General features: G+C 42.9%; 42 protein-coding genes and 1 pseudogene (1 of these 43 running past the window's edge). 20 read left to right on the top strand and 23 right to left on the bottom strand.

Going from position 1 to position 57,671, the window contains the following annotated elements; translation table 11 throughout:
• Positions 1–803: 803 nt before the first annotated feature.
• Entirely contained in the window at positions 804–3,014 is a 2,211-nt protein-coding gene (locus L5M49_RS07880) for a hypothetical protein (RefSeq protein ID WP_263265785.1), read from the top strand.
• Between the two features lie 93 nt (positions 3,015–3,107).
• On the opposite strand, the pseudogene L5M49_RS07885 reads toward L5M49_RS07880, so the two are convergent.
• Together L5M49_RS07885 and L5M49_RS07890 are read right to left on the bottom strand one after the other, a co-directional pair.
• Positions 3,108–3,422, bottom strand: a pseudogene (locus tag L5M49_RS07885) (group II intron maturase-specific domain-containing protein); the annotation flags it as partial.
• A 559-nt stretch (positions 3,423–3,981) separates the two neighbouring features.
• Positions 3,982–5,340, bottom strand: coding sequence for a YjiH family protein (locus L5M49_RS07890; RefSeq protein ID WP_173243401.1), 1,359 nt, complete (start codon positions 5,338–5,340; stop codon positions 3,982–3,984).
• A gap of 706 nt (positions 5,341–6,046) precedes the next feature.
• Here L5M49_RS07890 and L5M49_RS07895 point away from each other — a divergent pair.
• Positions 6,047–6,760, top strand: a complete 714-nt coding sequence (locus tag L5M49_RS07895; protein ID WP_173497516.1) for a hypothetical protein — start codon at positions 6,047–6,049, stop codon at positions 6,758–6,760.
• A 36-nt stretch (positions 6,761–6,796) separates the two neighbouring features.
• On the opposite strand, the gene L5M49_RS07900 is transcribed toward L5M49_RS07895, so the two are convergent.
• A complete protein-coding gene (locus tag L5M49_RS07900; protein WP_263265786.1) occupies positions 6,797–7,684 on the bottom strand; it encodes a U32 family peptidase in 888 nt (295 codons plus the stop codon).
• Between the two features lie 37 nt (positions 7,685–7,721).
• The gene (locus tag L5M49_RS07905) at positions 7,722–8,732 is read right to left on the bottom strand and encodes a peptidase U32 family protein (RefSeq protein WP_113939322.1); all 1,011 of its coding nucleotides are present in this window, start codon (positions 8,730–8,732) and stop codon (positions 7,722–7,724) included.
• 138 nt (positions 8,733–8,870) lie between these two features.
• Between L5M49_RS07905 and L5M49_RS07910 the strand changes: the two genes are divergently transcribed.
• Complete coding sequence (locus tag L5M49_RS07910) at positions 8,871–9,404, top strand: SCP2 domain-containing protein (RefSeq protein ID WP_263265787.1); 534 nt, start codon at positions 8,871–8,873, stop codon at positions 9,402–9,404.
• 109 nt (positions 9,405–9,513) lie between these two features.
• On the opposite strand, the gene L5M49_RS07915 is transcribed toward L5M49_RS07910, so the two are convergent.
• The 3 genes from L5M49_RS07915 to yegQ all read right to left on the bottom strand — a co-directional run bounded on the left by L5M49_RS07915 (position 9,514) and on the right by yegQ (position 13,548).
• Complete coding sequence (locus L5M49_RS07915; protein WP_263265788.1) at positions 9,514–11,403, bottom strand: S8 family peptidase; 1,890 nt, start codon at positions 11,401–11,403, stop codon at positions 9,514–9,516.
• A gap of 521 nt (positions 11,404–11,924) precedes the next feature.
• On the bottom strand, positions 11,925–12,176 hold the full coding sequence (locus L5M49_RS07920) for a YfhL family 4Fe-4S dicluster ferredoxin (RefSeq protein ID WP_006082676.1): 252 nt from the start codon (positions 12,174–12,176) through the stop codon (positions 11,925–11,927).
• A 4-nt stretch (positions 12,177–12,180) separates the two neighbouring features.
• Positions 12,181–13,548, bottom strand: coding sequence for a tRNA 5-hydroxyuridine modification protein YegQ (yegQ, locus tag L5M49_RS07925; RefSeq protein ID WP_263265789.1), 1,368 nt, complete (start codon positions 13,546–13,548; stop codon positions 12,181–12,183).
• A 328-nt stretch (positions 13,549–13,876) separates the two neighbouring features.
• Here yegQ and L5M49_RS07930 point away from each other — a divergent pair, with 328 nt between their 5' ends.
• Together L5M49_RS07930 and L5M49_RS07935 are read left to right on the top strand one after the other, a co-directional pair.
• A complete protein-coding gene (locus L5M49_RS07930) occupies positions 13,877–14,719 on the top strand; it encodes an HDOD domain-containing protein (RefSeq protein WP_028761421.1) in 843 nt (280 codons plus the stop codon).
• Positions 14,720–14,809: 90 nt separating this feature from the next.
• Positions 14,810–16,303, top strand: a complete 1,494-nt coding sequence (locus tag L5M49_RS07935; RefSeq protein WP_263265858.1) for a putative bifunctional diguanylate cyclase/phosphodiesterase — start codon at positions 14,810–14,812, stop codon at positions 16,301–16,303.
• A gap of 192 nt (positions 16,304–16,495) precedes the next feature.
• Here the strand turns inward: L5M49_RS07935 and L5M49_RS07940 are convergent, their stop codons facing one another.
• Positions 16,496–16,927 carry a thioesterase family protein gene (locus L5M49_RS07940; RefSeq protein ID WP_168822859.1) on the bottom strand — a complete coding sequence of 144 codons (432 nt, stop codon included), beginning with the start codon at positions 16,925–16,927 and terminating at the stop codon, positions 16,496–16,498.
• A gap of 352 nt (positions 16,928–17,279) precedes the next feature.
• On the opposite strand from L5M49_RS07940, the gene L5M49_RS07945 reads away from it, so the two are divergent.
• Positions 17,280–18,260 (top strand): chemotaxis protein, encoded by a 981-nt coding sequence (locus L5M49_RS07945; protein WP_263265790.1) that lies wholly within the window; start codon positions 17,280–17,282, stop codon positions 18,258–18,260.
• Between the two features lie 152 nt (positions 18,261–18,412).
• On the opposite strand, the gene L5M49_RS07950 is transcribed toward L5M49_RS07945, so the two are convergent.
• The gene (locus tag L5M49_RS07950; RefSeq protein ID WP_028761418.1) at positions 18,413–19,669 is read right to left on the bottom strand and encodes an adenylosuccinate synthase; all 1,257 of its coding nucleotides are present in this window, start codon (positions 19,667–19,669) and stop codon (positions 18,413–18,415) included.
• A 140-nt stretch (positions 19,670–19,809) separates the two neighbouring features.
• On the opposite strand from L5M49_RS07950, the gene L5M49_RS07955 reads away from it, so the two are divergent.
• The gene (locus L5M49_RS07955) at positions 19,810–20,700 is read left to right on the top strand and encodes a LysR family transcriptional regulator (protein ID WP_028761417.1); all 891 of its coding nucleotides are present in this window, start codon (positions 19,810–19,812) and stop codon (positions 20,698–20,700) included.
• Positions 20,701–20,728: 28 nt separating this feature from the next.
• Here L5M49_RS07955 and L5M49_RS07960 read toward each other — a convergent pair whose 3' ends face one another.
• Complete coding sequence (locus L5M49_RS07960; RefSeq protein ID WP_131523266.1) at positions 20,729–21,553, bottom strand: substrate-binding periplasmic protein; 825 nt, start codon at positions 21,551–21,553, stop codon at positions 20,729–20,731.
• Positions 21,554–22,146: 593 nt separating this feature from the next.
• Positions 22,147–22,581, bottom strand: coding sequence for a PACE efflux transporter (locus tag L5M49_RS07965; protein WP_168822865.1), 435 nt, complete (start codon positions 22,579–22,581; stop codon positions 22,147–22,149).
• A gap of 90 nt (positions 22,582–22,671) precedes the next feature.
• On the opposite strand from L5M49_RS07965, the gene L5M49_RS07970 reads away from it, so the two are divergent.
• On the top strand, positions 22,672–23,559 hold the full coding sequence (locus L5M49_RS07970) for a LysR family transcriptional regulator (protein WP_259540986.1): 888 nt from the start codon (positions 22,672–22,674) through the stop codon (positions 23,557–23,559).
• Positions 23,560–23,668: 109 nt separating this feature from the next.
• Here L5M49_RS07970 and L5M49_RS07975 read toward each other — a convergent pair whose 3' ends face one another.
• Complete coding sequence (locus tag L5M49_RS07975) at positions 23,669–24,292, bottom strand: TetR/AcrR family transcriptional regulator (RefSeq protein WP_011847480.1); 624 nt, start codon at positions 24,290–24,292, stop codon at positions 23,669–23,671.
• Between the two features lie 393 nt (positions 24,293–24,685).
• Between L5M49_RS07975 and L5M49_RS07980 the strand changes: the two genes are divergently transcribed.
• The 4 genes from L5M49_RS07980 (at position 24,686) to L5M49_RS07995 (ending at position 32,513) form a co-directional block, all read left to right on the top strand.
• The gene (locus tag L5M49_RS07980) at positions 24,686–25,924 is read left to right on the top strand and encodes an efflux RND transporter periplasmic adaptor subunit (protein ID WP_263265791.1); all 1,239 of its coding nucleotides are present in this window, start codon (positions 24,686–24,688) and stop codon (positions 25,922–25,924) included.
• Positions 25,925–25,937: 13 nt separating this feature from the next.
• Positions 25,938–29,096, top strand: a complete 3,159-nt coding sequence (locus tag L5M49_RS07985) for an efflux RND transporter permease subunit (RefSeq protein WP_263265792.1) — start codon at positions 25,938–25,940, stop codon at positions 29,094–29,096.
• Positions 29,097–29,539: 443 nt separating this feature from the next.
• Entirely contained in the window at positions 29,540–30,217 is a 678-nt protein-coding gene (locus L5M49_RS07990; protein WP_263265793.1) for a methylamine utilization protein, read from the top strand.
• Complete coding sequence (locus L5M49_RS07995) at positions 30,207–32,513, top strand: GGDEF domain-containing phosphodiesterase (RefSeq protein ID WP_263265794.1); 2,307 nt, start codon at positions 30,207–30,209, stop codon at positions 32,511–32,513. The genes L5M49_RS07990 and L5M49_RS07995 overlap by 11 nt, the downstream gene beginning before the upstream one ends.
• Before the next feature lie 101 nt (positions 32,514–32,614).
• Here L5M49_RS07995 and L5M49_RS08000 read toward each other — a convergent pair whose 3' ends face one another.
• Complete coding sequence (locus tag L5M49_RS08000; protein ID WP_263265795.1) at positions 32,615–34,522, bottom strand: S8 family peptidase; 1,908 nt, start codon at positions 34,520–34,522, stop codon at positions 32,615–32,617.
• 108 nt (positions 34,523–34,630) lie between these two features.
• Entirely contained in the window at positions 34,631–36,610 is a 1,980-nt protein-coding gene (locus tag L5M49_RS08005; RefSeq protein ID WP_263265796.1) for a hypothetical protein, read from the bottom strand.
• Between the two features lie 907 nt (positions 36,611–37,517).
• Here L5M49_RS08005 and L5M49_RS08010 point away from each other — a divergent pair.
• The 4 genes from L5M49_RS08010 to L5M49_RS08025 all read left to right on the top strand — a co-directional run bounded on the left by L5M49_RS08010 (position 37,518) and on the right by L5M49_RS08025 (position 42,516).
• On the top strand, positions 37,518–38,117 hold the full coding sequence (locus tag L5M49_RS08010; RefSeq protein WP_263265797.1) for an ECF-type sigma factor: 600 nt from the start codon (positions 37,518–37,520) through the stop codon (positions 38,115–38,117).
• Positions 38,118–38,146: 29 nt separating this feature from the next.
• A complete protein-coding gene (locus L5M49_RS08015; RefSeq protein ID WP_263265798.1) occupies positions 38,147–40,978 on the top strand; it encodes a serine/threonine-protein kinase in 2,832 nt (943 codons plus the stop codon).
• Positions 40,979–41,194: 216 nt separating this feature from the next.
• Positions 41,195–42,043, top strand: a complete 849-nt coding sequence (locus L5M49_RS08020; protein ID WP_263265859.1) for a DUF3034 family protein — start codon at positions 41,195–41,197, stop codon at positions 42,041–42,043.
• Positions 42,040–42,516: a group I truncated hemoglobin gene (locus L5M49_RS08025; protein WP_263265799.1), complete on the top strand. Its 477-nt coding sequence runs from the start codon at positions 42,040–42,042 to the stop codon at positions 42,514–42,516. Before L5M49_RS08020 ends, L5M49_RS08025 begins: the two co-directional genes overlap by 4 nt.
• Positions 42,517–42,627: 111 nt before the next feature.
• Here the strand turns inward: L5M49_RS08025 and L5M49_RS08030 are convergent, their stop codons facing one another.
• Positions 42,628–43,101 (bottom strand): NYN domain-containing protein, encoded by a 474-nt coding sequence (locus L5M49_RS08030; protein ID WP_006082658.1) that lies wholly within the window; start codon positions 43,099–43,101, stop codon positions 42,628–42,630.
• Between the two features lie 115 nt (positions 43,102–43,216).
• Entirely contained in the window at positions 43,217–44,077 is an 861-nt protein-coding gene (locus tag L5M49_RS08035) for an AraC family transcriptional regulator (protein WP_131523567.1), read from the bottom strand.
• Between the two features lie 193 nt (positions 44,078–44,270).
• Here L5M49_RS08035 and L5M49_RS08040 point away from each other — a divergent pair, with 193 nt between their 5' ends.
• The gene (locus L5M49_RS08040) at positions 44,271–45,182 is read left to right on the top strand and encodes a DMT family transporter (protein WP_212599300.1); all 912 of its coding nucleotides are present in this window, start codon (positions 44,271–44,273) and stop codon (positions 45,180–45,182) included.
• Positions 45,183–45,257: 75 nt separating this feature from the next.
• On the opposite strand, the gene L5M49_RS08045 is transcribed toward L5M49_RS08040, so the two are convergent.
• Positions 45,258–46,025, bottom strand: a complete 768-nt coding sequence (locus L5M49_RS08045; RefSeq protein ID WP_263265800.1) for an AraC family transcriptional regulator — start codon at positions 46,023–46,025, stop codon at positions 45,258–45,260.
• A gap of 142 nt (positions 46,026–46,167) precedes the next feature.
• Between L5M49_RS08045 and L5M49_RS08050 the strand changes: the two genes are divergently transcribed.
• From L5M49_RS08050 to L5M49_RS08060, 3 genes are all read left to right on the top strand, one after another.
• The gene (locus L5M49_RS08050) at positions 46,168–47,331 is read left to right on the top strand and encodes a multidrug effflux MFS transporter (RefSeq protein WP_263265801.1); all 1,164 of its coding nucleotides are present in this window, start codon (positions 46,168–46,170) and stop codon (positions 47,329–47,331) included.
• Between the two features lie 677 nt (positions 47,332–48,008).
• Positions 48,009–48,812 carry a sensor domain-containing diguanylate cyclase gene (locus L5M49_RS08055; protein WP_263265803.1) on the top strand — a complete coding sequence of 268 codons (804 nt, stop codon included), beginning with the start codon at positions 48,009–48,011 and terminating at the stop codon, positions 48,810–48,812.
• A 111-nt stretch (positions 48,813–48,923) separates the two neighbouring features.
• Positions 48,924–49,847 carry a GGDEF domain-containing protein gene (locus L5M49_RS08060; RefSeq protein WP_263265804.1) on the top strand — a complete coding sequence of 308 codons (924 nt, stop codon included), beginning with the start codon at positions 48,924–48,926 and terminating at the stop codon, positions 49,845–49,847.
• Positions 49,848–49,964: 117 nt separating this feature from the next.
• On the opposite strand, the gene L5M49_RS08065 is transcribed toward L5M49_RS08060, so the two are convergent.
• The 6 genes from L5M49_RS08065 to L5M49_RS08090 all read right to left on the bottom strand — a co-directional run.
• Positions 49,965–53,108 (bottom strand): multidrug efflux RND transporter permease subunit, encoded by a 3,144-nt coding sequence (locus tag L5M49_RS08065; protein WP_028761399.1) that lies wholly within the window; start codon positions 53,106–53,108, stop codon positions 49,965–49,967.
• Complete coding sequence (locus L5M49_RS08070; RefSeq protein ID WP_105251741.1) at positions 53,108–54,217, bottom strand: efflux RND transporter periplasmic adaptor subunit; 1,110 nt, start codon at positions 54,215–54,217, stop codon at positions 53,108–53,110. The genes L5M49_RS08065 and L5M49_RS08070 overlap by 1 nt, the downstream gene beginning before the upstream one ends.
• Positions 54,218–54,427: 210 nt before the next feature.
• Positions 54,428–55,222 (bottom strand): substrate-binding periplasmic protein, encoded by a 795-nt coding sequence (locus L5M49_RS08075; RefSeq protein WP_263265805.1) that lies wholly within the window; start codon positions 55,220–55,222, stop codon positions 54,428–54,430.
• 247 nt (positions 55,223–55,469) lie between these two features.
• Positions 55,470–56,672 (bottom strand): metallophosphoesterase, encoded by a 1,203-nt coding sequence (locus L5M49_RS08080; protein WP_168822905.1) that lies wholly within the window; start codon positions 56,670–56,672, stop codon positions 55,470–55,472.
• Between the two features lie 295 nt (positions 56,673–56,967).
• Complete coding sequence (locus L5M49_RS08085; protein ID WP_211085787.1) at positions 56,968–57,438, bottom strand: nuclear transport factor 2 family protein; 471 nt, start codon at positions 57,436–57,438, stop codon at positions 56,968–56,970.
• A gap of 2 nt (positions 57,439–57,440) precedes the next feature.
• Positions 57,441–57,671, bottom strand: partial view of a DsbA family protein gene (locus L5M49_RS08090; RefSeq protein WP_263265806.1) — the 3' portion only. 462 nt of this gene lie beyond the right edge of the window; 231 of the gene's 693 nt are visible here — the last part of the coding sequence; its start codon lies off the right edge, out of view — the gene reads right to left on this strand; it ends in the stop codon at positions 57,441–57,443.

The raw sequence follows: 57,671 nt of genomic DNA on the forward strand, positions 1-57,671 counted from the left end.
AGCGTTTGCGTAAGACGTTAAGCATCACGTAAAAGTTTACATGCACTGATGAATAAACGGTCAACCGTACCTATTAGAGCCTGACTTGACCAAGGCATTAAATGCCGATGTAGTGATAAGGTAATAGGTTTCGGATTTACATCATGGCGCGGGTAAAAAGCCTATTTAGACGCCGAATATATGGTAGTGAACCAATCATTCAAAAGTGTTGTAAAAGCTGAGGCGTCCATATATGGTCAAGTAAAACTGGCCACAGGTTTAGAGCTTTTTCATACTTTTGGTAATCTTAAATGTTGTCATTAGAGCAAAAGTCCTAACTCGAAAATGTCCAAAAGTGAGTTTCATAAAGTTTACTCTGACCCCACTAATTTTTATACCAAGTTGCCCCGTCATGCGCTATCGTTTTTCATCTGGTTCGCTCTTTTCAGTCGATGAAATTGAAAGGCCAAGGCACTTATAAACCAGAGCYTTACTGGTTAWTGACCGATCGCGTGTTAAGCMGATCTCCCCAGATAAGAACATGAACTTTCTTTGCACTGCTGCATCATTTACGGTGGCCATTAGATCACGTGGATTCGTCGTCTTGTCCCCTTACTTCGTGGGGGAGACCCTGCCAACGCACCTCTAGCTTGTGCCTCATATGATGTGCTTGTTCATCAGCTCGCAAATTTGCTAGCGGCTTCCTCCGGACCAGTCCTCACGGAAAAGCCCTTGCCATTCGCTAGTTGTTAGAGTTTAATAACAAACAGTTATCTAAACGGTGATCTTCCTACAGAGGACTTACACCTCATTAGTTCATGCCCATGCTGGGTGTACACAAACGCCTTAAACATCGTGGCCTGCGGCCGCTGGACGCGCAACAAGTTGCTCGCCGTTTAGGCGGTAGTTATATGAATACTTATTCGGGTGTGAACATGATTACGCAGATTGTAAAAGAACTTACTAGCTACGGTACAAATAAGTTTTCAGAGTATCTAAGTAGTAACTTACTAGACGATAAAAGTTGTATTGATTTATTGGGAAAAGCTATTGAGCAACCTAATAATATATATATACATAAAAACAAAAAAAGAGAACAACGAGAAAAATTTTTTGTAAATCTTGAGGAAATTCTTTTAGAAAATGAATTACATGAATCTGTTTCTTATATAAATATTAAACGCAAAATAATTAGCGCAACAGAAGCTATATTTGACAATATTAGCGACGTGTTATCTGAATGTGAAATTGAAAAAATAAGCTATGAAAAACAAGTGTGGGCACACATTGGAAGAGCTGAAGAAGAATTTGAGGAAATATTTAAAAAATCCGAAGAGTTAATTAACAATCGGAGGGATGCGAAATCAGCTATGAACTCAGGGTCATTTTTACTAAAGGACGATTTTGGTAATGTCTTTGATCCTGATGTGGCAATTGAAAAATTAACAACTTCGTTATCATTAATAATTAGCTTATTGGCTTATAAAAATAATTCATATGTTGATGGAATAATTATTATGCCAGATAAGACCCCCGTTACGGATAATGATAAATTTAAAGCTGGCTCTACCCAACTATTTGCTATGTCCTGGAAGGCTGTTGAGGATATGGGGACAAGGTGTTTGCTTTTTGGTGGTCAAGTTTTTCATTGCGTTGGTGATAATGTTCCCGAAGATGCAAGAATTAATGGTGGAGTAAAAGAATCATTTCACTTTGTTAGAGAAGAAACTGATTTTGAGATATTTGATTCAATTGCAAATCAACGTTTAAATAAAAAAATATTTCAAAATTACTTTGAAATGCTCCACATTAAACAGCTAGAAAAACTGATTGTCTCTGATATTAAAGATTTAAAAGATGGTTTTTATCTCTCAATAGATGAAATTTCTACAGGTCAAGCAATACAGGATATATTTCACTTCGACTTAATTGAAGATGAAAAGCTATATAATGGATTAAGGTTACTGGAGTGGATTAAAGCGTATTCCTGCTTAAAATATATTTGTAATTTTATTAAAGATAACAATCAACAGAATGTTATTAGTATAAAAACGCTTGAAGGTTATTTTTCGAAATCAGGATTGGATAGAGAAAAAACAAGAATATTTATAGATATTGTGACTTTTGGTCGTGACTCAAGAGATTTCTTTGACTGCCCTTTACTTAAGCTTAATAATGACAATTATTACATCTTTTTACATTCATTTTTAAATTCAAATTTAACTGTGTTAATTCTATCGAGAATGTCTTCTTTAGAAATTGTTGTGAGCAATAAAGGTTATGATTTTGAAAGTGACACAATAAATGATTTAACTAAATTATCTAATAATTGCCAAGGTTTTAAATTCAAGCGTGGCTTGCACGAGTATGAATATGATGCTGTATTTATTTTAAATGATAAGTTATTTGTCATTGAGTGTAAAAATAGAACGTTATCAGGTTCAAATATTGTCCTATCGTATAGAAAAAAACAATTTATGGATGAAAATGTATTACAAATCGAGAGGTTAGTAAATGGTTTGGTTAGCTATCCAGAGGTTATAAAAGAGCACTTTGGAATTAATATTTCTGATTATGATGTTGTGCCAGTAATCCTTAATTGCATGCCTTTCTCTTGGAAAGGAAAATACAAAAATGTTTATTTTACAGACGCATCATCACTTAACCGATTTTTAACCTCAGGCCATATAAACGCAGTAGTATCCAAGAGCAAAGGAAAGCAAAGAGTTCTAGAAAAAAATGCAGTTTATAGTTTATGGGAGTCTGAAACTCCTTCTGCAGATGATTTAATTAGACAGTTTGAAAACCCAATTCAACTGCAGGGGCATTTAAAAAGTAGAGTAATAGACAGAAGGTGGTTCTATAGCAATAGTACCTCTGCATTCACCGTAGATACATTTTATACTGATTCAAAATTACTCAAAAAAAATGAGAAGAAAATTTTTGGGAAAAGTATACCACCAGAAAATAAAAATAATAAAAAAGCTAATAAGAGAAAAGCGACAAAACTTTCAAAACGTAAGAATAGACGCTAAAGAATTCATATAATCGGATAGCCGGAGGTATCTAGCCTCCAGCCCCACACCATCCTGCATGCGGCTCCGCACAGGGCGGTTCATTTAGAACGCCTAACCTGCTTTTTGGTTAGGGTAATGAACTGCGATCCATCCATCTCTCAGTGAATATAGTCCTGCTTTCTTAAGATACTCGTTACTCAGCGCTTGCTGTATCCTTGGTTTTTTCGAACTTCGCCATGGCCCTTTGCTTGTGATCCCACAGGCAACGGCTGCTTGGATCCTGACGCCACGTTTAAGTAAGTTTTGTACCTTAGTCCGCGGTTTTCGCCACTGACGCCAGTAGCACATACGCACTCGACGACGGATCCAATGGTCTAAATCGACGCACCCTTGATAAGCGTTGGCTATGCCAAAGTAGTTGATCCAATAAAACATGGCCACCCACGATTATTGCCTCGGATGGTAGCAATGCATAACATAGCGCTTGTGTCGGACAAATTTACCGCAGGGCGAGGCGTTATATGGCTTATCGATTATGCGCATTATTCATACTTAGGTTGTAAGAATGGATTTGAATAAATTTAGATAAAAAATCGACAATGATGTAGGGTTTAACTCGAAACGAACAATGCTGATGATTGTTTGTCTCATATTTTTAGCGCTAAACCTCAGCGGTGCGAAATTAGAAGAAGCTAATACTTTTATATTTATAATATGTGGGGTCAGTGTAAACTTTAATTGATCAGCATACTTTTCCTAATCCCACTATCCATCTTTAGAGCCTTAACTCTGACTCGTTTCTGTCCAAAAGTGAGTTGTGTGGTGTCGAGTGGAGATTGTACGATTAAGTCACGCTGTATAATCAAATCAGCCAGTTCGTGTATGAGTTAGTACAAAAAGGGGAGTCAGTTAATCTGACTCCCCTTTTTTGGAACGCTTGTTGGACTTACATTAAAACCTACGTTAGGCCCAAACTAGCGTAATGTTAGAACAATAAATGCGCTACACCTGCGATAACAGGCAGTGTCACTAAGGTGCGTAGAATAAACACCACGAAAAGCTCAACGAAGTTGACGGGGATTTTACTGCCGATAAGCAGTGCACCGACTTCACTCATATAGATCAACTGAGTCACAGATAAGGCTGCAATTACAAAGCGGGTCATATCTGATTCAATTGAGCTGGCAAGGATTGACGGAATAAACATATCCGCAAAACCGACCACGATTGTTTTAGAGGCTTCAGTGGCTTCTGGAATATGCAGTAATTCGAGTAATGGAATAAACGGCATCCCCAGATAGTTAAAGATGGGCGTGTGCTCGGCAATAATCAGTGCCAGCGTACCAATGGCCATTACCACAGGGATAATGCCAAATACCATATCGACAACGTTTTTAATGCCTTCATTTAAGACAGCTTTTATGCCACCGGCACTGGCGGCTTTTTCTAAGGCTTTATCAAAGCCCCAAGATAAGGCGCCATGTCCAGCAGGGATCAGCTCATCATCTGGCATGCGTGGTGTGTCATCTATGTAGTTGTCTTTCTTCCACGATAATGGTGGCAACTTAGGCACAATCACAGCGGCGGCAAAACCGGCGAGACACACAGTCAAATAAAAGGGCACAAACATATGCTCTAACTTAACTTGTGAAATCACCACTAAGCTGAAGGTAATCGATACCGCCGAGAAGGTTGTACCAATAACTGCGGCTTCTCTCTGGGTATAAAAACGGGCTTCGTATTGTTTGCTGGTCAGCAAAATGCCGACACTGCCATCACCTAACCATGAGGCCATACAATCGATAGCACTACGACCCGGTAGATTGAACACGGGACGCATGACTTTCGTTAAGAGTGTGCCAAAGAGCTCGAGTAGGCCGAAGTTCAGCAGCAGCGGCAGTAACATACCCGCAAAGATAAATACCGAGAACAACACAGGTAATAAGTCGTTTAAGACTAATGCGCCAGTGCTCGAGGAGTTGATGATCTCTGGACCTAAACCTAAGTAAGTCAGTACGATAAACACTGCACCTAAGATCCGAGTCGTCAACCACATAGGGCTGACATTCAATAAACCATTAAGGAAGTGATTTTGCGTAACGAATGTGGGCTTAAACACTTTTGACAGTAAAGAGGCCAGCGCCGTAGTCACAACAATAATAGTCACTATGAGGGTTAGCACACCGCTCAATGCGCCTTGCAGTGCTTTAGATATGATAGCGATAGGAATTGTGATCGCATCGTTGTAGCTGATAGGGGTCATAAATAACAACAGACCAATCAGCGAAGGGACGATAAAGGTGAGTATCGTCTTAATGTTTCGGTTTTTATTTTCAGTAGCCAATGTTGTACACCTTAAAGTACGAGTCGTACATGGTAAATTTGAATAAATAGCCGCACGTAACAAGCTGTCGACGCTAATTAAGGTGCATTTAAATTCAACTCAAAAACGAGAATGGGGAAGATTACTCGCTTAGCTTCTCTATGTAAAACGATTCGCTAGTTAGTTTGATATAAGCAGCAAAACAGCATAGTTATTTTACTTTAGTTGTCGATAAATTAAGAGTGGTTATATTGGATTTTATTACTGTAAAATCATTATTAAACATGGCCTTACAATCAATTACCTTAGGTTGGTTAACGACTGGTTAATTACTTGTTTACTGATGTGTGTGAAACTATCTAGATGTTATTTCTGCACAAAAAAACATCAGCAACTTTAGCGCTACTGCCATGTTGGCTGGTTTTCTGTTCGATTTGAAAGTGCAATAGAGATAACTCTGGCTATATAGCGTTGACGAGAACCTGTTGTGCATATCGCGGTAATGTTAAGGAGTCTTGGGTACTAGGACACATTTTTATGCGATAAGCCTTTAAATCGACTTATCTCTAAAAGTGACCTTCTCCACTATCTTGATGCTTTTGTGATTGACTAAAAAGTCGCAAATAACGATGAAAGTAAAAATATTATTCATAAAGCGGATACCCGCCGCTTTAAATCTTCTCATTTCCATGTAAGTTAGTATTACTCCCATCCAGCTCTAGTATTCATGATCGCAAAAGTACAGAAGGTTACGATTAAAGGCGGCTCAACACTGGCCATTAAGTTTGGTTTTTTGGGGATCTTTGGGCTTTTAATTGGCATTGTTATTACTGTTTTGGGGTTCGATGATTCTGAATTCCATCGCTTCAATTTTTTGAATCACACCCTAAGTGAATTAGGGACTTATGGTCATTCGTCTTTCGCTGTCATTCTTAACGGTGGATTGTTTTTTGGCAGTTTAAGCCTCGTTTTCTATTGTTTGTCTTCTTTGCAGCAGGTGACTTCTTGCTGGGGATACCCTTTCTTTATCAGTTTGGCTCTCACTTTTCTGGCTTTAGCGAGCGTGGGATTATTTCCGGTGAACGTGTATCACTTGCATGTTCTTGGGCTGAAATGGTTTTTCTATCTGGGGAGTTTGAGTTCGATCTTCTATTTAGCCTTGGTCTGTTTCGGCAAGTCTAACTTTGGCCGTTGGACTGGGTTGTTGGCGTTAATAGTCTTATGTAGCATGTTGACGTTTCTGTATGCACCACAGCTCAATTTAGGCTTGACCGAAGGTGATAGACCGTTTTATCAGGAGATGGTATTGCAACTGCCGCGTCCTACTTTGTGGTGGCCAGCCCTACTAGAATGGATTGGACTGGGAAGTTTATTGTGTTGGACAAGTGTGCTGCTTTTTAGCCAGTTAAGCTTCAGCCAAGATCCCAAAATCATTGGCTGAGTTATCTTTAAATTTAGGCTTATCTTCAGCTTTAGGCTATGGATTCACATGCACAGCAAGGCCCGCTTCACCAAACCAATAACCGTTGCACTGGGTTGTACCAAGTTTGCTATTCATCGAAAAATCCTGAGTATTTTTAGTCGCTTGAATCGTATCGACCAAAGCATTGGCTTTAGTGATGCAGTCAAGACTACTGGGTGATACTCGAAACACATCGACCCCCATTTGTGTCATTGCCGCTATTTCACTGCGTAAATCTAAACAGCTAGCGGATTGGGTTTGAATTCCATTGAGCCTGAGTAAAGGTTGCTGCTCTTGGGTTTGCGCGAGTAGTCCTTTATTGTATTCACGGCATACCGTTTCGCAATGATCTTTCGTGAGCTGTTTGTGTCTAGCGGTAAAGCAGCGCGCTGAATGGGCGAGTGGTAAATAGCCGTGGCCGAGCACTTCCACCTCAAATGATGGCTGCTCTTGAATCACTTGTTGTAACCAAGCCTTAGATAGCTCCACTGGCATCACAAATCTTTGCATTCCAAACCGCTGTAAAATGTCTAAACTAGCACGATTGTAGTTATTGATACTCGCGCCGCAGACAAAGGGTAACTTACGCTCTTTAGCAAGATACACTGCCGCCATATCGTTTGCTTCGACGATAAATTCACCGTTATCGACCTGGCGTTTGAGCTCAGTATATTCAGATGGCGCTTCGATTAAGGCCAGCGTTGAAAGCACGACTTCTTTACCCGCCTGCTTGAGCATTTGCGCCAGCTCTAGATAATCGCCCCACTTGAGTTCGCGTCTGCGGCTACAAACCGCCTCACCTAAATACACTAAGGGAATTTGACTGGCGGCGACTTGCTGGTAAAAGTCAGCGACTTGCTGTTTCTGCCAGCAATACAACAGTGGTCCTAGGGAAATCTTCATAAGGTGTCCTTTGTCAATCTTGCTCTCTATTTACCTTTTATTGCCAATCGCGCTCGTAGGCGCCAAGCGTAGTGATCTGACCCTCGGATACTTTCGCTAGGGCTTGTTCCCAATGGGGTTGATTTTGGCTTTGTGAGTACAGCGCTGGATTATTTAGATAGGTGTCTATGGCTTGACGCCATACTCGAGTGACTTGTTCAACATAGGCGGGGCTGCGTTGACGTCCTTCGATTTTCAGCGACACTATGCCAGCTTTGGCTAGCTCTGGAAGTAAGCTTAAGGTATTCAAACTGGTTGGTGATTCGAGTAAATATTGCGGCGAATCTTGATCTGCTGTGATGTAACGGCCTTTGCATACCACGGGATAACCCATTTGTTCGTCGAGGGCCGATTTATCAATTAATACATCGTTGAGCCGGGTTAATCTGTTCTGTCCTTCTTCTTGCCAGCGTACGTGTTTTGCTGGTGAACAAGATCCACCTGTGTTGGGCGATTGGCCCGTTACATAGGATGACAGCTGGCAACGCCCTTCGGCCATAATGCACAGACTACCAAAGGCGAATACTTCCAAGTCCACTGGGCTGACTTTAGCAAGATCCCGTACTTGTTTCATGGATAACACCCGTGGCAATACTACTCGGGCGATGTTAAAGGCTTCCTTATAAAAGCTCAGCGCCCCCAGATTGGTCGCACTGGCTTGCACCGATAAATGCAGTGGCAGGTTTGGATAGTGCCTATGGGCATAATCGAGTAAAGAAAGATCGGCGACAATTAATGCATCCATACCTAGTTTTGCCGCTAAATCGATAGCCTGATACCAACGATGCTCTTCACCGGGCTTTGGAAAAGTATTTAAGGTCAAAAAGATTTTTTTGCCGTGCTTTTGCGTCAGCTCAGTGGCTTCTTGCAATTTTGCGGGGGTGAAGTTTAATCCTGCAAACGAGCGCGCGTTGGTGTCGTCTTTTAACCCTAGATACACAGCGTCGGCTCCGGCATGTAATGCCGACTTTAGCGAGGCCAGATTTCCTGCTGGACACAACAGCTCCATAGTGATGCTCCCGATAAAATGATAGCCGCTGAGTGTAGGTAAGATTGAATGGCGATGAATTGATTTAAAACAGGTTTAAGATCATAAAATCCCGATAAACTGGGATATATCATGTTTTATTCTTGTAGGGTTCCCGCTATGTCCGCTGTTTTTTTCGCAAAATTTGCTCAGCAACTTTTAGAGTTCACCCCAAAAGCCATCGGCTTTCCCCTTGCTAAGATGCCGTTTAGCCTCAAAGCAAAAGCCATCAGCCAATTGCTTGAACTCTTACTTGCCGAGCAAGCTGCTGGCGATGAGCTTGGATTTTTGACGGATAAATGGGTCGCGATTCGAGTGGAAGATATAAACTTAGCCTTCGAAGTCAGTTTTAATGGAAAATGGCAAGTCAGAGAGCTCACCGATGCGCAGGTGACCTTTAGTGCCAACTCTGCCGAGCTAGTGTTAGTGGCGGCGGCGAAGGAAGATCCCGACACGCTATTCTTCCAGCGTAAGCTGAGTATTCAAGGTGATACTGAATTAGGACTCGAAGTGAAAAACCTGCTGTTAAGTATCGAATTTGCCAGTATGCCAGCGCCAATTCGTCTTAGTGTTGAAAAGCTTGCCGCTGTGATTGAGCGTCTGCAAATTGAAGCTAAACCGACAATTATTCTCGCCAAATCTCCAAGCTTTTAACGTTATGTAGTGAGACTACACACTGCTAATTCCATAAAGAAGCCCGCTAAGTTGTTATCTTAGTGGGCTTATTTTTATTTAAACTTTATTGTATGGTTTGGTCAATGAGTTAGTAGCTTGCACTCAGTTGTAGTCCCGAGTAGCTCGAATAAGCGCGTAACATCACATGGTAAGTTCCCGCTTGAGTCACGGTAATCGAACAGCTTTCATTGTTCCCGTTTTTATAGGGACGGCAATCATAGCTGGTGGTCGTTGGGGGAGTGCCTGCTTTGACATACAGGTCTACATCTCCAGTTCCGCCACTGGTGGCAATGTTGAGTTGGCTATTGGCTGGAACCACTATTTTATACAGTTTCTCTGTTGCCGTTGCCCCGCTTAAATTCGTGACAGGTACGCCATTGGTTAAGCAGTTTGCATCGGTGCAGTTTCCGCCACCATTCAGGTTATAGCTGGCTGTCAGTTGGGCATTGGCGTAATTATTATAGCCTTGCACCATCACATACCACCGACCCGCCGTAGGTGTCGTGAAGTTACAGCTCTCGTTGTTGCCATTTTGATAGGGGCGGCATTGGTAGCTTGTTGTCGTCGGTTTTTGCCCTTGGCTGACATAAATATCCGCATCACCAGAACCACCCGCTAGATTGATCCCTAAACTTGCCGCATTGACTGGGACATCGATGTAGTAATACGTCGCAGAACCTGTGGCACCACTGATTGCGACACCCACATTATTTTGCAGCGGTGTTTCATCGACGGGGCAATTATTGCCACAGCCACCATCATCGCTTGCAAGTGAAAAGAGTAATTTATTGGGTGAACCTGTTTTCGCGTCTGTAACTTTATTTGACGTGGCGCGTGTCGTAAGTAAGTTTGTCACCTGTGCGGGAGAGAGATTTGGATTTTCATCTAAGTATAATGCGGCAACGCCTGCCACATGTGGGGCTGCCATTGAGGTACCACTTATGGTATTAGTCGCTGAATTCGAGTTATACCAAGCGGACGTAATGCTCGAACCAGGCGCATAGATATCAAGGCAAGTCCCGAAGTTAGAAAAACTCGAGCGGGAATCGTTACTGGTGGTTGAACCAACCGTGATGGCATTTACCGCCCGTGCGGGTGAGTAATTACAGGCGCTGCTGTTGTCGTTACCCGCCGCCACTACGAAAGTGACCCCTGCGGCAACTGCGGCATTGACTGCATCATCAGTTGCTTGGGAGGCTCCTCCTCCTAAACTCATGTTTGCGACGGCGGGGCCGGAAGCATTGTTTTTCACCCAGTTTATCCCTGCAATCACGCCAGAGTTACTACCTGAACCTGAACAGTTGAGTACTCTGACGCCCACAAGATTGACGTTTTTAGCCACACCGTAGGTAGTGCCGCCAACAGTTCCTGCCACATGGGTACCATGGCCGTTACAGTCAGTCGCATCGTAATCATTATCCACAAAATCATAGCCACTGCTGGCGCGACCACCAAACTCATTGTGAGTATTAAGCACGCCAGTATCGATCACAAAGGCGGTTACACCAGAGCCGTCGAAATCCGTGTGATAGTTACTATCCAATGGCAAGTTTCGTTGATCGATTCTGTCTATGCCCCAGGTCGGACTCGGTTGATTGGCATTGGCTTCAACCATAGGCGTTACTGACATGATTTGATCTTGTTCTATGTATTTCACATTTGGATCTTTACGCAGTGCTTTAATCTGTTGGGCGCTGGCCTTGATGAGTACACCATTGAGCACATTGCCAAAGTTTTTCATCACAGTGACATCATATTGGTTGACTAAACTCTCGGCTTGTTTCGTCGCGAATTCAGCTATGGTGTTGTTATTACTTAGATTAAGAACGCTTGGGGTATTGAATACAACAATGTAAGTATCTTTGATGGCTTTAGATTGCGGGACACTTACTATACTCGCTTGGTATTCATTAGCGTTAACAGGGAAGTAAGCAAGTCCAGTTGCGACCGCGACTGCAATTAAATGTTTCTTATGCATGTTGAACTCCATTTTCTTTTTATGTCTCCACGGACTTCGAGACATAATTCAATGTAGAAGGTATTTTCAACCTGCCCAGTTCGGTGCTTAAGGCGTATCTAATTTACAAGGTTAAAATGTAACACTTGATTTACAATTTGGCCGTGGATGGCTTTTTACTTAGCTAAAGAGTGAGGTGTACAAATAAGCGTCAAAATAATAACTATTAGTCTATTAAAACAACCTAGTCTGTAAAAGTGGTGATTTATCAAGCGATATTTTGTCCGAATCACAAACTGTGAAGCAGTGATAAATTCCGTCTGCTACTTTTTTGACATTCACCGCTGAAAAGAAGTCAGTCTAAAGTAGTGTTTTGACTAATGCTGAAATAAAGGCTTGGATTTAAGCGATTTAAAGGTTTTTCATACCGTTAAATGCATCTTTATTGTGATTTTTTATGCGGCTTGTTTTGCGCAGGTTATGGCAGGTATTAGGGTAGATTTGACCGAGAGGCATTATAGCCACTCGGTCAGGTGACGTGATTAAGCTTTTTGCGTTAACACGGCAAATTTCACTAACAATTCGTCGTTAGATTCGACACGGTTTGGATCTGGGTCGATGCAATCAATGGGGCAGACAGACACGCAAGTCGGTTTGTCGTAGTGACCCACACATTCGGTGCAACGGTCTGGATCGATTTCATAGATCTCTTCGCCCATAGTGATGGCCTGATTAGGACATTCAGGTTCACACATGTCGCAATTGATGCAGCTATCGTCGATCAGTAGTGCCATGATCTTAACCTAGTTCATGTGGGTTGCGAGTATCCTGACCTTGGGGCAAGTTACGCAGCAAAATACCGTGGCTCAAATCGACTTCTTTCGGCACGGGTAGATACACAGTGTGCCCAGAACCTAAACCGGCTTCAACTGCTTCAGCTTTGCGATTTTCGAGTTGTTCAATCGTCAAACTGATATTGCCCTGCGGCGTCATCAGTTCAACACTGTCGCCAACGGAGAACTTGTTTTTTACTTCAATTTCGGCCAATCCTGCAAGATTACGTTTTCCCGTCAGTTCACCTACAAATTGTTGGGTGTCACTAACTGAGTAGCCATAGTCATAATTTTGGTATTCATCATGCACATGGCGACGTAAAAAGCCTTCGGTATAACCACGGTGGGCTAGGCCTTCTAATTGATTCATTAGACTGCGGTCGAAATCTTTACCCGATGAAGCATCTTCAATCGCGCGGCGATACAGTTGTGCGGTACGGGCAACGTAATAGAAGGACTTAGTGCGGCCTTCAATTTTGAGTGAGTCTATGCCCATTTTAGTCAGGCGCTCAACGTGCTGAATGGCCCGTAAGTCTTTAGAGTTCATGATATAAGTGCCGTGCTCATCTTCGAAGGCGGGCATGTATTCGCTGGGGCGATTGGCTTCCTGTAGTAGGTAAATTTGATCTGTGGGAGCGCCTGCACCTAAGGTCGTTGGCGTTTCAATTTGCACCGCATTTGGCATGGCAATGATGTCACCGCTGTCATTTTGCTGCGCTTCGTGTACATCGTATTTCCAGCGACAAGCATTAGTGCAGGTGCCTTGGTTAGGATCGCGTTTGTTGATATAACCCGAGAGTAAACAACGGCCTGAATACGCCATACACAGGGCGCCATGCACAAACACTTCAAGCTCGATATCGGGGCAGCGCTGACGAATTTCTTCGATTTCATCTAAGGACAATTCGCGTGACAGGATCACGCGTTTGATGCCTTGGGTTTGCCAAAACTTTACCGAGGCCCAGTTGATGGCATTCGCTTGCACGGATAAATGCACCACTTGATCAGGAAACGCTTCACGCACCATCATGATTAAACCGGGATCGGACATGATCAGTGCGTCAGGCCTCATCACCACTACGGGTTCCATGTCCTTGATATAGGTTTTTAGCTTGGCATTGTGGGGGGCGATATTGCTCACCACATACAGCTTTTTACCGAGTGCATGGGCTTCTTCAATCCCAGTGGCAAGGTTTTCCATTTTAAAGTCATTGTTACGTACCCTTAGACTATATCTTGGCTGACCGGCATACACTGCATCTGCGCCATAGGCAAAGGCGTAGCGCATGTTCTTTAAGGTTCCAGCTGGAGACAGTAGCTCAGGTTTAAACATAATCACTCTCAAATGGGTTAATAAATGACGCGGTGCGCGGGGGCGGCATTTTACACAATGAAAGTAGGGGTATGCAAATTGCCTTAGTTAACTTTAGCAGTACTTCACATTTTACGAATATAGTGAGTTTGGCTTAGATCGACTGGAGCGGAATATTTCAACTTGAGTGATGATTGAGGTCGATGTTCAAGACAGATAAGTAAGGCAAAATTGATAACGCAATCATACAAATTATTAACGTCTGCAGTTTTTTCTAGGCATCTAATGACAGCCAACTGATATACTCCAACAATCCAATGTTGATGTTTACAGATTGATGGGAGTTAAGATGTCTACCGAACATCTACTGTTAGTCAGTTTATTAAAAAAACTAAAAGATGATGCCTTAGTGCTACCGACCTTGCCTGAAGTGGCGATGCGGGTGCAAGAAGTGGTCGGACGCTCCGATGCGAGCCTTAAACAAGTGGCAGAAGTGATCGGCCAAGATGCAGCGATTTCTGCGCGTATTATTAAGGTCGCCAACAGCGCGCTATATAGCCGAGGCGTACCCGCTGAAAGTATCAACAGTGCGGTTTCTCGTATTGGGTTAATCCAGATTAAAAGCATTGCCACTTCGGTGGCGATGGAGCAATTATTCATTTCCACCAATGAAATGGTGTGGGAAGTCATGGACGAAGTGTGGCGTACCTCAATCGATGTAACCGCTGCGTCTTGTGCCATGCTGCAGATGTACAATAAGCGCCATTCAACCAGTCGGTTAAATTTTGATACCTTAACCTTAGCTGGACTCGTGCATAACATTGGCGCCTTACCTGTATTAACAGAAGCGGAGGCGCATCCCCATTTATTCACTAGCATTGATCAATTACGCGCGCTCGTACGTAAAATGCAAGGGCCTTTGGGTCGTGCTGTTTTGAAAAGTTGGGATTTCTCTACCGAAGTGATGGAAGTGGTTGAGCGTTGGGCTGATTTACCTTATCTACCCGATCATGTCACCTATCTCGACTTTATCCGTGCAGCGGCCTTTTATACCGGTGAATTGCGAGCGGGCACTGAACTAGAGCAACGTCTCGGTGTGTTTGTCGCCCGTGGATTACCTGTGACGACCGATGATTTAGCCAGTGATGAGTTTATGGAAAAATTCCATTCAATTAGAGAAAGTTACCAATAATCGTTAGGCCTAAATGGAATTCAAATGGCGCTGATATCTTTTATCGTGTCATTTGAGAAAAAGCTTACGTGGTATGGCAGAGGCCAAGGTATGTTCGTAATCGGGTTAGTTGTCGCTTCTCTCGCTTTATTGATATTTTCATTGTATATCCTGCAGGCAAAATACAGATCTTTACGGTCGCAGCAAAAATTCTTAGCACAGCTTTGTACCCAGCTAGAGCAGCAAAAGGTTGAACGCCAAGCTTTAGACATTGGCATTGTCCCCCAAGCGTTTGCTCCTCTCTACCATACTTTAAATGAATTATTAAAGGCGTTACCGGCAAGTGTGGGCAAGGATAAGCTAACAGGACTTGTTAATCGTGTCGGCTTGAAACGTACTCTTACCGGCATGATGCCGCTGACTCAAGGGACATTAGTGCTAATTGATATTTATCGATTTCGCTATGTGAATGATCTCTTTGGTTTTGTGTTTGGCGATATCCTGCTGAAGCAATTTGCCGAACGCCTAAACAGCTTAAGTTTATCCCCGAGATTAATCGCACGCCTCAATGGTGATGAATTTTGTTTGTATTACGAGCAAGCGTTGACTGAGGAGCAATTAGTCCACTTAAGAGGGCGGTTGCAAGTGCCTTTTAGCATTAAGAACACACCCGTCAGCGTTAAGCTTCAAATCGGCTGTCTGCATTTACAAGAACACCACGCCGACACGAGTCAGATGCTACGTCGAGTCGATTTGGCGCTGAAGAAAGCCCGCCATTCTCGTAGCGCGATTGCATACTATGCCCAAAATGATGATATTCGTCAGTTAAGAGAACTGAAAATTATCGATAGTTTGCCTAAAGGTTTGCAACGTAATCAAGTATATATGGTGTATCAAGCTAAACAGGATATTGCCACGGGTCGATGTTTTCAGGTTGAAGCCTTGATGCGTTGGGAGCATGACGAACTCGGCATTATTTCTCCTGGAGAATTTATTCCCTTAGCCGAATATGCTGGCATGATTGATTTAGTCAGCCAATGGGCACTTGATCAGGTTTTAGCACAGCAGGCAAAATGGCGCGCGGCGGGGATACAATTGTGTGTTGCAGTTAACCTGTCGACACGGGACCTTGACAGTGAAACCTTACCCCAAGAAATTGCTGCAAGATTAGCCTATTACCAGCTCCCACCCGAATCCTTGATGATCGAAATTACTGAAAGCACTTTAATGGCGGATTTAACTAAGGCGGTTGAGACGTTAGGAAAGATACGTGCCTTAGGGGTTAGACTTGCAATTGATGATTTTGGTACGGGTCATTCTTCCTTAGCTTATTTAAAGCATTTACCCGTTAATGAAGTCAAAATCGATAAAGCCTTTTTAAAGGATCTAGAGCAGGATAAACCGTCGGAATACATCCTCGAAGCCAGTATTAATATTGCCAAAAAACTCGGCTATGAGGTAACTGTTGAAGGAATTGAAACGCTTGAGATTAGAGATAGGTTAGTGGCTATGGGGGTTGATACTATACAAGGTATGTATTACGCGAAGCCCATGAGTGCCGCCGAACTCGAAATGAACTGGGCCCAACTACATAATACAATCTAAACCTTGTGCTCATTAAATTAAGCGCTCGTCAAATCAAATGCTTGTTAAATCAAGAGTATTAAGGCTTGCAACCGAGCCTTAATACTGTCCAGTTATCGTTATTTGAGTTGTACTTCTTTGAGTGATTTTTGTTGCCTTTGCTGATGTCGAAATAAGCTCAGAAAATCGCGCGCGTACTTGTATGTAAGAGTATTAGCTTTGTTCGCTTGATGTGAAACCAAGACTTAATATGGCGATTAACTCTGCCGGCATAGGCGCTAATTGACGGGCTTGATTCATACACACCATTTCTATGGTTGCAGTGACAGCAGGTTTTTTGCCCTGAGGGCGCCAAATTTCCTGTAGCCACACAGTGCGATACTTGCTCTCAAAGTAAAATTTAGTCCGTACATCGATAATATCGGCAAATTCCACCCCCTCATGGCATAGCATATCGCTACGATACACAGCAAAACCCAGTTGGTTTTGTTGCCATAATGCACTTAAACGCTCAGCACCAATCACATGCTCACGGGCTCGCTCGAAGTATTTCAAAAAGTTGGGGTGATACACCACGCCAGAAAAATCAGTATCTTCATAGTAGATTTGCACTGGGAAAGAAAAGGTCGGGCTAAATTGCGGCATGGGGTACGGCTATTCTAGATAGTTTTATTGCGCAATAGTTTAGCGGCTTATCTCTTAAAACAAAACCTCTAATGCGGAGAGACAAAAGCGCTGTTAAAGGAAATGTGCAGACTACTTTAGGTCGGCAACGGCGATGCTTAATCTGGACATGATTGACAATGTGACGACTGAAATAGTCATTAGATTCGATTATGGGACGCTTTTCTGCTTATAGATAAAATGCTTGTTACCCAAAAAATATCACGCTAATCAGGCAGTAAAATCACACTATCGTGCCTAATTCATTAATCCCTTCCTATACTGATAACTGCAATCCCTTTCTTACGTTGATTTGCTAGGTTGAGAGCTTTATATGAGCGAAATTAAAAAATCAGAAATATTGACAGAGAGTGGCACAAATGAACTCGAAATTATTGAGTTTCATCTACATAAGACACTTCCTAACGGTTGCCATAAGGTGTGCCATTACGGTATTAATGTCGCCAAAGTGAGAGAAGTGATTAGGGTGCCAGAAACGTCAGATTATCCCAATGCCCAGCGGCACATGGTTGGGGTGTTCTCGCTGCGAGAAAAGTTGATCCCTTTGGTCGATCTAGCCGGATGGCTCGGAATATCGACACCTGAGGATTTAACCCACAAAGTGGTCATAGTGACTGATTTTAATAAGATGATTAATGGGTTCTTAATCGATAGTGTTCGTAGCATCCATAGAGTGTCGTGGGAGCAAGTTGAATCGCCGAGTCAATTTTTAGAAGCGGGTGAAAATGATTGTGTCGTTGCCGTAGTGCGCCGTGATGGCATGCTCATTATGATATTGGATTTTGAGAAAATTATTGCTGACATTAATCCTGAACTGAGTATGGATAAGTACGATGTCACGCTCGATAGAAGTGTACTGATCAATGATAAAATGCTGGCGAAACGTGAAGCGAAAACGATTTTAATTGTCGATGATTCCGCTTTTATTCGTAAGATGATCGAAAATACCCTTCGCAGCGCAGGTTACAACATTATCACAGCCAAAGATGGTGGTGATGCCCTTGAAATGCTGATGGAATTTGAGAATCTTGCTGACCAAGATAATGCTTCTATTTCTGATTTTGTCAGCGCCATTATTACGGATGTTGAGATGCCTCGCATGGATGGCATGCATTTGGTGAAACGCTTAAGAGAATCCAAGGCGTATCGACAAATGCCAATTGTGATGTTTTCCTCTTTAATGAGTGAAGATAACCGCGCAAAGGCGATGGCATTAGGTGCTAACGATACCATTACTAAACCAGAAATTGGTCGTATGGTCGGTATGATAGATAAATACGTATTCGAAGAGTAATGCTATTTCATTTAGCGGCGATATTTGAATATGGGGTATTCGAGTCATCGCTATCAACGTCTTGAGTGATTCTTCAATGACAAACCATATCAAAGTAAAAAGCCATATTCACCGAGGCGAATATGGCTTTTTTGTAGGGTAAACGTTGTTTACTAGCGAATGATCATTTGATCGCGCTCTGGTCCAACAGAAACCATGCTAACGCGTACACCCATTAAGTCTTCAATACGTTCAACATATTGTTGTGCGGCGACTGGCAGGCTTTCGAAGGTGCGACAACCAGTAATATCTTCGCTCCAGCTTGGCATTTGCTCGTACACTGGGCTTAACGCAGCAGTTTGTGGCCAAATTGGGTTCTCTGTGTGTTCACCTGCATAGGCAACACAGATTTTCAGATCTTTCATGCCAGAAAGACAATCAATCTTAGTCAGGGCAATTTCGGTTGCTGCTTGTAGCTCAACACCATTACGGGTGGCAACAGCATCAAAATATCCCATGTCACGTGGACGGCCTGTCGTTGCACCAAACTCGTTGGCATTTTCGCGGAAGGCGTCTTGCTCTTCCATTGCGGTCACTAACGTGCCTGTGCCGACTGATGAGCTAAAGGCTTTCGCGACAGCAATTACGCGCTCTGGACGCAGGGCAGGTAAACCGCTGCCGATACCCGCGTAAGCCGCAGTCACGTTTGAAGATGTGGTATAAGGATATTCGCCGTAGACTAAGTCGCGGCCAGCACCTAATTGCGCTTCAAACAGTAAGCTCGCATCTTGTTTTTGTAATGCTTTTAATGGCTCTGTCACGTTACAAATAAACGGACGCCAAGGTGCCGTCACTTCTAATAACCATGCGGTCATTTCGGCGGCGGTTTGATTAAAATCGCAGCTTGGATAAAGTGCTTTTAACTGTGGCAATTTCCAGTCGAGCATAAATTGAATACGCTCTTGCAGCACTTCAGGTTGGTTTAACCAGCCGACTAAAATGCCTTTCTTCATCACGCGATCGCCATAGGCAGGCGCAATCCCTTGACGGGTTGAACCATAGGCGAGGTCGCCAAGACGTTGTTCTTCTAAGGTATCTTCTAATGCATGTAGAGGTAAGCACAGGGTAGCACGGTCAGAAATGCATAATTTGACTTCAATGCCAGCCGCTTGCACTTCAGCAATTTCTACACTGAGTTTTTCAGGACTGATCACCATGCCAGGGCCTAAAACTGCAACGCAGTTAGGGTTGAAAATGCCACTTGGTAATTGGTGTAATTTAAAGGTGCCATAGTCGTTGACGACGGTATGACCAGCGTTGTTACCACCTTGAAAGCGAATACTGGCAGCGGCATCCGCGGCTAAATAATCTACGATGCGGCCTTTGCCTTCATCACCCCAATTTGCACCCACAACCACGATCGACGGCATAACAACATCTCCTCATTGATTAAGACGCTATGCTAGACCCGTCAATTGAATAAGAGAAATTAATTATGGTTATCATCCCAATAAGAATTTCATATATCATTGGCTATCATTAACTCTAATACTTTGCAAAAGGTGACGTGATGCTCGATATCCATTGGTTAAAGACCTTCGTGACTTTGGCTGAATACAAGCATTTTGGGAAAGCGGCCACAGCGCTGCACATGACGCAGCCCAATGTTAGCTTGCATATTAAGCAGTTAGAGCAAAGCACTCGAGTCAAGCTGATTGACCGTAATCCCTTTCGATTAACGCAAGCGGGATTTCGCCTGTTAGAGAGCAGTCAGAAGACGTTAATGGAGCTGCAAATTTGTCAGGCGGATCTCAATGCGATTAATGACCTTAGCCAAGGCACATTGACCATTGCCGCCAGCGACATTATCTCGCGGTTATTGTTGATCCAGCCGTTTCAGCTTTTTAAGGCGGAGTTTCCGGGAATAGATTTCTCACTGCTCAACACAACCTCATCACAAGCCTCTGAATTGGTGAAAAATGCCGAGGCCGATTTAGGGTTTGTGATTGCGCAGAAGGAAAGTCAGCCACTGCATTTTACTGAGCTACAACAGATTAAATGGTGTGCAATCGGAGATAATTTACAGCAATGGCAGCAGGCAAAACCCTCTGTGGATACGCCCTTAGCTGAGCAACCGACGTTGATTTTATTAGGACACGATACGCGAACCCGCGAATTATTAGATCCCGCATTACCGTCGCTGAACTTATCGAATTACAGAATAATGGAAGTCGGCAGTGTTGACGCGCAAATCGATTGGGCAGAGGCGGGATTTGGTGTGGCGATCGTACCGGAGTTTTCTGTTTACACTAAGGCGAATCTCACCACTAAAGTCACTCCTCTACCGCAATTCCCTACAACGAGTTTAGGTTATATTGTGCGCCAGAATCAGATCCTGTCGAAGGCTATTAAGCAGCTGTTATATTGGGTGAATCAAGAGATCATTCGCTCGCAGCGGTAATCTATCATTCGCTTGTAGCGATAGTGGATTAGTCAGCGACTAAGAGCAGTTTGTCGTATTGGCCTGTGGCTTTTAGCTGTGATAAGCCAGCGTCGAGTTGGCTTGCTAAGGTTTGTGCTTGCGGATTTCCTTTCGAGAAGGCCAAAAAAATATCGCTGCTGTGGTTAGCAAATGCAGGAATAATCTCATCATCTACGCCCATTTTTTTCAGGTTTTCCTTCGCGACTAAGTCGAACATCAAGGCGGCATCTATGCGACCAATCAACAATAAATTGATGAGCTGTTGTTGGTTGGCGACGGTGACAATATTGAGCTGTTGCTGTTTAACTAATGTGGGAAACTCATCGCCATATTCATAGCTTTTAATCACGCCGATAACGGTGCCTTTAGGTAGAGCCCATTTATTGTCTGCCAGAATAGGTTTTTGTTTCTTTTGATAAAAAGAAGCCGTGGCGATAAATAATGGGGTGTTTCCAAAGATGAAGCGTTGCTCAGTACTGTTCTCGCGGGTGACGTTAAACACCCCATCAACTGCACCTTTTTCCGCCATCATTAAGGCGCGGGAGTAGGGTACAACTAAGCTATTCACTTCAATATGCGACTGTTTAAATGCGGCTTGGATTAAACGATGGGAAATACCTTGACCAAACTGATTGGCGAAAGGTGGCCAACTGTCTTCTGCGGCTAAGGTTATGGCTTGAGGTTGCGATTCTGCTGGTATTGCATTACTTTCTTTAGCGAGTGCCATGTTGCAAATAATGGATACGAGCAATAAAACGATGCTAAGTATCAATGCTGACGGCAAATTTAATGCCTGCTGCATCCTGAGCCTCATTCTGTTCCCTGCACGCATTTTGCTTCCATCTCCCCGCTTAATATATGGCTTTTATAGCATAAAGAATTATATCTAGACTAATGATTTGAATATTAATTACTGATAGTTAGTCCTTTTGTGATGTTTATAGGATATTTAAACAACCTCAGTTTACTGTGTGCGGGTCTATTATTTTTATGTACTGTGTTTAAGGGGAATTTTACGCTGGGCAACACATGAACTGGTTTAGCTTTCTTGTTAATACCAATCGTACTAAATATCTGTTCATTCAGCGGGATTTCAACGCGCTTTAGACAAGGCGAAGGCTTGAAGGCATAGTGGTGCTCTGTCGAAAGCCTTGAACGCAGTATAAAGCGCGTTAAAACCCGCCCTTCGGGAGCCTCACAGGCATCCCACTCCCGTGTTGCATTGACTTAAAAGGGAATCACCATTTCTGCGTCAATGCGCCTTGGATTGAGATGCCTGTGAGGCTCTGAACTGATTAGATATTTAATGTGATTGGTATAAGTAGAAGAAATTGAACTGGATAAGTTTCAATGCTGCCATCAAACGAATCGCTAAATTGTTTAGTGAGGTTCGTTTGATGGTGATGTGTGTTGATCTTAGCTGCGCTATTTGACCTTAGTGGCTTGCATAGTAATCCAAGTCTTATAGGGCTGATACTTGTCATAGCACCAATGGAATAGCGTGCTATAGAAGAAGAAAAAGATCAAAAAAACCGCCTCTAAGCCCATGGCTGCCAACCAACCTATTTGTAGAAACCAGGCGATGGTCGGTATGCTAATGAAAATAAGTCCCCCTTCAAATCCAAAGGTATGCAGTATTCGGGTTTTTAAAGTGCGTTGCTCTCGATTTGCCCCAAATACCCTGTCGAATCCTAGGTTGTAGAAGTAGTTCCATACCACGGTATAAAGACTCAAAGCGATACCGACTATGACAAGCTCACTGGTTCCCTTGCCTGATATGAGGGCAGAAACGGGAATAATAATCGCGAGTGCAATCGCTTCAAAGAGTAAGGCGTTAAAGATACGTTCTGTCGTTTTCATGGCTATTTCCCATTCATTCAATGTGACTATGGCCATAATTTTATCTAGTATAGGGATAACTAATAGTTAGATAGTATCGGTAAAAGCGATATGTTTAGTCTCGAACAACTCGAAGCCTTTATGGAAACCGTAGAATCTGGTTCATTTTCGAATGCCGCAAGGCAATTGAAGAAAGCACAATCCGTGGTTAGCCAGCATGTGATGAATCTTGAAATTGACTGTGGGGTTGAGTTATTTGACCGTTCGGGTCGTTACCCTGTATTAACGGCCGAAGGCAGTAAATTACTGCCCTACGCAAGAGCGACGATTCTTCAACATCGTAGACTCAAACATACCGCCTTATCGCTCTTTGGTAGTCAATCTTCAGAAGTGTGCCTTGCGATGGATGAAGGCATTCCGATACAGAGAATATCGGAAATTATTCAGTTGTTAGAAAGTGATTTCCCTAATATCGAACTCGAGTTTCTCAGTGCCTCAAGCATAGATATTATCGACATGGTACATTCGGGAAGAGCATCTACAGGACTGATTTTTAGCGAATTATCTATGCCAAGTAGTATAGATTTTGAGAGTATTGGTGTGATTGAATTCGATCTGTATGTGGCGAGTTCGCATCCCTTAGCGAAATCAGTTGCACCGAACATGGACTCATTGCGACTGTATCGACAATTATGCATCCGCTCACGTAATACTAAAACCAGTAGTTTTCAGCAGGCATTCAGTCCTGATGTTTGGTATGCCGATAACTATTATGTGTTATTGGAGCTCGCATTACAGGGCCATGGTTGGTGTCTGTTACCAGAGCACATGGCATCCAGCTCAGTTTTATCGGGCAACTTGACTCGGGTCCCTATAGAGTTTGAGCAGATAGGCTGGTATGCAAACGTCGATGTGATCCAGCATCAAGATAAAAGCAGCCTGCCATTATTGAAACGACTCAGACAACTGTTTAGAGAACTCTTGGTTGGACAGAAGTAAATGCTTGGACAGAAATAAAGCAAAGCATAAATAAAACCCCAGTTAAGTGAGAACTCAACTGGGGTTTATTGTTTGTGCGCATCAGGATTTGTGCATTAGGATTTATGGATCAGGACTCATCATTGCGCGGAAAGTTAGCGAGCACTAGCTCGGCGACTTTGCGTAATTCATTCGGGCAAATCCCACTGGTCGCTTGTACGGCCATGCCTTGCAATACTGTGCCGACATAACGGGCAAGCAATAACGGCTCGGCATCTGCGGGTAAATCCCCTTCATCTTTAGCGCGTTGCAATCTTTCGCACAGAGCGATTTCACCGTCGCGGCGACGATTAATCAAAGTGTCTTTAATCGCTTGCCCTGCTTCACTGCAGGTTAATGCTCCTTGAACAATCAAACATCCCTGCGGATGGCTTTTATCCACCAAAGAGCTCGCGGCCCCGAGCAGCATTGACTCGACTACCAGATAGGCGGTTTTCTGCTCCAGCGCGGGATAGAAAAACGCACAGGGGCGTTGTTCATATAATTCTATCGCTTTGAGAAATAACTGTTCTTTATTGCCGAAGGCGGCATAAAGGCTTGGCTTATTAATGCCCATAGCTTGGGTTAAATCGGTTAACGATGTACCTTCAAAACCTTTGCGCCAGAAGACTTCTAAGGCTTTGGCTAATGCATCGTCAGTGTCGAAGGCACGTGGGCGACCTACACAGGGCGTCTGGGTGACGGTTGACATCATTAGGCTCCTCAATTCTCAATTGCCCCTAGGATAGACATGGGTTTAGTCCGTGTCCAGCCACACTTGCTGACTGATGACCGACTAAGGGGATTTGTCTACTTAGTCATCCAATGTGTCACCTAAGTTCAGCATTCAATCCGTGTCAGTCGGCGTTCGCCTCAATATTCATAAAAATGCTTTGAAGATCAAACTTGTGGCTTTCCGCCTAAGGTCGCATTGCAAAGTAAAGGTCAGTGCGCGCTTTCAATTTAATACCAATCGGTACATAAATTTGTTGACAGAGTCATTTTACGCTATATATTACCGTCCAGTACAGAATATTTTTTACCAGTCGGTATTTAAATGTGTGTGGTTCGAACAGCGTGACATGCCCGCCACTTTGAGGATAGTAATATGAAGAGCAATAAACCCTTACGAATAATGATGTTAACGGCTGTGGCCGCTTTCGTTCTTTCTGCTTGTGGTGAGCAAACAGCGCAGCAGGGGCCAGCACCAAGTGCGCCTATGGTGGATGTCGCCCAAGTATTGCATGAGCGAGTGACCGAATGGGACGAGTTTACCGGCCGTTTACAGGCGCCAGAAAGTGTCACCCTTATCCCGCGTGTATCTGGATATATCGACTCAGTGAATTTTAAAGAAGGCGCCTTAGTGAAAAAAGGCGACGTATTATTCCGCATCGATCCAAGTGTTTTTGAAGTGGAAGTGGCCCGGTTAAAAGCAGATCTTGCTAGCGCACTCTCTGCTGAGCAACTGGCCACAAATGACTTTGAACGAGCCCATAAATTGTTTGACCAAAAAGCGGTGTCTGCCGAGTTACTCGATACCCGTGAGTCAAACAAACGTCAAACCGCGGCTGCAGTGGCCTCGGTGAAAGCGGCGCTAATGCGCGCCGAGCTTGATTTAGCTTATACCCAAGTACAAGCGCCAATTGATGGTCGCGTGTCCTACGCGAATGTCACTGCGGGCAATTATGTTACTGCGGGGCAGAGTGTGCTGACCAGCTTAGTCTCTACCGCCAGCATGTATGCCTATTTCGATGTGGATGAGCAAACCTACCTCAAATACGTGAAATTAACGGCCGAGAAGAAACGAAACGATCCCCGCGCTGGCGACAACCCTGTGTACATGGCCTTAGCCAATGAGCGTGATTATCAACATATCGGCATGGTCGACTTTGTGGATAATGCGATGGATAAACAGACCGGTACCATTCGCGTGAGAGCCTCTTTTGACAATGAAGACAATAGCTTATTGCCTGGCTTGTTTGCTCGTCTTCGCACAGCAGGTAGTGGCGCTTATGAAGGTATCTTGATTGACGATAAAGCCGTTGGCACAGATCTGAATAATAAGTTTGTGTTAGTGGTGGGCGCCGATGGTTTAGTTGAATATCGCGGCGTGACCTTAGGCGAAAAAGTCCAAGGACTGCGTATCGTGACCCAAGGTTTGATGGCCGAAGATAAGATCGTCGTCAACGGTATGCAGCGCGTGCGTCCTAAGATGCAAATTGATCCGCACATGGTTGAAATGGTCGACAGCGACAAGCTCGAAGCATTACGCCAAGCCCAGTTAATACTCGATAAAAACCAAGATCATTTGACGGCGCAAGCGGTCGAAACGGCGAGCCGCGGTTAAGGAATAACACACTATGTTGTCGCAATTTTTCATTAAAAGACCGATATTTGCAGCCGTACTGTCATTGCTGTTTCTTATCACGGGGGCGATTGCCGTTTGGCAGTTGCCTATTACCGAATATCCAGAGGTAGTGCCGCCAACGGTAGTGGTCACTGCTAATTATCCTGGCGCAAATCCTAAAGTGATTGCCGAAACCGTGGCTTCACCGCTGGAGCAGGAAATCAACGGCGTCGAAGACATGTTGTACATGTCATCGCAGGCGACGTCCGATGGACGTATGACCTTGACCATCACCTTTGCGATTGGCACGGATGTGGATAAGGCACAAACCCAAGTGCAGAGCCGAGTCGATCGCGCTATGCCGCGTCTGCCGCAGGAAGTACAACGTCTTGGTATTGTTACTGAAAAATCATCGCCGGATCTCACCATGGTGGTGCATTTGTTATCGCCGGATAACCGTTACGACATGTTGTATCTGTCTAACTATGCGGCGCTAAACGTCAAAGACGAGTTAGCGCGGATAAACGGTGTCGGCGCTGTACGTTTGTTTGGCGCCGGCGAATACAGCCTGAGAATTTGGCTTGATCCCAATAAAGTCTCGGCGCTGGGTTTATCGCCAGCGGACATTATTGCCGCCGTGCGCGAGCAAAACCAACAGGCAGCAGCGGGCAGTTTAGGCGCGCAGCCCAGTGGCAGTGCTGACTTTCAACTTTTGATTAACGTTAAAGGTCGTTTAACTGAACTGTCTGAATTTGAAGATATCATTATCAAAGTTGGTCAGAATGCTGAGGTGATCCGCCTTAAAGATGTTGCCCGCATCGAGTTGGGTGCAACGAGTTATGCGCTGCGCTCTTTACTCGATAATAAGGACGCGGTCGCTATTCCTGTATTCCAAGCATCGGGCTCTAACGCGATTCAGATTTCCGATGATGTACGCGCCAAAATGGCAGAGCTGTCTAAAGGATTCCCTGAAGGACTCGAATACGAAATCGTTTACGACCCAACAGTGTTCGTGCGTGGCTCGATTGAAGCTGTGGTAAAAACCCTGCTCGAAGCCGTGTTACTGGTGGTGTTGGTGGTGGTGCTATTCCTGCAAACTTGGCGCGCATCGATTATTCCGCTGGTGGCCGTGCCTGTGTCTTTGGTCGGTACCTTTGCCTTTATGCATTTGCTCGGTTTCTCGTTAAATGCTTTGTCGCTATTCGGGCTGGTGCTCGCCATCGGGATTGTGGTTGACGATGCCATCGTGGTGGTCGAAAACGTCGAGCGTAATATTGCCGCAGGATTAAGCCCAGTAGAGGCAACGCAAAAGGCGATGAAGGAAGTGACTGGCCCGATTGTGGCAACCACCTTAGTGCTGGCGGCGGTGTTTATTCCAACGGCCTTTATGAGCGGTTTAACCGGGCAGTTCTATAAACAGTTTGCCTTGACTATTACTATCTCGACCTTTATCTCGGCGATTAACTCACTCACTTTGAGTCCGGCATTATCGGCGCTGTTACTCAAGAGCCATGATGCACCTAAGGACGGCTTAACGCGTCTAATGGATAAGTTGTTTGGTGCTTGGTTATTTGTGCCTTTTAATCGCTTATTTAACCGTGCATCCGATGGTTATGGCTGGTTAGTGCGTAAGGTTATCCGTTTTGGCGGCATTATTGGTCTAGTGTATTTAGGCATGGTGGTGTTAACGGGTGTGCAATTTGCCAATACACCAACGGGTTATGTGCCCGGCCAAGATAAACAGTATTTAGTGGCCTTTGCCCAGCTGCCCGATGCGGCATCCCTTGAACGTACGGATAGTGTGATCAAGAAGATGTCTGAGATTGCGCTAAATCACCCCGGAGTAGCGCACTCGATTGCCTTCCCTGGCCTTAGCATCAACGGTTTTACCAATAGTCCTAACTCAGGCGTGGTGTTTGTTGCGCTCGATGATTTTGACTCGCGTACCAGTCCTGAACTGTCGGCGAATGCCATTGCAGGACAATTGAATCAGCAATTTGCTGCTATTCAAGACGCGTTTATTGCCATCTTCCCGCCGCCACCTGTGCAAGGCCTCGGCACCATAGGAGGGTTCCGTCTGCAAATTCAAGACAGAGCCAACCTTGGTTATGAGGCCTTGTATCAGGTGACCCAACAAGTGATGTATAAAGCGTGGGTCGATCCTCAGTTAGTTGGCGTTTTCTCTAGCTATCAAGTGAATGTGCCACAACTTGAACTGGATATCGATCGGACTAAAGCGAAACAGCAGGCTGTGTCGCTCGATCAAATTTTCCAGACATTACAAACCTATATGGGCTCGACTTATGTCAACGACTTCAATCGTTTCGGTCGAACCTATCAGGTGAATATGCAAGCCGACGAGGCGTTCCGTCAAAGTCCGCAGCAGATAAGTCAGCTAAAGGTACCGAATCTGAATGGTGACATGATCCCGCTAGGTTCGTTCATCAACGTCAGCCAAAGTTCAGGCCCTGATAGAGTGATGCACTATAACGGTTTCACGACCGCTGAAATCAACGGTGGTCCAGCAGCTGGTGTGAGTACCGGCCAAGCGCAGGCGGCGATTGAGAAAATTTTGGCTGAAACGTTACCTAATGGTATGACTTATGAGTGGACCGAACTGACCTATCAGCAAATTCTCGCGGGCAATACGGGTCTTTTAGTTTTCCCGCTGGTGATCATCTTAGTGTTTATGGTGCTAGCTGCCCAGTACGAGAGCTTAAGCTTGCCATTGGCGATTATCTTAATCATCCCAATGACCTTACTTTCAGCCCTCAGTGGTGTGCTGATTTACGGTGGGGATAATAATATCTTCACCCAAATTGGCCTGATAGTGCTGGTGGGGCTGGCGACTAAAAACGCTATCTTGATTGTCGAGTTTGCAAAGGAGAAACAAGATCATGGTATGGCACCTATGGAGGCGATATTAGAGGCTGCAAGATTACGTTTACGTCCTATCTTGATGACATCTATCGCCTTTATTATGGGAGTAGTGCCTATGGTGTTCTCCACTGGCGCGGGCGCTGAGATGCGCCAAGCCATGGGTGTGGCTGTATTCGCTGGTATGATTGGGGTGACTGTATTTGGTCTTATCCTAACGCCGCTGTTTTACTATGCCTTAGCAAAGAGAGGCGGTAAAAAAGCCGATGAGCATAAAGAGATAACAGTCGGTTAAGCTTGTTTTCTAGTTGAAAAACACATGAAAGGTCTACATTGAGTAGGCCTTTTTTGTTTATTCACGGCGAGAGCGATTAGATTTGACTATCTTTAGCTGGGGTTAATTAACATTAGGTCAATTGATGCTTAGTGATGGTATTGCTCGCCAGATTAAAACTAAAACCAGAAATGAGGAATATCGTTGGTATTTTCTGGATCATCAATAAGAAACAATGAATAACTATTACCAGACCATTCTGTTAGTTTATAACTTATTGCCACTTGAGTGCGTCATTATCACAGTATGATTAGAATGGTTACTGTTTTACGACTTTTCTATATAATTTGATGATTATTCAATGTATTAGTAATGTACAATGCTAGATGAATCTAGATCGTTTTTTTACGCAGAACTCAGCTAAGGTACTTGTTGGCCTTGCATCACTATGCCCGAGGTAACGGATGATCCTATATCGCGTTTTATATGCGTTAGTACTTTGCGTTTTGATCTATTTCACGCCTCAAGTCATGGCTGCTGAACTCAATATTAATGTAGTAGATCTGCAACAACAGGCCATTGCCGATACTGTTGTGGAGCTGATCCCTGCTGTAATGCCCGATAATGCGATACCTGTCGAGCATTATGAAATGTCGCAAAAAAATCGAACCTTTATCCCCTTTGTACTGGCGGTGCCTAAAGGTGCAAAGGTGGATTTCCCCAACTTAGATCGTACTCGCCACCATGTGTATTCTTTTTCAGAAGCGAAGCCTTTCGAACTTAAATTGTATGTGGGTCAGGCCGAAGCGCCGATTCAGTTCGATAAACCCGGTTTGGTCGCGCTTGGCTGTAATATTCACGATTATATGCAGGCATTTATCTATGTGGCAGATAGCCCTATTGTCGCGGTGACGGACGAAAAAGGTGAGATCCAGTTTAAGGGACTTACCGCCGGTCAATATAAAGTTAAGCGCTGGCATCCATGGCAGAGGGCGGCATCAGAGCCAACGGATTTACTGATAGTTAATGGTCCTAGTCAACTCAGTCTGTCCTTAGACATTGAGCGTCAAGCTAAACCGTCGGCTCCGCCGTCGGGATTTGGTCACTACGATTCTGAAGGTAAGCCATTACATGCTAAATAGTTTTCGCGCTCGGCTGATTTTAGTTTTCTTTATTGTGCTGACGTTAGTGCAATTTGCCACGGCATTTTCTGTGTTGACAGCGACCGAAAAAGATAACTTTTTACAGCAACAGAAAAGCCTCGATATTGGCGCGAATGTGTTTCTCGAAGTGTTATCGAATCGCGGTATTCAGCTCAGTCAAAGTTTGTCCGTACTCAGTGCCGATTTTGGTTTTAAGCGCGCGATTGCTACTGGTGAGCAAGAAACCATTGAGTCAGTGTTATCTAATCACGGCTCTCGTATTGGTGCCGACGCCGCTGTATTGTTATCACCTAAAGGGGAGCTCTTGACCTCGAGTTTGCCCGGACTCACTCAGGATGATATTCAATCCTTATTTAATATGACCACCAGCAATCATAATGCGTTATCTATCCTTAATTTTGATCATGCTAGCTATCAGTTTGTGCTGCAGCCGGTGAAGGCGCCGACCTTAATCGCTTGGGTTGGCATGGGTTTTTTATTGGATGAGAAGGTCGCCCAACAAGCTAAAGCTATTACGGGCATCGATGTGAGTTTTGTCAATCAGGCAACGGGCCGCACTGAAATAGCTTCAACCTTATCAGATAATGAAAAGTTAAGCGTAATTGAGCAGGCGAGCTTATTGCCTAGCTTGCTGAAAATGCCTAGTGAAAGTATTCCCGTAGATCATCTGTCTATGGGCATCAAACTTTATGATCACAACGGCAGCCAATTAGCGCTACTACACCAATCAAACCTCAAGTGGCAGCAAAGTTATCAGCAACTACGCAATAATATGCTGCTGATTTTTGCTTTGACCTTAGCGCTGGCGATTGCGATTGCGATTTGGTTGTCGGGCAGTTTGACTGAACCTGTGCATCAACTAGTGAATTATGCCCGCAAAATCGGTCAAGGTAAGCAGCCTGCCAATATTCAAGGTGCGCCAGCAGAGCTTAGGGTGTTGGCCAAGAGTTTATCCTTAATGCGCGATGATATTGAAGCGCGGGAAAAGGATTTAGTCTACCAATCTCGCCACGATAGCTTGACAGGTTTACTCAATCGTTTTGCGGCAAAACAGCATTTGGCGGATCTTAACGATAAATTATCCGGTGCTATGGTGTTGTTAGATATTAAACATTTCCGCCATATCAACGATATTATTGGTTTTGCCAACGCCGATACTTTATTACTGCTTTTTGCTCGTCGCCTAGAGCAATTAGCACCGACACCGGATTTGCTGGCACGATTAGACGGTGACTCATTTTTACTTCTGTATAGTCAAGGTATTCGCCCCGAACATTTACTGAAGTCATTGGATATGCTGGAGTCTCCCTTTCCAATCCAAGGCTCAAATATTTCTCTTACCGTGCGTGCGGGATTACTTGAAATCGATGGTAATGGTGCTGATATCGATGTGTTAGTGCGCCGCGCCGAAATTGCTCTCAATCAAGCCTGTCTCGAAGAGCAACGTATTGTCAGTTATCGTCAAGGCGCCGATGAAAAGTATCAGCGTGAGCTGACGATTATCCGTGATTTGCCTATAGGTTTAGCGCAAAACCAATTGTATTTAGTGTTCCAACCTAAAGTGGATTTACGCCTAAACCAGTGCACTGGTGCCGAGGCATTGATCCGTTGGCAACATCCTACGCTAGGGTTTATTCCGCCCGATGAATTTATCCAACTGGCTGAAAATTCAGGCAACATTGATATTGTTAGCCAGTGGGTATTGAAGCAGGCAATTCAGCAATTAGTGACATGGCAGCGGCGGGGTATAGTGCTAAAACTGGCTATTAACCTGTCGGCCCATGATTTAGTCGATACTCGCTTACCAAATCAAATCGCCATTTTACTGAAAGACAATAATCTGCCAAGCGGTGCACTCTGTATCGAAGTCACTGAAGGCGCCGTGATGAAAGATGCACAGACAGTGGTGAGTGTATTACAGCGATTCCGTGACATGGGCGTGTCTGTTGCCATTGATGATTTTGGCACAGGTCATTCATCATTAGCCTATTTGAAAATTTTACCTGTTAATGAAGTGAAAATTGATCGCAGCTTTATCAAAGACATGCTCACTGATAGCCAAGATGTGATGATAGTCGATACGAGTATTAAATTGATCCATGGCTTAGGTTTTACCGTAGTAGCCGAAGGGGTTGAAGAACAAGAAGGTGTTGAAATCCTGCGTAACCTCAATTGCGACATCATCCAAGGCTATGTGTTTTCAAAACCCTTAAAAGCGGCTGAATTTGATCTGTGGTTTGAAGCGTTTAACCGAGAAAATACAAGTATGCAGTAAAGGACTCATCATAGAAGGTCTTACTTAGAGCCTAAAATGAATATGTCAATTTAGGGGCTCTAATGCCTATCAGTAAGTGATAGGCATTAGAGTCGATGTAGTTATACTTTACAAATTGTTGGCTTTTGAGTTTGTGAAAAGTCTAATTCAACTAAGCTACCACATACACCATTCTTACATGACTGGACAGCTGCTCTTAAATACACTGAACGGTCTACAATAGTTTTTGGTACTGTTAAATCAAAAATATTAGCAAAGGAAACGGAACCAATAGAGCCTAATTCGTTAGTTTGCATTAGTTTGTAACTAACACCTTCTGTTTCATGCTGTAGTGAACCAAATTGAACATTATACATAGAGCAAGCACTAGGAATAACTTTTTTTATTTCAACAACATAAGCATCTTGAAACGCAGCATTAGTATTACCATAACGATGTTCTAATTTTACATTACCAATTTCTAAAGGGTCATTAATTAGAGCATTATAAGCATTAACGACACCAGCACCATAACCAACTTTTGACGCCCTTGATGCTGTACCATCACCTTTTTGTTCAAATGGAACAGCAGTGTTTAAAAGCATTGCTTCAAGCTCTTTAGCTGAAAGATCAGGGTGAACCATTTTCATTAAAGCTAAAACACCAACAACATTAGGCGTTGCCATTGATGTACCTCTACTAAAAGAATAACAATCACTATAATCAGCAGCAACACCACAATTTGCAGAGGAACCATAATAATTACTAGATATTTCAGCTACAGTAATTTCTTCACCAATCATTGATAAATCGGAATATGTACCATAATTTGAAAATTTACTAATTTCGCCACTAATTTGATTTGAAGAAACAGTAAAGGCTTCCTCACAGTTAGCAGGATAAACATATTTTGTGTCAGTTGATTCATTACCTGCCGCAATCACCACGCTAATATTTTTTGAGTAAGCTTCTTCGATAGCAGACTTCATATAACTATTAGATTCACAACTTAAATCAGCTTTACCACCTAAGCTAAGGTTAATAAATTCAACAGGTTCAGAAATTGGGCGAACATAACCTTTATCACCTTCTTTCAATCCATAGTTATCATAAGAACCGATAGCCCAAAAAACACCATCAGACACACTATTACCGCTGCTACTTTTGCCTAAAACTCTAACTGGTACAATTTCAACACTGTTTTGAGGAACAATACCAACCATACCTAAGCCATTATTACTTGTGGCCGCAATCTGACTTGCTACAGCTAAACCATGACCATTAACAAAAACTTCAAAAACATTATTGCTGTTTTTATACCAAGATTTATCTAAAGAATCATTACTAGGAAATAATTCAAAAGTATTATTTTCAGAACAAGTTGCATCTTTACCAGTATTTAAATTATCAGCAGTTAAACAACCAGAACCATTAGATAAACCAGAAAGAAAAGAAGCTTCATCAACACTAGACCAATTAATATCTTCATGTGGCCACTTACCAGTATCTAAAACAGCTACTCTAACTTTATGATCGATAACTTTATGCTTAATTGCGTAATCACGAGCTTTTTCGATGTTAGATAAACCCATGCGAGTTTTTTCTTGTTCATCAAAAGAAGATTGTTTTAAATATAAAGGGTCACTAAACTTATTGGCAACAAGAGATTGAGTTCCAACATCACTATTTTTCTTATTGATCTTGAAACTTGTTTTATCAATTAATGTTCTTTGAACTTGTGGATTTGTAATGATTGCATTTTCTTCAACAAATTTAAAATATCCTGTTTTTAAAAGAATTGAAATAGCCTCTTTACTATCAATATCAACAGAGACTAAATCGAATGTTTTTTGAAGTGGGCGAACATATTTAATTGAAACACCTGTTTCTTCTGCAACTTTTTCAATCATTTTTGCATTATGAATATTAATCATATCTGACCAATTTACAATAAGTTCAGCACTTGAAACTGATGCTGGAAAAACTGACATGGTAAAACAGAGAGCTAGTGTGTTTTTTGTTATTTTCATTTAAATTTCCCTTTGTATCCATTTTATCAGATGCTTTGTAAAATCATTAAAAACATATATTAATTCAATGGTTTTAATTTCATCTTAAAAATCATTAATCTTCAGTTTTTAATAATTTACTGTTTCGTTTGCCATTTGAGTAGCTACACCTAAGAATTTATACTCTGGATTCCAAGTCCATACACCATTATTGTATGAACCGTAAGTAGAAGTTCCAACAAATCTACTATACAAGCCATTTCCAATATCATTCATTTTATTCCAAACGACATCACCTAATTGAAAACTAGAATCTGTTGTTGAAAGTAATAGAGCAAGGCGATTAACTCTTTGAACCAAATCTTCACCTTTAACAGAGTGATATTCTGAATCTTGAGTATTTTTAATTTTATCAATATTATTTAAAGCAATCGCATAGTTAACTGAGTTTTCATAAAAGTTAGTTGTTGCTGTAGCTGTTTCATGATCAAATGTTTCAACTTCTCCAACATTACAAATATAACCTTCTTGAGTTTTAAAAACACCATTGTTTTCAAATTGGATAGTTTTGTTTTCAACAAACCCTTTTTGAACAGCAGATAACATACAGTTTAATTTATTAGTAGAAAGAGTTTCAGAGAAATATCTTGAATCAGAAATTAACAATCTTTCAACCATTGCTTCTTTTTGACTTAAAACACCTTTCATTTCCAATGCATCAATCACAAAATCACCAAGTCTTTCAATTTCTTGAGATTGTTTAACATATTTTTGAGCAAGGATAAGTTTTTCTTCAAGATCTACTTCTAAAGGAGTTTTTGAACCTCTCACATAGGCTTCATAAATTCCACCAGCCCAACCACCGTAACTATCAGTTGTAAAAACATAGAACAAAAGACCTGAAAGTTTTGAACCCGCTAATGCTTTAATTGTATAAGTTCTAGCTGTGTTGTCATAAGTTAATTCAAATTTAGATGAATCACCATCAATAATTTGAAAAGGTTGAACTTCATAAATACGCACACTTTCAGGATCTAAAGACTCAGCAGATGAAAGACTAATTGTTTTTGATTCACCTTCATTTAAGAAAACAGTGTAGTCACTATCTAAAAATGGAGATCGATTTGAATTGTAAACTTCAATATTAAAAGATAATACTTGAGAGTTTACACCATCAGAAACTGTCATTACACCACTGTACTTACCTAATGTGTCTTTTTTAGTAGAAACAACAATTTCTCCTGAATCAAGATCAACCACACTAGCAATATCAGGAGTCATTTTAACATTAACATTCAAAGAATTTAAGCTAACAGAGCCTAATTGAATATTAAATTTATATCGACCTTGAGCAGCTTGAGCAACATATAAACTAGTATTTTCTGAATCAACCCAACTTAAAGAAAATGGGGTGTAATCACCTGATTCTACGACTTTAACTGTAAATGATTTAGTCACAGTATTGACACCATCAGTAACAGACACTTCAACGGTAGACATAGAATCAATATTAACAGCACTTGAAACTAAGTTAACATCATTACCAACTATTGAAGCAGACACGTAAGGATTACTTGATTTTACTGAATAAGATAAAGGTTCACCCTCTGGATCCGTTGCAGAAAAAGGAACTACACCAGTTGAACTTTCTGACATTGTATAAGTTGATGCTAAGGTTAAAACTGGAGGATTATTAACAATAACAATATCGTTTAGTACTTTAACTGATATATTTTTTACAGCAGTAGCTTTACCGTCGGAAACAGTGATCTTTACAATTGCTGTAACATCATTTTCAACTTCATTTGCGGTAATAATAACAGCTGAGCCAGCAATGTGAGCAGAAACCGCGATATTGTTTGAATCAACTAAGTAGCTTAAAGAATCACCATTAGAATCTTTACCAACAAAGGAAACTGTTTCTGAAGTCTTTTCTTTTAACTCAACTTGAGCTTTAGAGATCGTTAAGCTTGGAGCTGTGTTAGTCGTTGGTGGTGTTATTGGATCAGTTGGCGGTTTGGGATCATCACCACCTTCGCCTCCACCTCCACAGGCTGTAAGTGACATTATAAGTATAATTTTTGATGCCCATAGGTATATTTTTTGCATTCTCATTCTCTATTATTTCTAGGTGTTTCAGGGGTAAAACCTACACGGAAGCAGAGCTATTATAAGTTTATGATTGGTTGTGGCTAAAAAATAAACAGCTAGGGTGGGAGATAGATTCGTATATAGCTTTGTAGATTGTGAGCATGCATCAGTCCTTTGTTTAAAGAGGTTACTATCAATATCATAAGCTGTTTTTCAAATGATTAGTGCAGGTTGCACAAACCATATATTCTCTTGGCTCACCTTAATTGTGGTATTAAAGCCAGCTAAAATGCTAACTATTGATGTGCTGGTTTTTAGTAAGTTAGAGTTCACAGGTTATTTCTAGCTGCCTGCCTGTAGGAGCTAAGGTAACGCTATTACTTCCTAGATAAAGACAAACTCTAGATACCAAAAGTAGTCTATCTAATCACTCCTAAAAATGAAGATACGTATTTTATATTAAAAAACGTAGTTGCGTTTGAAAAAAAATTGTAAAAACTAGTTTTATTTACTGAAAGATCTAAATTACTGATTATTTTTTTGATTAAGCATTTGTTTTTAATTGTTTTTTATTTATTGTGTTTTACGGCGTTGCTCTTTTTTAAAGATGTTTTAAGTAATGCTTTTGTGTGAAAAATAAACTGTTTATTTGGTTTTGACACAAATTTATCCATATAAATCATAATGTAATCTAGCGCTGAGCAAGACCATGGGATACTATGATGACTAAGTAAGACTTAATGATTATTTTGCTGTTACTTTATTAGGGGTTGATGATTAAGTGTTCGGTTAGTTACTTGATGAATGTTGTTTGTTATATTTATAAGTAACGTCACCTCGTTAAAGAAATCGTTATATTAATAAATATTTATGGTTTTGGGTTATTAGTACTTTTTTATAAATTGATTTCATGGAAGTTTAGTCAATGATAAGATCTGAAGAGATAAGAGCTGAAGAAGATTTTGAACGTTTGACGAATATCATTATTAGGTGGAATGAGAATGATAAACTAGCCGAACAGCAGTTGTATTCTTTTGCTTATCAAAAATTTCAAGTTCTTGCCAGTAATGTCCGAAAAAACTCTGTTGGCGAGATATCTGAAAATACACTTTTTGATATTTCATGTAATACAACATCTCTTGTTCATGAGGCTTTTATTAAAATTAACCAAAGCAGAGATATCGCTCCTGAGTCAACTAAAGAACTTTATACAATATTCTCAAAGGTAATTTATTCGATACTGGTAGATAGCTTGCGAAAAGCTTCAGCAATAAAGCGTAAGAAAAATGAAGCTGAATGTGTTGTTGATACTAGTTTAGATAAAATATATCGAATAATAGATATTGAAATAATACTCAAGAAATTATCTGCTGAGTACTCTAGGCAAGTTTCTGTTTTTATTTATAAATATGTATGTTCCTTATCTAACAAGGAGATCGCAACATTGTTCTCCATCTCTGATTCAACGGTAGATAAAGATCTTTTTTTTATTAAATCAAGGATAAATGATTACTCTTTTAACTAATCATTTTTATTTCAAGGAAGTTATGATCAATGTCTAACCTTTACCTGCACTATTGCCATCTTACATCGCTTGATGAACAGGAACAGAATCGTTATTTAGCACAGTTTGAAAATGATAAAGAAACGTTTAATGCTTTAACTCGTATGCTTAAAAATGTAGAATACGGTATGACGCAGCTCTTTAACGATAGTATGGTTATTGCGAGTGACGGTCTCCCTAATAATCTTAATCCAGGTGATGAAGTTTCTAAGTATCGAATTGTTAAGTTACTGGGTTGCGGTGGCATGGGAAACGTGTATTTGGGGCAACGACATGATGGTGAATACACACAGGACGTCGCAATTAAAATAGTTCCATTAGCCTTTTTGGGAAATAAATCTGATCAAATATTTAATTATGAGGCACAGGCGCTTGCATCATTAACGCACATTAATATAGTTTCAGTTTTAGATGCTGGTCGAGATAAGCGTGGATTTGCTTATATAATAATGCAGTATATAAATGGCTTGTCTTTAAAGGAATACCTAAAAAGTCAAACTTTAACACAAATACAGAAGCTTAATATATTTATTCAGGTTCTTGAAGGGATAATACATGCCCATGCTCATCAAATTCTACATAGAGATATAAAGCCAGATAACATTTTAGTTGGCAGGGATGGTTGCGTACATATTATCGACTTTGGTATTTCTAAGTTTATTGAAAGTAGAGATAGTGAGTCGTTAAAATCATATTTTAATGCATTGTCTTATGCTTATGCATCTCCAGAACAGAAGGCTGGCAAAGATATTACAATAGCTTCTGATATTTATAGCTTGGGGAGGGTGTTAGAGGAGCTGATTGATAGTGATTGTAAAGTGTTAAAAAGGATTGTGTCAAAGGCTACGCAAAATGATATTACTTCACGCTATGCAACTGTAGTTGAGTTTAAATTTGACATTGAAAACTTTTTATTGAAAAAACCAATTAAAGCTTTTGATAATAATTTTTATAACTTTAATTTGTGGCTTAAGCGACATTCGCTTCTTATATTTCTAACATTTTTCGTTGTTAGCGCGTTCTCAATGGTTGGCGTTAAGTATTACAAATCCTATATTTACTCACAACAACAGGAGTTGCTTGCTGATAATAATTTAAAGTTGGCAGAAAATATGCTAAATCAAGTTGATGTTAAAGTCGTTTCTGAAATTGAAAGACAAAGAGCATTAGTTAACTCAGCTAAAGCTATTAATATCAGTCTATTACCTATTGAACAAGGCGTTAGATTTACGTTGTCACTTGCTAATGCATACAAGACAATTGGTGACTATCAAGAATGTCAGTTATACACAAATAAACTACTAGAATTGATTGGTGGTGACAATAAATTTGTTGTTGAGAATGTTATTGCCAAAAAAATGTTGATAGAACTTAATGTGTTGAATAATAACGGTAGCAATGTAGTTGATCAGGTTAAAAGCTTAAATGATCAGGTATTTAATTTACCTATACTATCTGATAACAGGCTTTTCATGTTACTTGATTGGGAAATCGGTACGACGACAATTTCTAACGTAGAAGTTCAGAGACTATTCAAATTCATCGCGCCAAATCTAACTCCATTAAATAAAAGTCAAGAAATACTTCTGAAGCATATAAAATTAATTTCATCATCTAATGTTAGTCAGTCAGAGCAGTTAGTTGGTATTAATAGCTTATTGGATGATATTGAAGGTAATGTTTCTGAAGTGTCATCAAAAATATGGGTAAATCTCATACATGATTGGTATATATTATCAACAACTCAGGGGCAGCATTCTGTCAAAACTATTACTGAGCGATTAATCAATAATGCGGAGTTGTTAAAGTCATTGTTCGATAGTAATCATCCATCAGTATATGTACTTGCTATTATTTCGAAACAGACTTCTGTGATTAATAACTTTCCTCTACCAAGTGAGATAAATAAAATTTATCTCAACATTAACCCGGAAGATTTACCGCCATTATATAGAGTTAATTATTTCATTATTGAATTATCAGCAGCGATCAAAAATAAAGATTTAGTTGCGGCTTATAAGATAATGAGTCGGGTCTATAGTGAGTTGCCAAATTATGGTGAGAATGCACTAAACTATTACTTACAGTTTACTTTGTTTGCAAATGAGTTTGGCAAGCAAGATTTATATTTAAGTCACTTGGAAAAAATTGTAGAACATTATAAATTAAAAGGCAACTTGGGTCACGCTGCATACTTTAACTACGCTATATGTAGTAATTCATCAAATGTCAGTAATACTTCTTCGTATGATATGCAACATGCAATTGATGCATGTGAGCAAGCTATGGCGTTTTACAAACAGTATCATGGTGAAAGTAGTAACTACTATATCATGGCTCTATTATCCAAGATCCAGCACTTTACAAATAGTAATAATATCAATGTAATGAAGCCGTTTTTGGATGAAGCTTTATTACTAAAGAAGCATATATCATATCCTCTAGCTGATGAAAAATATTATACATCAATGATTAACGCTTACTTAAAGCTTAAAGATTTTGAGTCAGCTAAAAAATTACTTTTGGAGTTTAATGCTTCAAATAATCCTCATCAATTTGACAAATTATTGCTAAATATTCATTTTTTATCAGAAACTAACAATTCCGAGGAGCTAATTACTGCTATTGCGTCTTTGAATGATGTTGATTGCGGTCTGTTATCATCCGCGAATGTTGAGTCGCTGACTCTGTATCGTCGTAAGTTTAATATTGAACCCGTTGAGGTATGTGTTGAAAAAGCGAAGTGGGGGGATATTGTTAAGGATCCTAAATTGGCTGAGTCAATATATTCATCCGTTGACCAATTTGTGGGGGCTTTATAATATTGGCTACGAAAATGATGAAATGGGTTACTCTTAATGCTATTTTCGTGATGACTTCATTCTGAGTTTGTATTGATAGAAAGAACATGGCTCTTGGATTATGCTTTTGATAAAATTGGTTTTTAAAATAGTTACTTACTCTCTTTCTATATATTGCTTAAAGATTCTGTCTATTTGGAGTGCCTTGTGTCAAATCGCAATTATGCGTCACTGAAAATGGCTAATTGGGGGACGGGCTTTTTTTTGTCTTGCCTATTTTTACTATTAGGCACTGTTCCTACGTTTGCTGAAGGTAGTCGTGTGGTCGCGACTGGCGGCGGGACGATGATTGAAGGCAGTGCTGGCGGTGGCATAGTGCCATGGGCCGTGATCAACGGTTATGGCAGTAGCGGTGAATGGTCGGCAACGGCGATGGCGACGGGTGTCTATGTCGATGATTTTACGCTGAAAGTGATCGGCGCTTCTTTGAGTTTTGATAATCGATTCGAGCTGAGCGCTGCGCGGCAAACCTTTGATTTGGATACTATGGGCGGCGAGTTAGGTCAAGATATCTTCGGCGTAAAATACAAGCTTGCCGGCGAGCTGCTTTATACCGCTATGCCGCAAATCACCTTAGGTGCACAGTATAAAAGAGTCGATGACTTTGCGATTCCTCAGGCGGTTGGGGCGCGAGATGATTGGGGTTTAGATGTGTATGTTGCTGCCAGCAAAGTATTTTTTGATGCGGTAGCGGGACGAAATGTATTACTCAATGGGACCGTGCGCGCGACTAAGGCGAATCAAACAGGTTTATTGGGTTTTGGTACTCAAGCCAATCATGATTACCAGTTTGTGCTCGAAGCCTCTGCCGCGGTATTGCTGACGGATAATGTGGCGCTGGGTATCGAATATCGCCAGAAACCCGATGAGTTAGCTTTTGCCCAGGAGGATGATTGGCAAGATGTGTTTTTAGCGTGGTTTATCAATAAGCATCTTTCCGTGGTTACGGCCTATGCGAATTTGGGCAGCATAGCGGGGTTTGAAGAGCAACGGGGTTGGTACCTGTCGGTGGAGGGGGCGTTATGAGGCGTTTACGGGTGAAGTTAATACCTTTCGTCGTAGTGTTTTTTTTCACTGGCTGTGCGGTGCAAACGACCGAAACCTCTGCATCACAAACTCACTCTAGTCGTCAAACCGCAAGCCATCAGACCTTATATCAAGAGCTAGGTGGTAACGCAGGCGTATCGGCGATAGTCGATGGTTTGCTGGCACGTATTGCCACAGATCCACGCATAGTGCATCACTTTCAAGAGACTGATATTGCGTTATTTCGTGAGCGTGCCATTGAACATTTCTGTCTGGTTGCCGATGGCGGCTGCGTGTATCACGGCGAAAGTATGCAGCACAGCCATAGAGGCTTGAATATTACTCAAGCGGATTTCGATGCCTTAGTCGGCCATTTGATTGAATCGATGAAAGAGCAACATATTCCGCTATCGACCCGTAATGCCTTTCTAAAACGCCTCGCCCCTATGTATACGGATATTACCTATCAGTGATTTGCTTCATCTTTAAAGTAGAAGCTCAACATAGCGTCTCTACATTGAGGGCGAAAGAGTGAATGAGTCAGATACGGTAGCGTGATGGATAGGCGCATTTTTGTCTTGTGACTAGAGCAATAACGCCTCATCTATGGGATGGAACTGGCTCGCTGCATCCCTTAAGGATTTAGCCGTTAGGGTAGGGACGCCATACACTTGGGTTTCAACCCCATACTTTTGATGAATTTTTTGCAGTAATAAATCGAAATCGCCATCCCCAGACAACAAGATCACTGTATCCACTTCACTCGCCGCTTCCATAATATCTATGGTGATCCCCACGTCCCAATCGCCTTTGGCTGAGCCATCGCTGCGCTGAATAAACGGTTTTAACTTCACCTCAAAACCTATGTGCTTTAGTGCGTCTTGGAATTTCAATTGCCCATCGTCGCCTTTATGGATGGCATAAGCCACGGCCAACGCTATGTCTCCCTCGTAGCCTAAGTGCTGCCACAGTTTACGATAATTAAATTGGCGGCCATAGGCTTCGCGGCAGGTGTAATAGATGTTTTGTACATCGACAAATAAAGCGATTTTTTTCAAGGCGTTTTCCAGCGGCTAGGGGAGTAAGGGCACTATAGCATATCGAGGCAATAGGGTTTTCAAGGATGTTAGAGTGTTGGGTTCAGCCGTCGAGATTGTGAACCCAAAGCGTATGTTAGCTTCTATGGTATTTTTGATATTCGCCCGGTGACATGCCACTGAGTTTTTTAAAGTAACGCCCCATATGACTTTGATTGGCAAAGCCATTACTGAGGGCGATATCGGTCAATGATTGCGTTGAATGACTCAAGCTTTGTTTGACCTTTTCAATGCGCACTTGCAGTAAATACTCCTGCGGCGTCATCGCAAATTGGGATTTAAACATGCGACAAAAATGGTACTCGCTCAGTTGGGCAAGCTCGGCCAACTCAGACAAGTAAATTTGTCGATGGGAATGGCAATGAATAAACTCTTTGATCGCTTTAGCCACTTTAGGTGCGAGCCCACCCTTAATTGGCCCCACCGACAAATTAAAGCCTGAGCTTTGCAGCAAAGTCACCAGCACAGTGTCGGTTACCTGTTCCATCATCAGATGGTGATCACTCGTCTGCCAATCGAGCCCGGCAACTTGGTGCCGAAACAGCGCCTCTAATCTCGGATTATCGACAAAGGTCAACTCAGGTAAACGCACTTGGCGTGGATCTTTATCAAAGACTCGCACCGCCAATTTTTTAAGATGTTCATCGCTAAAATACAAATGCATAAACTGCTGCGGTTGTCCCAGTTGCCAATGGCTTTGGCAGCCTTGGGGCATAAGGCAAAACTTACTGGGCGCGCCATAGTCGGCCTTGATATCGGTTCTGTGGGTTTCGTAGCCGCCATCCAGATACATGCTCAGCGTATGTTGTGCATCGTTTTGGTAATACAGACGCTCGCCCGCATTTTGATAATGGGCCCAAGATAAATCCTCCGTAATCGCTTGCTTACGAATACAGGTTTTGGCGGATTTATCAAAACTGATGTATTTGGGCTCCATGGGTTCCTAGTGATCTCACTGGCTAAGCATTTTGTCTGTCCAAATTATCGCACTTATGGGCGTGGCTCAACGTCCGCTCGCGATTAAAACCGCAATATCGTGTTATGACCAACAAGATGGTGACATAAGGACGAAATCCATAGTTGTATAGTTTGCCTCATTAAGCATTTTATGAAGGTGTAGGGGGCTCATTATGGCTGCTGTGATGTATTTGCTGATGATTTTTGTGTGGGGTTTTTCGTGGATTGCCATTAAGTGGCAGCACGGTGAGGTGGCGACGGAAGTCTCGATTTTCTATCGGTTTGCGATTGCGAGTCTCTTGATGTTCGCCATTGGCTTTGCCTTTAACAAGCTGCAAGCGGTAAAGCTGAGGCAGCATCCTTGGTTTGCACTGCAAGGCGTGTGTCTATTTTGTTTGAACTTTATCGCGTTTTATACCGCAACCCATTATATCGCCAGCGGTTTAACAGCGGTCATTATGGCCACAGCCCCCATTTTTAATGCGATACATGGCCGCATTTTTTACGGTACGCCCACCAGCCGCAATTTTTGGTTAGGCGTTAGTGTCGGTCTGGGTGGCATTAGCTTACTCTTTGGTGCCGATTTGCTCGCGACTCAGTGGTCCCAAAATTTAGTGTGGGGCTTATTGTTTTCGCTGCTAGGTACGTGGTTTTTCTCGATTGGTACCATGATCAGTATGCGCAACTCGCGCGATAATGTGTCGCCCTTTACTTCAACAGCGTATGCCATGTGCTATGGCAGTGCGGCGTTGTTGCTCATCATCTGGTTTAAAGATTTAAACTTTAGTTTACCGCTGACAACCAGCTATCTTGGCAGCTTGTTTTACTTAGCCGTTATCGCCTCTGTGATTGGCTTTACCGCTTATTTGATCTTGGTTGAGCGAATTGGTGCTAATGCCGCTGCGTATCTGTTGGTGATTACCCCAGTGGTGGCGTTAAGTGTATCGAGTGTGTTTGAGGATTATCAGTGGACTTGGTATTCAAGCGTGGGACTCTTGCTAGTCGCGCTCGGTAACATGTTAACCCGCCGTCAAAAACCGCTTGCTTGGTTTAAGTCTTCTGCCACGCCAGCGGTGAAAGCTTAACGTCGCAGCTAGCGTCATGAAAGTGCATATGAGGCAAGGCTCGATTCGACGATTGTAAGTCAGTCAAGGCAGTACTTATTTGAAATGTTGTGCCGGAGTAGTGCCGGTATATTGCTTAAAAAAGCTGATAAAGGCACTGTCGCTGGAAAATTGTAAATTAAAGCCTACCTGTGCCACCGAGGTTCCCGTTGCTAATTGTTCAATGGCCGCAAGTAAACGCCATTGCTGGCGCCATGCTTGATAAGCCATTCCCGTCTGTGCGCTAAAAATACGGCTAATTGTGCGTTCACTGGCTCCGATTTCTACTGCCATATCCTTAAGATTGGCTGGCGGTTTTTGGTGTAGCTGCAGTTGCGCAAGCCAGGTTTTTAAACGTTTATCCTGTGGGAGGGGTAAAGCCAGATTTTCTTCCGCGGCATTGCCCAACTCTTCGCAGAGCAGCAAAAAGGCATTGTGCTGAGTGCTTCTTGGTTTGTCCCATGGCCAAAATGACATAGTGTCGATTAACGCTTTGAGTAGCGGGTTTACATGAAAAATAGTGACTTTATCGGGTAATGAAGTGACGGTTTCTGGTTCAAAGTAGAGTGAGCGATAGGCAACCACATTACGCATTGTAACGCTGTGCTTAACGCCAGCTGGCAACCAAGCCGCACGCGTTGGCGGTAACACCATTTGAGTATCGGCTAGGGTGAATCTCATCACGCCTGTGGGAGCGTACAGCAGTTGCGCCTTTCTGTGGCGATGTACTCCCGAGTCGTGTTCGCCCATATCTGCGGCAATGCCAATGACCATATTATCTAGCTGGTCTGGATTAAATTGCTGTTCAGGTAGAATAAAGGCCATTTTGTCCTATTTTTGATGTTTTTTGTCTAAGTGTTGCTAATGGACACATTTGGATTCTATCTATACTGCGCCATCTTTGACAAGTATGGAGCGACATTTTGGTTAACCAGCTCATTTGGTTTACTAAAATTGAATCGAAATCATGAACATAAAACCACCATTAGGGCTCGCTGTGCTGCTAATGATGTTTCCGCAAATAATGGAAACCATCTATAGCCCAGCCTTGCCTAATATTGCAGAAAGCTTTGCCGTGTCGATTGCCGGCGCATCGCAAACCTTATCTGTGTACTTTATGGCCTTTGCCATCGGCGTATTTTGCTGGGGCCGTTTAGCCGACATTATTGGTCGCCGCAAAGCCATGCTCGCGGGATTAGTCTGTTATGCCATTGGCTCAGCCTTAGCCTTAATAGTGAGCGACTTTAGCCTATTGTTACTGGCCCGCGTATTGTTGGCGTTCGGTGCGGCAGTGGGTTCTGTGATTACCCAAACCATGATGCGTGACAGCTACAGCGGAGAGGAATTAGCGAAAGTTTTTTCTGTGATGGGAATGTCACTTGGAATAAGCCCAGTTATCGGATTGCTATTGGGCAGTGTCCTCAGTGCGTATTGGGGATATCAAGGTGTGTTTGTCGCACTCATGGTCTCTGCGATCGTGTTGTTATTTTTGTCTGTAAAATCTTTACCCGAAACCAAACCCGCACACACCCAGAAAATCGCGATAGGCGAGTTAGCGATTAAGATGCTTACCGATAGTGGGATTATTAAGAACACCTTGTTGGTGGCGGCGTTTAATCTGATGTGGTTTAGCTACTTTTCACTGGCGCCATTTATGTTTGAGGCGCAAGGGTTATCGACGCTTGCCTTTGGTACCAGTGGCTTACTGTTAGGCTTTGGTACATTCCTTGGCAGTTATGTTAATAAAATAATGCTGGGTCGAGGCCACACCAGCGCACAACTCGTTCGCTTAGCCAGTGCTATTGCACTTGTCGGTGGACTGGGCATTTGGCTCCTTCAATCGACCTTTATTGGGCTGAATAATGTTTACTTTCTAGCCCCTATGCTATTGATTGTGATGGCTTACGGTATCGCAATTCCGAACATACTAAGCTCTGCTCTGGCAAACTACCGCACCTATGCGGGCTCTGCTGGCGCACTCTTTGGACTATTTTATTATATTCTGTTGGGATTAGGTTTAGGCGGCGCGGGAATCATCCACCATTTAGGTATTGTGATTACGTTAAGTGCACTGCTTTGCGTTGGCTTAGGTTTACTTTTAGGCTTCGCCAATAAAGCAAAAAACGCTTAAGACGCAAATGAAAAGCCAAGATACTAAGTACCTTGGCTTTTCTATGTAATTTCTACATTTTGTATAGACGTGAAAAGCTAGGTTTTAGGTGCGAGTTCCTGCTGCTTTGCTGCCTCTTGGGTGCTGTCGAAATCAATCGAGGCATGGCAGGAAGTAAAATTAACTTCATCATTGAGTAGACCACAGTCTATTCATAAGCAGAGAGTTATGAATGGTGACGTTTACGCATCTATTCTTCCGCTAAATCCCATCATCTCAAAGCTTCTATTGAATATTGTTACTACTGAGTAGTACGAAAAACGAGCATCCGAACAAAGGGAATCAATGTCTTTTCAAACAAACACTTTTCATTAGGCTTTCCTTAAGTAATTGTGATTCCATCATTTTAGATGTACTCAAAGTAACTTTCTGATTTTACGATGTGCGATTGTAGCGTTTTTATATCGACGACAGCCTAAGTGAGTTCTTGTCCTCACAAATCATATGTGGTTCTATCACACTAAATGTTATCTCTATGTTATTCGTTGTATGGGGAGATACGGATGCGTCGACTTTTTTCAGAAGATAGTGAAGTCTTATTATTCAAAAGTTTAAATTATATACCTATCCCAGTTCTATTATCTGAGGCCTTGGACGTTGAAGGACGTCGCCCAAGCACTCATAGGGTGCATAGATTTATGAATCATGCATTTATTGAGCAATTGGGTTATACCATGTCGGACATACCCGATATTGAATCTTGGTTTAATACTGTTTATCCCGAGCCAATCCTTCGAGATAAAGCGATGTTTGATTGGGATAGGGCTGTGTATGTAAGTGAAAAACAGGGGCTGAGTACCGCAGGTTTTCAAACTTACCTTCGCTGTGGCAATGGTGAATATCGTTGGTTTTTAATCACAGCTCAAATTACCACAGAAAATCAATCAAACTTAAACATAGTCACTATGAGAGATGTTCATCAGTTGCAGTTACTGATTGAGGATAACAAGCGACAGTCTAATACCGATTTACTGACGGGACTTGCCAATGGTCGTCAAGTGGAACAGCTCCTCGCTTTAGCCATAGAACACAGTGCTGATGCACAAGGTTCACTCTGTTTAGTGATGTGTGATATCGATTTTTTTAAGAGTATCAATGATAACTTTGGTCATTTGTGTGGGGATGATGTGCTTAAATTAGTAGCGGATCAGCTTAAGCGCTATGTCCCCTCTGCCTCCTGTGTCGCACGTTGGGGAGGGGAAGAGTTTCTGATCGTGCTGGAAAACACTGAACTTGAAGTCGCTATAGAGCTTGCCGAGAAGTTGCGTTGTGATATTGAATCCACGGATTACCAATCCTATGGCCAGCATATGCATTTGACCATGAGTTTTGGGTGTGTCGGGCATCAAGTTGCTGAAAGCTTGCATAGTCTATTATTTCGGGTTGATAGCGTTTTATATAAAGCTAAAAATGATGGCCGTAACCGTGTTGTATTTGATTGAATTCTGAATAAATTCAAACGTTAAATTATATTTTATCTATCATCTTTTAGCCCCAATTAGGTTTGGGATGTGATAACAGATCTTTGTCTGGAATTTGAGCGGAGAAGGTTAATGACAGCACGCAATACCAGTGAGGTAATTCTCTTTAAAAGCTTAGATTTCATTCCTATTCCAATCCTGCTTTCAGAATCACGCATGAATGAGATGTCTGGCCGTATACAGCGGATCCATCGTTTTGTTAATCATGCCTTTATCGAACAGATTGGCTACACATTAGTCGATATTCCCGATATGGATGCTTGGTTTAATACTGTGTATCCAGCTCCTTTAGTGCGCCAAGCTATGGTTGAAGGATGGGCAAAAATTGTTGAAAGCAGTATCAATGCAGGAATCGATACGGCTGAAATGCAGGCTCGCATTCTTTGTCGTAACGGTGAGTACCGTTGGTTTTTGATCACGGCACAAATTACCACAGAGAATCAATCGGACTTGCATATAGTAACGATGAGAGATATCCATGATTTACAATTGCTTATTGATGAAAATCAAACTTTGTCTAATACCGATGTGTTGACTGGCCTCGCTAATCGCCGTAAAGCGGAAGCAGTGTTGGAGAATGCCTTAAGTACCACAAATGGCTCTGACCTTTGCTTATTAATGTGCGATGTCGATTATTTCAAAGCCATTAATGACACGTTTGGTCATTTATGTGGGGATGATGTCTTAGTACAAGTTGCAAGGTTACTTGAAGGGCTACAGCAATCCGCTGCTTGTATTGCACGTTGGGGAGGTGAAGAATTCTTGATTGTTTTACAAGGTTACTCCTTAGATGAAACATATCAAATTGCAGAGCAATTACGTTTAGATTTAGCGTCGACGGATTTTTTCTATCAAGATAAACAACTGAATTTGACTATGAGTTTTGGCTGTATCTGTGTTCAAGATAATGAGAGTCTGCGCAGCGCACTTTTCCGGGTAGACAGTGCGTTGTATAGCGCTAAATCCGCTGGCCGAAATTGTGTTGTGATTGGATAGATAAATTCCCAATATCCTATGTAGGGCAAGGAAACTTGATTAAGACGCCAATAAAAAAGCCAAGACACTGAGTGTCTTGGCTTTTTGTTCTGTGATCTTCTGCAGTTATTATTAGCGCTAGGCTTTAGGTGCGAGTTCCTGCTGCTTTGCGGCCGCCTCTTGTGCCGCTAACTCTTGTGCTTTAATCGCCGCTTCGAGCTTAGCTTCAACATAACCAGGAGAGTGCGTTGTGGCCGAGATTAATCGATACATGGCGGGGATCACCAGTAAGGTCACAAAGGTAGCAAACGCCATTCCGAAGAACACTACAGTACCTACAGCGATACGGCTTTCTGAGCCCGCGCCCGTTGAGAAAATTAACGGTACAGCACCCACTAAGGTGGTGAAGGCTGTCATTAGGATTGGCCGTAAACGACGGGATGACGCATCGATAATGGCTTTATCGAGTTCAAAGCCGCGGTCGCGCAATTGGTTGGCAAATTCCACGATGAGGATACCGTTTTTAGTCACCATACCAATTAACATGATCATGCCTATCTGGCTGTAGATGTTGATCCCTTGGCTCGTGATCAGTAGTCCTAAGAAACCACCGAATACACCCATAGGCACAGTAAACATCACCACTAACGGGTTGATAAAGCTCTCAAACTGTGCGGCTAATACTAAGTAGGCAACCAGTAAAGCTAAACCAAATACGATAAAGATACTGCTTTGGTTTTCTTTAAAATCTTTGGATTCGCCCGTGTAACCAATCGAAATATCCTTAGGTAATAATTCAATGGCTTTAGCGTCAAGGAACTTTAAGCCTTCACCTAAGGTGTAACCTTCACTGACGTTAGCCTTGAGGGTGATCGATTTTTGTTTATTGGTGTGGCTTAATCTTTGTGCAGAGGCAATTTCTTCTATATGAGTGACAGTATCGAGAGTGACTAATTCGCCCTTAGCTGACCGCATGTAGATTTGGCTCAGGTCACCGACATTATTGAAACTGTTTTCATCACCGCGTAAATACACATCGTATTCTTCGCCTCGATCAACAAAGGTCGTTTCGGTACGGCCACCCAGCATGACTTCTAAGGTTTCCGATACTTGGTCGACACTGATCCCCAGTTCTGCGGCGCGCTCTTTATCGACAGTAACAATGAGTTCTGGCGTTGTTTCTGCGTAGTCTAAGTCAGCCCCTTCCATCATAGGGCTAGCGTTAGCCTCTTCTTTCAATATCTGCGCCCACTTAAACAGTTCGGCATAGTCCGAACCACCAAGTACAAATTGCACGGGTTCGCTCGATTGCCCTCTAAAGCCTGGCATCATAGGGCGAACCATTACATCTGGAATATCCTTTAAGGCATTGCTAATAATTCCAAGGGCTTGTTGCGCAGTCACATCGCGGTGTTCCCAATCTTCTAGCTGCATGATGACAAAGCCAGTTTGATCGCCAGCACGGCCACCAAAGGCGGGAGCTTGTACGCTGAAGGATCGCAGCACACCTTTACCAAGCAAGGGCATGAGTCTGTCTTCGACTATGTCCATGTTGGCTGTCATACGGTTATAACTGGTGCCTTCGGCGCCTTTAATAAAGGCGAACAACACGCCGCGGTCTTCCTGCGGCGCGAGTTGTGACGGTACTTGTTGCATTAACCAAGCGCTGCCGCCGATACAAGCGAGGATAACTAAGGGCGCGAGTAAACGGAGTTTAATCGCTCGAGTCACGGCGACGCGATAAACGCTTTCCATGCGAGCAAAGCCGCTGTCGACCCAACGATTAAAGCGATTCGGTTTGACGTTGGCTTTGAGTAATTTACTGCTCAGTACAGGCGTAAGTGTGAGTGCCACTAAGGAGGAGAACAGCACTGACACCGCCAGCATCACGGAGAACTCGGTAAATAGTAGCCCGACCATGCCCTCCATAAAGGAAATAGGGAGGAATACCATCACCAGTACCGCCGTAGTGGCGATAACGGCAAAGCCCACTTCGCGAGTACCTTTATAGGCGGCGAGTAAGGGCTCTTCACCTTTTTCGATATGGTGGAAAATGTTCTCGACCACCACAATCGCATCATCCACCACCAGACCGATGGAGAGGATTAATGCCATCAATGTCAGTAGATTAATCGAATAACCTAGCATGTTGGCGGCGATAAATGCCGAGATCAAAGATACTGGAACCGTCACCGCTGGGATTAACGTTGCTCGCGCTTGTCCAATGAAGATATACAGCACGAGTACGACCAAGGCGCCCGTGACATAAAGTGTGCTATACACTTCGTTAATTGAGCGGTCGATAAATACGGTCGAGTCGAAGTCGACCACTAGGCTAGTGCCTTCGGGCAGGAAGTCTTGTACGCGATCAACTTCTTTATGCACTTCTTTGGCAACGAGCAGGGGGTTGGCATCGGACTGGGCAATAATGCCTAAACTGATGTTAACTATGCCGTCACTTTTGAAGGTCGAGTTTTCGTTTTGTGCGCCAACAGCCACATCTGCCACATCTTTTAAGTAGATAGCCGTGCCATCGCTGGCGGTACGCACCACAAGATAGTCGAAATCCTTCGGCGTGTAGTACAAGCGTTTGGTACGCACCGACATCACAGTGGTGTCGTTGCGCACTTGGCCGCCGGGCGTTTCTATATTCTCTTTACGCAGGGCGTTGATAATATCCGTTGCGGTAACATTACGCCCTGCCATTTGTTCGGGTCTTAGCTTGACGTACATGACCTTATACAAGCCGCCGGAAATGCTGATAGAACTCACGCCGCTGATTAAGCTGAATTTGTCCTCGAGTACTCGCTGGGCGTAGTCCGTTAATTGAGTGCGGTCCATCACACTCGAGCTTAAATTCACATAGACAGAGGGTTCGCCGGAGCCGTTGTCTTTTGAGACGACGGGGTCTTTTGCATCTTCTGGGAGTCTGCGTTGGGCGCGGGCCACAGCATCACGCACATCGCTGACCCCTTCGGTTAAGTTCCAACCGAGGAGGAATTTAACTGTGATACGCGAGCTACCGTTACGTGTGGTCGAGGTGATTTCGTCAATACCACTGATCCCTGTTAGCTCATCTTCTAAAGTCTTAGTGATCTGGCTTTCCATAATCGCCGCCGATGCACCCGAGTAACTGGTGCTGATGGTGACCACAGGGCTTTCGACGTCGGGCATTTCCCGTATCGACAGTTTAGTGAACGACACTATGCCAAATACACACAGCAGTAAGCTTAAAACGATGGCAACGACAGGGCGTTTAACCGAAACATCGGATAACCACATTATTTCGTCTCCGTTGCTTTAGGACCTGAAAGCTCTGTCGCACGGGCTGAGGCTTTACCATCGAGCGTGACTTCATTGATTTGCAGGCCATCGCGCATATTGACTAAGCCCTGTACCACGACTTTGTCACCTATGTTTAAACCGCTTTCGATTAAGACTTGGTTATCGATACGTGCCCCTAGTGTCACTTCTGTGCGGTGGGCAATGTGGTCGGCGCTAACTACGTATACGTAACGTTTAGTTCCTGAATACTCAAGAGCTTGTACTGGCACCATAGGTGCTGAAATCGCTGGGAAGGTGATGGTTGACGACATCATCATGCCCGGTTTCAAGCGTTTCTTCGGATTATCGAATAGCACCCGTACTTTGAGGTTTAAGGTTTCCTCATTGACGCGGGGATCGATAGCCACCATTTTGCCAGTAAAGATTTCATTCGGCCAAGCGCGACTGGTGGCTGACACTTGCATGCCAATACTCAGTTGCGATAGGAAATGCTCAGGCACTTGTAAGTCGAGGCGCATGCTGGACAAATCATCTAGCGACATCAACTCAGTGCCCATGCTGACCATCTTGCCTTCGCTGAAATTAATCAGGCCAGTATTACCCGCAAACGGCGCTATCAGCGAGTGGTAATGTAAATCTGCTTGGGCGGAGGATAAGCGTGCTTGGGCGATATCAACACTGGCTTTTTGTGCGTCAATCTCGGTTTGGGTAATGGCGTTACGGCTGATCAGTTTTTCAAACTCTTTGAGTTTACGTTTTTCATCATTGAGGAAAGCATTGGCCTCGGCGACGGCGGCTTGGGCTTTCATATCATCGAGTTCGATCAGTAACTGGCCTTTTTTTACCGCTTGGTTTGAGGTCACTGCGACTTGTTTAATCTTACCTGTGACTTGCGGTGCAATGATCACTGCACGTTCAGCCGCGAGTTTGCCGATAAGAGAGATAGATTGCGCTAATGGATATTCAATCACTTCACCCGTGACCACAGGAACGGTACGCATAAGATGTGGTGCGTTCTCGGGTTTAGCCGCTTGAAGGACATCACTAAAACTCACCGCTGTGGCGATAATCGCAAGCAGGGCAATGGCAATAATGGTTTTTTTCATTGTAATTATTATCTCGCGCAAAGGCAGTTTAAAAAGGTAATCGCTCTAATGGCGCTATTCTAGTGAATAACGTACGCCAGTTGGGTAAAAGTTTGTAAAGGTAAGCGAACGAAAATGAAAGAAATTGTGTTTTTTGAGCATTGAGCACAATTCAACGAGAGTTTTGCTGTTTTTTTGTGCTTTTATTGCTTTTTAAAAGCTGGACGGACTTTAGGGATGGACTTCAGTTCGCGTTTTTTCAATCGGCGCTTGAGTCGTTTCAACCTGAGGATATTGGCTTAAAATTGCCGCTAATCGTCCATCGCGGCGCATACTCTCTAAACCTTGATTAAAATCCGTCACTAACTGCGGATGATCCGCTACAGCCAAAGAGATCCCTAAATGAAATACCTCAGTCGCTATGGGTGGGCCGACTTGCTCAAAGGCACCCTCATATTCACTTGGTCCTTTTTTAATTAAATACCTCGCTAAGTTATGGCCAATCAAGACTAAGTCAATACGCTTTAAAAACAGCTTTTTGAGATTCATCTCATCCGAATTTCCTTCCTCTGTGGTGAGCCCCGCGGCGAAGATTTCTGGTGGATTAGCGTAACCGCGACCTATACCGATAGTGAAAGGTTTAAGATCTGAAAGTTGACTGAAACTCAGCGGTGAATCTTTACGTTTATAAAACACAATTTGTACGGGTTGGATAGGCGCAGAATATTGGGCCCATTGCTCGCGCTCTTTACGATACCAGAACCCAATGATGCCATCAGCTTGGCCAGTTTTAACGAGTAAAGCCGCGCGGGCGAAGGGATAAAACTTGAGGCTGGCAGTGTAACCTTTGCGTTTAAAAGCTTCTTTGACGACTTGCGCAACGCCGCCCTGTTCAGGTAAAGCATCGGCATAAAAAGGAGGATAGTTAGTGGCGACTAAATGGAGTTCTCGCCCCGCAAATGCTGGGGGATAGAAGCTGAATAGAAACAAGCAAAAGCTAGATAATGTGAGTAATTTCTTCCCCATTTCTACTCCAGCACTTAGGTGAGTCGCACTTGGCTTGAGTATAGTCAGAGTTAATTAGAACAGGCGAACTTATGGATATTAAGATGGGTGAATGTTGAGAGCCATACGATTGAGTGTTATGCCGATTTAGATCCATGGCGGGCGCCCGTTTTACCCTTGCTTATTCATGCCTTATTGCCCCAGCGCATTCGTGGATTAAGGCGCTAGCTCATGCACGTATTGGGGCAAAAGATATTAGTGAGGCAGGTTATAGCGAAACCTGCTCACCCTGATACAAACCTCGGCGGAGTTTGCCGGCGTCGATAAGTAACAGCTCACCGGATTTACCATTCTTAATACTGCTATCTATCGCAATGATTTTATTATGATAAAGCCCAAGTACTTGTTCCTGCGATGTGTGCCCTACGACGATATGATCGACCTTGAAATAGCTCAGTATGCTATCGATATCCGACTCTTTCAGTTCATCTTTAAAGTAGCCACGATACCAAGTTGGACCATTGGTAAAAAACAAAAAGTTGAGTAAATCGTCTTGCTTCAAATCGGCTTTTTTATCATCTAAATGCTGACGAAATAATTGGTTAGCATCGCTGATATGTAATTTACGCTCGACCCATTCAGGGCTGATGCCGCCGTGCATAAACAAGATATTATTGATTTTGACTAAGGTATGTTTGCTGCGAAGCCATTGGCCGATTTCGGTGTCTTTGTTGTAGAGCGCATCGTAGCTGCGTTTGAGTAAATCGGCCGCGACTTGGTAGCGTTCGTTGACGTAGCGTAAGTCGCCGCGAAACACCATTTGCTCGTGATTGCCCATGAGTAGATGTAAGCGTCCGCCCGCAGCTTGGGCTTCTTGGTCTAAGGAATATAAAAACCACAATACTTCATTGACTTGATGACCACGGTCAAACATGTCGCCCGTCATCACCATATGGCCGTCACCAAAGGCCCAGTGGTTATCTTTGTTGATAATCTGATGGGCTTTTAGCAAGTTAATCATTACATCAAACTGGCCGTGTACATCGCTAAGGGCGACAATTTTTCTGACCTGGGTGAAGGTATCTGGCTCAACCGTGACAGCTTGTGTATGAAGGTGCGGTTGGGGTAATTCACCGCAATTGGTAGGGCGAGTTAACTGCGCCTTCGCAATCCTTGTTTGTTTTAGCTCGCTTTGGCAAATCCAATAGGCAGTGTCCTTTTGAGTGTCATCTAAAAACACATAAGGGCCATCGGTGACGCTGCTTTCTTGAATGTTTAGTTCTGGCTCGGCTTCACTTGCATTGGCCGCTAATGAGGTCAACGCCAGTGAGGTAAAGGGGAGTGCGGTGACAAGCCATAACAGGGGCGTGAATTTTCTCTGTTGCTTGAGTATCCATTGGCTGGCTCGGCTAAGTCGCGTCATAGATAGCGTGATTGGGTGAGCCCCGACTGGCATCGAATTGATTTGCATTAGACCGCATCCTTGTTCTTGTTTTAGTTATTCATTTTGTCATTTTAGACACTTGAGTTGATGAGTCTTCGAACGTGCAGCTTGACGAATTCAATTTCAAGCGCTTAATCGCAAGTGCTTAATCTTAAGTACTTAATGTCAAGTGCTCAACCTATTGAAAATACTAAATCATACGGATAATGCTTATCATCGGCAAGTCGTGAGGCGGGCTAAATTAAACTTGCCCGCCTCATTATTCAGTTATTCCATCATTGCATTTCTATTGTGCATGACTGTCTTTACATAGTATTGGCAGTTACATGGCATTGACGACGGTATAACTATCAACAAACTGCTCGAAACTGACGATTTTTCCGCTGTGTATTTTCCATAAATGGGCGACTCGGGCGCTAAAATACTTGCCCGTTTTGACATAAGTACCTGAATAAGTGCCGAAGGCAAAAACCTTATCACCCTGCGCCACATAGTCTTCGATATCGACACGATAGTTATTCCATTCTTTTTCGAGGCGGGCGAACACATTGGCGGCTATCGCGCTAAAACCTATGTAAGTGCCCGCATAGGGAAACCCTACCGCCTCTGTCCAGCGTGCGTCATTTGCCAGTGCATGCTCAAGATTTTTGGCATTTTCGGCAGAGCTGTGTCCTGCGTAAGTACTTTTGACAAGTGCAAGATTCGCATCAGTTTGCCTTGCTGTTTCGATAAGATTTAACTGAGCAGGCTCACTCACTAAAGAGCTTGTTGGAACACCATTAAGCGTTGGCATGATTACGACTCAAACTGTGCTTCAAGATGGCTTAACCACTGGGCGGGTTGGCCATAAAAGCGGTTGATATTAATGGCGGTGATGTTGCCGTCATTATCCTCTCTAGCCATTGAAGGGAAGCCTTGGGCGCCTATAAGATTCAATAATGCTCTGGATTCAACAATATGCTCATATAGCTTGTCTTCACCTTGGGCATAATGCTGCGCAAAGCCTATAGGGTCGAGCCCAAGTTC

Origin of the sequence: Shewanella sp. SM74, from assembly GCF_025653725.1 — a bacterium.
Classification (GTDB): Bacteria; Pseudomonadota; Gammaproteobacteria; order Enterobacterales; family Shewanellaceae; genus Shewanella; species Shewanella oncorhynchi.

Bases quoted from the DNA above. Each gene is read 5' to 3' on its own strand.
- L5M49_RS07960 (WP_131523266.1), bottom strand. From the start codon at position 21,553: ATGCGTGCAGGGAACAGAATGAGGCTCAGGATGCAGCAGGCATTAAAT.
- L5M49_RS07905 (WP_113939322.1), bottom strand. From the start codon at position 8,732: ATGGAGCTGTTGTGTCCAGCAGGAAATCTGGCCTCGCTAAAGTCGGCA.
- L5M49_RS07940 (WP_168822859.1), bottom strand. From the start codon at position 16,927: ATGCCGCAATTTAGCCCGACCTTTTCTTTCCCAGTGCAAATCTACTAT.
- L5M49_RS07920 (WP_006082676.1), bottom strand. From the start codon at position 12,176: ATGGCACTACTGATCGACGATAGCTGCATCAATTGCGACATGTGTGAA.
- L5M49_RS07950 (WP_028761418.1), bottom strand. From the start codon at position 19,669: ATGCCGTCGATCGTGGTTGTGGGTGCAAATTGGGGTGATGAAGGCAAA.
- L5M49_RS08025 (WP_263265799.1), top strand. From the start codon at position 42,040: ATGAGGCGTTTACGGGTGAAGTTAATACCTTTCGTCGTAGTGTTTTTT.
- L5M49_RS08050 (WP_263265801.1), top strand. From the start codon at position 46,168: ATGAACATAAAACCACCATTAGGGCTCGCTGTGCTGCTAATGATGTTT.
- L5M49_RS08010 (WP_263265797.1), top strand. From the start codon at position 37,518: ATGATAAGATCTGAAGAGATAAGAGCTGAAGAAGATTTTGAACGTTTG.
- L5M49_RS07965 (WP_168822865.1), bottom strand. From the start codon at position 22,581: ATGAAAACGACAGAACGTATCTTTAACGCCTTACTCTTTGAAGCGATT.
- L5M49_RS08065 (WP_028761399.1), bottom strand. From the start codon at position 53,108: ATGTGGTTATCCGATGTTTCGGTTAAACGCCCTGTCGTTGCCATCGTT.
- yegQ (WP_263265789.1), bottom strand. From the start codon at position 13,548: ATGTTTAAACCTGAGCTACTGTCTCCAGCTGGAACCTTAAAGAACATG.
- L5M49_RS07930 (WP_028761421.1), top strand. From the start codon at position 13,877: ATGTCTACCGAACATCTACTGTTAGTCAGTTTATTAAAAAAACTAAAA.
- L5M49_RS08055 (WP_263265803.1), top strand. From the start codon at position 48,009: ATGAATCATGCATTTATTGAGCAATTGGGTTATACCATGTCGGACATA.
- L5M49_RS08040 (WP_212599300.1), top strand. From the start codon at position 44,271: ATGGCTGCTGTGATGTATTTGCTGATGATTTTTGTGTGGGGTTTTTCG.
- L5M49_RS07910 (WP_263265787.1), top strand. From the start codon at position 8,871: ATGTCCGCTGTTTTTTTCGCAAAATTTGCTCAGCAACTTTTAGAGTTC.
- L5M49_RS07995 (WP_263265794.1), top strand. From the start codon at position 30,207: ATGCTAAATAGTTTTCGCGCTCGGCTGATTTTAGTTTTCTTTATTGTG.
- L5M49_RS07990 (WP_263265793.1), top strand. From the start codon at position 29,540: ATGATCCTATATCGCGTTTTATATGCGTTAGTACTTTGCGTTTTGATC.
- L5M49_RS08085 (WP_211085787.1), bottom strand. From the start codon at position 57,438: ATGCCAACGCTTAATGGTGTTCCAACAAGCTCTTTAGTGAGTGAGCCT.
- L5M49_RS08060 (WP_263265804.1), top strand. From the start codon at position 48,924: ATGACAGCACGCAATACCAGTGAGGTAATTCTCTTTAAAAGCTTAGAT.
- L5M49_RS08005 (WP_263265796.1), bottom strand. From the start codon at position 36,610: ATGCAAAAAATATACCTATGGGCATCAAAAATTATACTTATAATGTCA.
- L5M49_RS07915 (WP_263265788.1), bottom strand. From the start codon at position 11,403: ATGCATAAGAAACATTTAATTGCAGTCGCGGTCGCAACTGGACTTGCT.
- L5M49_RS08045 (WP_263265800.1), bottom strand. From the start codon at position 46,025: ATGGCCTTTATTCTACCTGAACAGCAATTTAATCCAGACCAGCTAGAT.
- L5M49_RS08070 (WP_105251741.1), bottom strand. From the start codon at position 54,217: ATGAAAAAAACCATTATTGCCATTGCCCTGCTTGCGATTATCGCCACA.
- L5M49_RS08075 (WP_263265805.1), bottom strand. From the start codon at position 55,222: ATGGGGAAGAAATTACTCACATTATCTAGCTTTTGCTTGTTTCTATTC.
- L5M49_RS07975 (WP_011847480.1), bottom strand. From the start codon at position 24,292: ATGATGTCAACCGTCACCCAGACGCCCTGTGTAGGTCGCCCACGTGCC.
- L5M49_RS07955 (WP_028761417.1), top strand. From the start codon at position 19,810: ATGCTCGATATCCATTGGTTAAAGACCTTCGTGACTTTGGCTGAATAC.
- L5M49_RS07895 (WP_173497516.1), top strand. From the start codon at position 6,047: ATGATCGCAAAAGTACAGAAGGTTACGATTAAAGGCGGCTCAACACTG.
- L5M49_RS08035 (WP_131523567.1), bottom strand. From the start codon at position 44,077: ATGGAGCCCAAATACATCAGTTTTGATAAATCCGCCAAAACCTGTATT.
- L5M49_RS07880 (WP_263265785.1), top strand. From the start codon at position 804: ATGCTGGGTGTACACAAACGCCTTAAACATCGTGGCCTGCGGCCGCTG.
- L5M49_RS07935 (WP_263265858.1), top strand. From the start codon at position 14,810: ATGTTCGTAATCGGGTTAGTTGTCGCTTCTCTCGCTTTATTGATATTT.
- L5M49_RS07945 (WP_263265790.1), top strand. From the start codon at position 17,280: ATGAGCGAAATTAAAAAATCAGAAATATTGACAGAGAGTGGCACAAAT.
- L5M49_RS08080 (WP_168822905.1), bottom strand. From the start codon at position 56,672: ATGCAAATCAATTCGATGCCAGTCGGGGCTCACCCAATCACGCTATCT.
- L5M49_RS07900 (WP_263265786.1), bottom strand. From the start codon at position 7,684: ATGAAGATTTCCCTAGGACCACTGTTGTATTGCTGGCAGAAACAGCAA.
- L5M49_RS07980 (WP_263265791.1), top strand. From the start codon at position 24,686: ATGAAGAGCAATAAACCCTTACGAATAATGATGTTAACGGCTGTGGCC.
- L5M49_RS08020 (WP_263265859.1), top strand. From the start codon at position 41,195: ATGGCTAATTGGGGGACGGGCTTTTTTTTGTCTTGCCTATTTTTACTA.
- L5M49_RS07985 (WP_263265792.1), top strand. From the start codon at position 25,938: ATGTTGTCGCAATTTTTCATTAAAAGACCGATATTTGCAGCCGTACTG.
- L5M49_RS07970 (WP_259540986.1), top strand. From the start codon at position 22,672: ATGTTTAGTCTCGAACAACTCGAAGCCTTTATGGAAACCGTAGAATCT.
- L5M49_RS08015 (WP_263265798.1), top strand. From the start codon at position 38,147: ATGTCTAACCTTTACCTGCACTATTGCCATCTTACATCGCTTGATGAA.
- L5M49_RS08000 (WP_263265795.1), bottom strand. From the start codon at position 34,522: ATGAAAATAACAAAAAACACACTAGCTCTCTGTTTTACCATGTCAGTT.